This window comes from Klebsiella sp. BIGb0407 (genome assembly GCF_024807845.1).
Lineage (GTDB): Bacteria > Pseudomonadota > Gammaproteobacteria > Enterobacterales > Enterobacteriaceae > JGM124.
This window is the reverse complement of record NZ_JANUEQ010000010.1, coordinates 1-57,671: the sequence shown is the minus strand read 5'-3', so window position 1 is coordinate 57,671 and position 57,671 is coordinate 1. Positions and strand designations below refer to the sequence as shown.

The window sequence follows — 57,671 nt, the reverse complement described above, 5'->3', positions numbered from 1 at the left end:
TTCCGTTCCGGGATGATTGCGATTGTCGCGGTCTACGGTATCGCATGGATGGCAGAAACCATGTTTGGTGCGCATCTGGGCGAGATAAAGTCGGTATTAGGCACTCTGGTGACTGAATATCCCTGGGCATACGCGATAGTTTTATTGCTGGTCTCTAAATTTGTTAACTCCCAGGCAGCTGCACTGGCCGCAATCGTCCCTGTTGCACTGGCAATTGGCGTAAACCCGGCTTATATCGTTGCCTCTGCCCCTGCCTGCTATGGCTATTATATCCTTCCCACTTACCCGAGTGACCTTGCCGCTATCCAGTTTGACCGCTCCGGCACCACTAAAATCGGGCGCTTTGTGATTAACCACAGCTTTATTGCCCCGGGACTGATCGGGGTCGGGGTTTCCTGCGTGTTTGGCTGGGTTTTCTCTGCGATGTACGGATTCTTGTAGCTTTGATGTGATGTTTCATCGGCATGGCGTGGTTTAACCCGCGCCATGGCTAAACGAGGGAGTATTATTCAGCAGGCTGCGGATTATAGTGGGCAGCTAATTCTGGTGGCGATAAATCAGGGTGCTCCTGCAAGATGGGTTCAATGCCGCGAAACAGGATCTCGGCCATCATATATGCAGTGGCTTTTCTGGTGCTGTTGAATTCTTCGGGAGAAAGTTTGTCTTTTAGCTCAGCCAGATTGCTGTTCATTAACTCGCTGATTTCAAATTGTTTATTCAAAAAATATTTGGCGATGTCTTTATCTTTAATCATTGAATATTCTCAATATTATAGGTTGTTAAACAGGTCAGATAATTGTCTGAGCAGATCTTATTGAACGGAAAGTTTCATCAGTATGCAGCAGGCCCGTTGGAAGCCGCTACTGATACTTTTATTGTGAATAAGCTCATACTTTAAAACATCTTCTCTTGCTCTCTGCATTCTGTTTCCTCTATTTTTACCCCCATCTTATGATAACGATTCCATAAAAGAGCATGGCAACCATAAAAGACGTTGCACAGAAAGCGGGATTATCCGTTACCACGGTATCGCGTTTTCTTAATAATCATCCCTATATTACTGATGATAAAAAAGAAAAAATCCTGTCGGCGATGAAAGAGCTGGATTACCAGCCAAGCACCGTCGCCCAGCAGATGCGTGGTGTAAAAAGTCAGCGTATTGGGGTCTTGATTTCAAGAATAACCAACCCCTTTTTCGCCTGCCTGGTCGACGCGCTTGAAGTGACCGCCCGGCAGAATGGTTATTCGGTGCTGATTATTCAGAATCATAACAGCCCGGGCGAAGAGAAGAATGGCCTTGATTTGCTGAAGAAAAAGATTATTGATGGCCTGATCCTCTGCGCCGCTGAAAGTGACAGCCCGGAAATCGAAGCCTATCAAAAATACGGCCCGATCCTGCTGTGTAATACCAGCATTGAAGCCTCGAACCTGCCAGTGGTGCGGGTTGACGATCAAAGCGCAACCTATAACGCAATTCGTTATTTGATAGCGAAAGGTCATCGCCACATCGCCTATTCAACCGGCGGCAGCTTTCAGAAAAAAGGGCACGGTAGTCGCAGAAATAATGGTTTTCTGATGGCGTTAAACGAAGCGGGTTTAACGGTTAATGAGCAATGGATTTTTCGTGATAAGCATACTTATCAGGATGGCCAGGATATAGCCCGGCAACTGCTGGATATCGCACCGCAACAGCGCCCGGATGCCATATTTGCCGGGAGCGATGAAGTGGCCTGTGGCGTACTTTTTACCCTGACCGCAAAGGGAATTCGCGTGCCGGAAGATATCGCCATTATTGGCTTTGATAACCTCCCGGTGGCCGAGATGATCAATATTCCGTTGACTACGGTAAGTCAGCCCATTGATGAGTTAGGCAGAGTCTCGGCTGAGTATTTAATTGCCCTGATTAACGGCCAGAATTATCAGTATGATGCTACCGCACTCAAGTCAGAACTGGTGGTTCGTCAGTCGGCATAATTTTTTTACATTCATATGGTATCGATTTCATACGGTTTGAAATCAGAATCATCACCAGGTTGTCAGCAAAATTTTTTTAAATCGATATGGTATCGATTTCATATTCAGGAGGTGTTATGTCCGTTCCGGCACAAGCCAGCCAGCACAGCTGGTGGAAAGAAGCGGTGATTTATCAGGTCTATCCGAAGAGTTTTTATGACAGCAATAACGATGGCGTGGGGGATATTCAGGGTATTATTGCCAAATTACCCTATTTACAACAACTGGGGATTACCCTGATTTGGATTTCCCCGTTTTATAAATCGCCGATGGCGGACAATGGTTATGATATTGCCGATTATTACGCGGTCAATGCGGACTTTGGCAGTATGCAGGATATCGACGAGCTTATCCGCCAGGCTCGCGATCGCGGGATCCAGTTGATGATTGACCTGGTCGTTAACCATACTAGCGATGAACATCAGTGGTTCCAGGACGCACTTGCCGATCCTGATTCAAAATTTCGCGATTACTATATCTTCAGACCGGCTTGTGGTGATGCGCCGCCGAATAACTGGCGATCGATTTTTGGCGGTAGTGCGTGGGAAAAAGTCCCTGATGAAGATAACTATTATCTGCACACTTTCCATCCAAAACAGCCGGATTTGAACTGGGAGAACCCGGTATTACGGGAAGAAATCTATACCATGATCAACTGGTGGCTGATTAAAGGAATCGCCGGATTCAGGGTGGATGCCATCACCTTTATTAAAAAAGACAGTGACTATAGCTCTCTGCCTGCTGATGGCGCGGACGGGCTGGTATCGATTAAAGCGAAGTCGCGCAATCGTCCTGGTATTGATATTTTCTTGAATGAATTGAAAGAAAAAACGTTTCGGCGTTTTGCCTGCATTACCGTTGGAGAGGCAGCCGGTGTCTCGCCGAACGAATACGCCAGCTATATCGGGCCAAAGGGCTATTTCGATATGATCTTCGATTTTCATGCTGCGGATATTGATGTGGAAAATGGCTCTGAGTGGTTCCGCCGCCGCAACTGGACAGTGAAAGAGTTTAAAGAACAGCTGTTTGCCAGCCAACTGGGTTTTATTCAGACTGGCTGGGGGACAACTTTTATTGAAAATCACGATCAACCCCGCGCACTATCAAAACTGATCCCTGACCGCGACTTCCAGAATGCTATCGGGGCTAAAGCGCTGGCGGCGATGTACTTCTTTATGTATGGCACCCCGTTTATTTATCAGGGCCAGGAACTTGGTATGGCCAACTTCAAACGTTCAAGTATTGAGCAGTTCGATGATATTTCCAGTATTGATAATTATCATCGTGCTATTGCGGAAGGGTTTTCACCTGATGAATCGCTGGAGTTTGTTAATCAGCGCTCAAGGGATAATTCACGAACCCCTTTCCCTTGGTCCAATACCGTTAATGGTGGATTTAATCAGGGCAGTAAACCCTGGCTTGCTTTTTCCACTGAAGAATTCACTCTCAACGCGGAGGATCAGCTACAGCAAAAGGATTCCGTGTTTCATTTCTATAAACGCATGATTGAGCTACGCAATCATGAATTCCCGGAGACCTTAATTTATGGGAATTTTATCCCGCTAGAAAATGTCGCCGATGATATTGTCGCTTATGAAAGGAGCTCCGCCCACCAGCGTTTTATTTCTATCACCAATATGAGCAGCCACCCTCAGAATTATCCTCTTCCCGAAGGTGAAGTCTTACTGAATAACTATGACAGCCTCGATACCTGTCTGAAACCTTACCAAACCATTCTTATTAAAGAGTGAATCATCATGACAAAATATAAAGATATTGCCGTTGAGATAGTCGATACCATTGGTATTGATAATATTATTTCGGCAACACATTGTGCAACTCGGTTACGATTACAGGTCAAAGATCGTCAGCGTATTGATGATGAAAAAATGCGTAATATTAAAGAAGTAAAAGGCGTATTTTTTAATGCGGGCCAGTATCAGGTGATCCTCGGGACGGGGATCGTCAATAAAGTTTACAGCGAGTTTATGGCGGCCTTTAACGTCAGTGAAGTCAGCAAAGATGAAATGAACCAGCAGAGCGGCAATAAACTACAGCGCGGAATTCGTACATTATCCGATATTTTTGTGCCAATTGTTCCGATTCTTGGGGCTACCGGGCTGTTTCTTGGCCTCAAAGGGGTGCTCTTTAATGATACTGTGATGGCTTATTTTGGCAGTAGCGTTACCGATATACCGCAATACCTGAAGACGCTGGCTACCGTGCTATGTGACACCGCCTTTGCATTTTTAGCGGCATTTATCTGCTGGTCAGCATTTAAGAAGTTTGGCGGAACGCCAATAGTTGGGTTTCTGATTGGCCTGATGCTGGTTTCTCCGGCGCTGCCCAATGCCTATGATGTCGCCTACGGCAATGCCAGTCCTATCTACATTGCCGGGTTTATTCCGTTAGTGGGTTATCAGGGCTCGATTCTGACAGCGCTGATCACCGGGATAATCGGCGCGAAAATGGAGATAGTTTTTCGCCGAATTATGCCTGCAGCGATGGATCTGATCTTCACGCCTTTTGTCGTTATTTTGCTGTCAGTCGCGATAGCTTTGCTGGTGTTAGGCCCATTAGTCCATGGTTTTGAATATTATGCGATTAAGGCTATCCAGCACTTTCTTGAGTTGCCGGCCGGTATTGGTGGCTTGCTGATTGGCTTTATCTATCCGATTGCCGTTATGACGGGTATGCATCATATGTTTATTATGATTGAAACCTCGCTGATGGCCGGAACCGGTTTTAACCCCTTAATTACCGTCTGTGCCATGTATGGTTTCTCGAACGCGGCGGTTTGTCTGGCGATTTCCCTTAAATCCAAAAATCCGGCATTTAAAACCTCAGGCGTATCCGCCACCGCCACGCAATTACTGGGGGTTTCAGAGCCCGCTCTGTTTGGTATTGTGCTGCGTTCCGGTACCTGGGCAATAGGTATTATGTTGGCAGGTGCTGCATTAGGCGGCATGGTGCTATCACTTTTATCTATTAAAGCTAACTCGTACGGGCTGGCAGTACTATTATCACCATTAATGTATATCTATGAGCGTTATCAGGTACTCACTTATATTGGTGTCGGGCTATCAGTATTTATTTTCTCTTTTGTTTTAACTTATTTATTTGTCAGGGTGAATAAATAATCACGTCTTAATGAATAATATAAAATTAAACACGATATTTAATAAATAAATTCTTTTCGATAAATGATGATATGCGCAACGATGCGTAGGGCTGCTTGCTGTCTTCGTAGCGGTGGTCTATTTATGGGGTCCTTATGAAAATTAATCATTTTGCTATGAGTGCATTACTCTTGCCCTTAACGGCACAGAGTGCCGATATTACGCTCAGTGAAATTAATGCCCGACTGGAAAAACTGGAACAAGAATTACACCAGTCTCGTTCTCAATTAGCCAAAGCGGAACAAAAAATAGATATTGCAGAAAAACGTGCGCTTGCTGCTGAAAATAATGCCGCAAAAATTCAGGCAGCAACACAGTCAGACATTGCTCTGAGTAAAATGCCGGCATTTAGCAAACAGACACCTGCCGGGGAAAGAACAGAACTCAAATTTGGCGGTTATGCTCGAACCGGTATTCTCACAGGTAAACAGGGAACCACCAGTACAGTCGGCCCGTCTATGACCCCTGCGGGTAGTACGGGTGGTAGCGTCGGGCGACTGGGTAATGAAGCCGATACCTACGTCACGGCTGATATCAGTTATTTACACCAGTATGAAAATGATTCCAAACTGCGTTATTACATGAAAATTGCCGAGTGGGACAAAACCTATAATACCGACAGTTCATTTAACGGCCAGATGAATCTGCGTCAGGCATTTGTTGAAATGAGCGATATGCCAGAATTCACCGGGCCTTTTCAGAAAGCCACTTTATGGGCAGGAAAGCGGGAAGACAGGGATAACTTTGATATCCACTGGCTTGATTCCGACATGATGAATCTGGTGGGGACTGGCGCTGGGGTATATGACGTTAATTTCTGGGGGGATCTGAAAACTAACCTGGGGGTATATGGGCGTAACTTCAATGATATTAAGTCGATGGAGAATGTTGAATACAACAATATGACCGGGGCGGATAACACCTTTATTCAGAACTATACCTTCTCTGTGAATAACCGCCTGGGGCCGTGGCAGTGGATGGTTAATGGCCTGTTCTCTAAAGATAACGATCTGCGGATTAACGACGGGCTCGCAACGGACAAAGCGGCATCCAGCGGCGTGAATACGATGCTGGGTTATCATGGAGAGAGTTTTTACGGTCTCGGAACCGGTTCATCTAAAACCGTGCTGCTTTATGGTAAAGGTCTGGGAGCGGAAGTGCGCGGTCCGGGTTCTGATGGTTATCTGATAGATGATGCCTGGACGGTAAAATTTGCCTCTTATGGGATAGTCCCTCTGAGCGACAAGTTTAGCTGGGCACCGCTGCTGGTGGCACAAACCAGTAATAATCGCTATCTCAATAATGACAGGTATAACTGGATAACCTTTAACTCACGCTTCATTCAGGAAATTAACCAAAACTTTGCCCTGCAATATGAAACCAGTTATCAGTATATGGATATTAATCCCCAGGGCTTTAATGGTAACAAAGCGGTTAACGGCAGCTATGCCAAGCTAACGTTTGCTCCCACCTTTAAGATGCAAAATGTGACAGATTTCTTTGAACGTCCGGAAATTCGATTTTTTGTCACTTATATGAACTGGAATAAGGCGCTGGATAACTTCTCTGCCACCGATACCATGGGCAGTGCGGGCTATAACAGCGGAGGAATCTTTGTGTTTGGTGCTCAACTGGAAACCTGGTTCTGATCCCATTCTGTCATAAATAATCCGGGTGAATGATTTCACCCGGAAAGACTTCAGAGCAAATTTATATTTACCCACTGAGAATACCCCTCCTTAATAAATGGTAATGATTATCATTTACATAAATAAAAACCTCCGTATGATGAATTCCTGAGTTTTGTTCTGACCCACAATTTACCCGCAGCCAGACAAACTTGTACGGCAACCCTGTATTTAAATTGCAGGAATATTAAAGGTATTTGAAAAGGAGAGCTTTGATGACGTCGAAAAACGCCGCTGACCCGGCTAAGAAATCCCCGGGTGTCGGATTGCTTCGTCCGGTACGCGGCTGGATTACGCTTGCAGCGTTATTCCAGGCCGGTTCCGCCATTCTGGTACTGGCTCCGTTACTTGGCGTGACAGAACTGGCACGAGTACTAATGAGTACTCACCCAGAACGAGCAGCCGAGGCCTGGTATATTGTCAAAGTTTCGGCGTTTTGTTTGGGAGGGGGGTTAGCACTACGTGGGTTTGCTGAGCTGATCTCCCATGTTGCTGAAAATGCGTTCTCTTTATGGCTGCGTCGACAGTTAGCTTACAGAATGGCACATGCACCACTGAGTTGGTTTAGTGCGAATAGCAGCGGAAAAATTAAGCAAAGCATGCAGGACGATGTCACTGCCATTCATCACTTGGTTGCGCATTCGTGGTTAAACCTGACCGGTGCGGTGACGACGATTCTTTTTGTCTATGGCTATCTGTTCTTCATTAGCTGGCAAATGACCCTTGTTGCATTAATTCCTTTTCCTTTTTTCTTCCTGCTTTATCGAAATGTAATGCGCGCCAGTCAGGCGAAAATGGCTGACTATGGTCGGGAGTTAGAGCAGGTAAACCAGTCAGTCGTGGAGTTTGTTCAGGGAATTCCAGTGGTGAAAACGTTCGGTCAGCACGGCGTTGCTCATCAGGCCTATCGCCAGGCAGTTGATAGCTTTCGTGACTTCTTCCTTGACTGGGTTCGGCCGCTGATTAAACCAGAAAGCCTCTCAGGTGTGGTAATCGCCCCCGTGACTTTGTTATTGCTGGTCCTGGTCAGTGGCGTCGGTTTTATGTATTTGGGCTGGCTGGATATCTGGCAATTGCTGCCATTTGCGGTTCTGGGGTTAGGCGTTTCAGTCCCTATTGGTACCTTAAGTCATAGTGCGCAATCTTTGCAGATGTCAAAAGGGGCTTTTAACCGGCTGGCAGAATTACTGGCTATACCTCAGCAAACCGAGCCTGAAAAAGGGCTTATCAACGTGAATAATCAAGTCTGTTTTGATTGCGTCAGTTTTAGTTATGGAACGGATCGCCGCATTCTCAATGAGGTGTCTCTGACACTGGAACCGCGGACGGTAACGGCCGTAGTTGGTGCATCAGGTGCAGGAAAATCGACGCTGGCAAAACTGCTCCTGCGGTTTGCCCGGCCAGATAGTGGCAGGATTACCCTGGGGGGGATTGATATCTCCGATATGACTACTGAACACCTTTATCAGCAGATTGGCTGTGTATTCCAGGATGTGCGGCTATTGCGGTTAAGTATTCATGACAATATTGCACTCGGAAACTCACTGGCAACCGAGGAGCAAGTCATGGCTGCGGCGCAGGCTGCCAATATTCATCAGCGTATTATGCAGCTGCCACGGGGCTATCAGTCAGTTTTTGGTGAAGATGCACTGCTTTCTGGCGGCGAAGCTCAACGACTCAGTATTGCCAGAGCATTACTTAAAGACTCGCAACTGCTGGTACTTGATGAAGCAACGGCGCAGGCAGATGCCGAATCAGAAGCTGCTATTCAGGATACTCTGGCGAAATTAATTGCCCGTCGTGGCAATCGTTCATTGCTGGTGATAGCCCATCGTCTGTCCACCATTGTCCATGCCGATAATATCGTCGTGATGGCGAATGGATATATTGTGGAGCAGGGAACCCATAACGCGCTACTGGCCAGTAAGGGAGAATATGCGCGTTTATGGCAGGCTCAATTTTCAGAGGCTCAGGAGGAAATATGCTACTGACTCGTCTTTCATTATTACTGGGTACGGAGAACCGCAAAATACTGAAACGCTACCTGGTATTAATGTGTTTATTCTGTCTGGTGCAGGGGGTTACCTTTGCGATGGTGGTTCCTGTTATTCGGGCATTATTACTGGGGAAAGTGGCCCTGGCCGCTCTTTGGTTAATTCCTTTAATCCTGGGAACATTGCTCACCTGGTATCTTAATTATGTGGTCTCTATGGGGGGCTTTAAGGTTGCGATTACTTTACTCAATACTTTACGCCACCGAATTGGCGACCACGTTGTCACCCTGCCACTGGGCTGGTTTACCCCGGCAAATACCAGCAGGCTAGGGGGGCTACTGAGCCAGGGAGTAATGGAAATTCTCGGGCTTCCGGCACATCAGTTAACGCCATTAATGCGCGCGATACTGACACCTCTGGTTGTTGTGAGTGCAACCTTGTTCTTTGACTGGCGCATTGCATTAATTACGCTGATTATTTTCCCTCTGGTCGCATTGGTTTACTGGTGGGCAGGTAAGCTGGGACGAACGGCCGATGAGGCGGTGCATCAGGCGACGGCGGAAGCCAGCGATCGTATGGTTGAATTTGCCCAAAACCAAATGGTATTGCGTACTCATGGATGTGGAGAGCAAGGGCATGTCAATTTTGATGCTGCACTGGTGGCACAGAACCGGGCCAGTAAACGCCAGCTCTGGCTGGTATTGCCGCCGCTGCTGGCGAATTCATGGGTGACACAATTGAGTTTCCTGATGCTGATGGCGAGTGTGACTTACCTGGGGCTCAATGATAACGACCCCCAGCAGCTCGTGACTTTACTGGCATTACTGGTTTTGATGAATCGCGTGATGGATCCACTAACGGAAGTCGCAGCCTATGCTTCAGGGATTCGTATGGCTTCAGCGCAAATGGATGCGGTTGAACGCGTGCTGGATGAACAACCTCTGCCGCAGCCAGAAAATCCGCAACCATACAGCGGTGAGGCAAGCATTGAACTGCATAACGTGACCTTTGGTTATCAGCCTGAACAACCGATCATTAAGAATATTTCTTTCACCTTACCGGCAAACACCACCACCGCACTGGTGGGGCTTTCTGGTTCGGGTAAAACCACGCTAATGCGATTGATTGCCCGCTTCTTCGATCCTGATAGTGGCAGTATCTCTCTGGGAGGCACCGACCTGTGCCAGTTAAGCAGCCGTGACCATATGGCGCTTATTGCCCCGGTCTTTCAGGATAACTACCTGTTCAGTGGCACCTTGCGAGAAAATGTATTGATTGGTCGTCCCGATGCGAATGCTGAGGATATCCTGCGGGTGGTTGAACTGGCTCGTCTGGACGAATTACTACAACGTTTACCTGACGGCTGGCAGAGTCAGGTGGGAGAGGGTGGAGGCTTACTTTCCGGCGGTGAACGTCAGCGAGTTGCCATTGCCCGTGCCTTGTTAAAAAATGCGCCCATTTTACTGCTGGATGAGGCAACAGGATCACTTGATGCAGATAACCAGGCTGCGATCACCGCCGGACTCAAGTCATTGACTCATCGCTGTACATTACTGGTTATCGCACATCAACTTTCTACTATCCGGAATGCAGACCAAATCTTAGTGCTTGACCAGCAACAAATCATTGAGCGCGGAAGTCATCAGCAATTACTGGCAGCAGGTGGCCGATACGCAGATTTCTGGCATGCGCGTAATCATGCGGAAGGCTGGCGAGCTTATCAACCCGAAGATATTTAAATTATATCTAACCTGACTTAGCCCCTGAAGAGTGTCTTTCACATTGATGGGGCATGAACAATAAGGAGAACATTGCTATCTATACCTGGCATATTACCTTGCCATAAAAGAAGCTTCCGATAGTTGTCGATTTAGTCGGTTAATGGTGGTTTTTTAATCCACATTATTAATAATGCCAGTATTATTCTATATTTATATAAATACTCACCACTACAGTTCGGGGAAATATTAATTTATGTGTTCATTAAATTTATCACCATGAAACCTAATCATAAATCTCATGCTATAAAATTAGCTAGTTGTTCTCTCCTATTATAATGGAAGTTAACGTTTTACTGTATATTATTATTTATCAATACATGTTGTTTTTTTTACACATTGTCATCTATTTATATAAAAAGAAATAACAGGTTGTATTTTAAATGCCCGGTGTTGCTTTCTAATTAAATCTATAGCCGTAAATATGCAAGAAACATACTACTTATTAAGCTATTTGTTTTTTGCTTAATAACGAATAATGAGGGAGTGGAACAGACATGGATTTATTATTATGGATGATATTTATACTTACAACGATAAAGGGTTATTGCAGAGTGAATATCAATATTTGATTTATTGTGATGTGCTTGCCTCTAATGATTTTGTCCAGACGGATCCCATTATTTTTTTAAATGCTATTGATCTATTTGATGCAACGAAAAGTATTACCATGGATTCCTTTTTCTCTTATCGTATCCGTTGGGCTCTAACTGATAAGCCTGGTGAGCGCAACGGGACACCCGGATGAGGACGAGTAAATAACCGGATGAAAAAATAGCCAGTGTTTTTAGTATTACAGAAACGCGCGTGAACCAGTTACATCCTCAGGCTGTCAAAAGACTCCGTTTGTGATTGGTTTTATTGTAAGTACATGTAACTCAGTTACATAGTGGAGTGTTGAAATAGTTAGTATATTATTGTTTTTTATTTAACCGGTTGAAATTATAATTTAATTTTTTAATTATATTTTTCATAATATTATCATTTAATATGTTTTTTATGATTTTATTATCATAGGTTGGTGTTGATTATTATCTCTAAATACACTTAATTTATTTCATAGAATGAAAAATATTAACTCATTTTAAATTTGCCGTTTTCAAATATTTATGGAGGAGGAGCTTGCACCCGAATAATAAAATAATAATAATTAAAAGGCATTTTAAGTACTGTGGTGTTTAATTGAGAAGACCCTTCAAATGGTCTGTTCTATCTTGAATAAAGCACTCTGGTTAACCATAATTACTGAGATAAAGATGAGTCAAATGGAAACTATCGATTATAACGAACAGCTTCAGAGTATACATAATGTCAATCTTTCATATCTGTTGCTAGCGCAACGATTAATACGAGAGAATAAATTTCTGGCAACCTTCAGGTTAGGTTTAAATGATGAAACCATAGATATATTAAAAGATTTATCTTTACAACAACTGATCAAACTTTCTTCTACCGGACAGCTGATTAGTCGTCTCAGGCTGGACAATGAAGATGTGATTGAATGTTTGACTAAAGACTCACGTATTGATGCTCTTCAGCGTATACATACTGGTATTATTTTATCGACTGAATTACTTGATTCTCTGAAAGATAAAAATCCTTCAATTGCTTAACAGGAGAGAATGATGACAAATAAAAGCATTCTCAAAGAAATCACTGAAGTGCATATCGCAATGGAATTGATATCTTTTGGGGCACGCATGCAGGTATTGGAAAGTGAAACCAGTTTGAGCCGCCGCCGATTATTAAGATTATATAAAGAGCTTAAAGGTTGCTCACCACCAAAGGGGTTATTACCTTTTTCGCCTGACTGGTTTATGACATGGGAACAGAACGTTCATGCCTCGATGTTTTATAACATATTTCTATTTTTTCATAAAACCCAGACCAGGAGAACGATTGAACATACATTGATGGCATATAAACTTTATCTTGAACAATGCATCAGTTACTCAGCAGAAAAACCGGTGCTCGGATTGACACGGGCATGGACATTGATTCGTTTTATTGAATGCGGCATGATTGAACATACTAAATGTTGTACTTGTGGTGGCGTATTTGTTGTCACGCCAACCCATATTAATTATAAACAGTTTACTTGTCGATTATGTTGTATTCCTTCACGGGCGATTAAAAAGAATCACTACAGTAATCATTTCTCAATTTGTCATAGAGCAAGTAATTAATCAGTGATAGAGCTTATTTTGTCTTAATTAGTTATTAATGGCAACATTAATGCCTTCTTAATGGAGGCGCTAATGTATTAATAATTATCATTATAAACTATGGTGATGTTATTTATGAGTAATACTGATGATGGGGTTTATAATCGATATTATTTTTTATGGAATACTGATTTTGGTGAGTAACCAAAAAACTGATTAAATGCTACGCTGAAATTATTGGGATGACGGTATCCAACATTCCAGGCTGTTTGTGCCACTTGATAGCCAGATTCCAGTAATAAATGCGCTTTTCGCATGCGCATTTCTAATAACATTTTATGTGGTGTGGAGTTAAAAAGATAACGGAATCCCTCCTTGAGTTTGCTTTTGCTGATGCCAATAGCGGTGCAAAGGGACTCTTCCGTTATCGGTTCTGCAATATTTTTTTGCATCATATCTTGTACTTGTTCTAACTGTCTGACTTCATCAGGAGACAGTTTTTGCTTGCTGCTCGTGTCTGGCGGTAATAAAGATTCGAGTTGTTCTGATAGCAAACCGAGACTATGCATATGTAAGGCTAATCGGTTTGTTCCAGCTTCATGATGGTTCATATGGCGGGCGAGTACTGATGCATGAGAAAGACTGGTCGGTGAGGTTTTCTGGTGTAGTAGCTGGGTTAACTGGCCATTACCTAATAACAAATGCGCTCGCTCATGACCAACATATTGCTGAAGCAGATTCTCACCAATGATTAAACGTAATTGGGAGGTGGTGCTTGCCGCATGATAATAACGCTGGCCTGCACTATGACGGAACGCGTTGATAGTCGTGTATCCCGCGCTAAAGTTAACCGTAGGTGAGGCCTGAGCAGACTGATAACAGGAGTTACCATGAAGTCCTAACGTTATCACCAGAACATGGTCGTTATGAGGATTATCACCTTGATTAATCGTCAGGTCACAGACCGGGCTGTAATGTAAGTGTACCAGGGTCAGATCAGGGGCAAGAACAATCTGATCAGAATAACAGACACCCAAGTTTTCAATCGGCTGGCTACGAACGGCACCGGTCTGCTCGCTATGATTGAGATGGAAATGTTCTTTACTGAGCTGTTGTTCCTGCTTCAATGAAACCTTCAAGATGCACCGTTTCCCTCGTCCTGACCTTCTGCTGTATCAGTGATTTTTTCAAAAAAAAATGATAATGATTATCAATTGTATTTATAGCATACCTGTTTTTACGCTACAACAAGTGCTCCCCCCAGCAGAGCCATTATCTTTGTCAGTCAATAATTCATACGAAACAAAACTGATTCCATAGGAATTCAAAAGATATTGATAATCATTATCAAATAAAATGCTCTGACTCAACCACAGAGATCCTCTTTATTTGGCCTGATAGCGGTAATTTATTTTTACTGCCTGAGAATAAACGTATGAATAAATTAAAAATAACAAAAATACCTTTTTATAAGACCACCTGCCTCGGGTTTTGCGGACTGGTATCCGCATTCAGCTATGGTGATGATTCAACGATTATGGTCACCGCAAATAAAACCGCACAGGCAGCCGAAGAGGTGCCGACCAGCCTGTCGACTTTTTTTGCCGAGGATTTACAGCGTCAGCACATTGAAGATCTGATTACGCTTGCACACAAAACGCCCAGCTTTAGCTTTCAGGCTACCGGGCAATCCGGTTTTAACCCACCCGTTATTCGCGGCCTGACATCCTACGCGACCGCTTTTTCTTCTTCTATGCTGATGACGGTTGATGGCGTACCTATGCTGACCAGCCAGGGATTTGATAATAATCTGGTCGGCGTCGAGCGAGTGGAAATATTACGCGGCCCGCAATCGGCGTTATACGGTAAAAATGCCGAAGGGGGAGTATTAAATATTTATACCCGACAGCCGGATAATACCCCCTGGTTACGTGTTGATGGTGAAATGGGCAGCCGTAATAAGCGAGTTGTACGCGTTGATGCCTCACACCCGCTGATTGACGATACGCTATATCTGGGAGTTTCCGGTCAGTTCCGTGAACAGGATGGCTTTATCCATGACCGCTATAATGGCGGCTGGGCCGATGACCGTAAAAGTTATGATGGTCGGGCTGTTCTCCGCTGGACGCCTGATGAACGCAGCGATATCTCATTGCGTTACAGCCATATTACCTACCGGGATGGTGCTTCGGCGTGGGGTAGTGTTAAGGGGTCGCACCATGAGGTTAACTCCGGGACACCCAGCTGGAACCACTCAGAAGGGGAAACATTCTCGCTTGATGTAGCGCATGAATTTGACTCCGGTATGTCACTGCGCTCAATCACCGCAAAAACCGACTATCACGACAGATTGAAGCAAGACTCAGATTTTATGCCGACGGAGCTGTTCTTTTTGCAGCGTAAGTATCATCTGAGCAATCTCTCTCAGGAGTTCAGATTATCCGGGGGCTATCATGAGGCTGAGTGGCTGGTAGGTGTGTATGCGGATAAAACCGATAACGATGTTTCTTTTACCAATAAAACCCTGGTAAACCTTCAGACGATAAATACGTCTCTGGAAGCACACTCAGTTTCACTGTTTGGTCAATGGTTACAACCCATCACTTCTCAGTGGTCCTTGACTCTGGGAGGACGTATTCAGCAGGACAATATAAAGGTCAAACCTGAATATGCTGAAAATCAGAGCCAGAGAGATAACCAGTTCTCTCCAAAAGCCTCTTTGCAATACCAGTGGAGACCTGAACATAACCTCTATCTGACCTACTCAGAAGGTTTTCGGGCGGGAGGGTATAACCTCTTTTCACCAACCGTCAATTATCCCCAATTTTCACCGGAAAAAGTCCGCTCTTATGAGACTGGCATAAAAGGGCTAATTAAACCGCTTAACCTGAGATATTCACTCGCTGCTTATTATATGCAAATTGATGATATGCAGGTTCAGCAAATCGTGGGGCCGGGAGTGACTACCATTACTAATGCGGCTACGGCTCATTCCAGTGGAATAGAAGCTACGTTTGATTACCTGCTGAACTCAGAATGGAGTTTTGATGCCGTTCTTGGGCTTAATAAAACTCGCTTTAATCACTACCGGGATGGCAGCAATAACTATGACGGTAATCGAAATCCCTATGCTCCGGACGTAACCTGGCACCTTGGCGTGCGTTATGACGCTGATAGCTGGTATGCAAATGCTTCTCTGGACGGTGTCGGTCGCACTTATCTGGATCCGGGTAATAACTATCAGCGCGGAGGGTATCAGCTTCTCAATATGCTGGTCGGTTACCCGGTTAATCCGCACCTGACATTAAGCGTTTACGGGCAGAATCTGACCAACGAACACTATGATGCCATCGGCGAAATGAACGGAAATGCCATTATTTATAGTCAGCCCCAGGAATTTGGAGTCCGTGCCAGTTATGAATTTTAATCAACCTGCAACCTTACAACCCTACTGGGATCTTGCGCTGGCTAATGTCAAAGCCGATGCATTACGGATAGCGCTCGAGTGGGATTTATTTCGTAAACTTAATACGCCGCAAACGGCGAGCGATATTGCCGCCAGTCTTGGCGTTGATAGCCGTAATCTGGGGTATGTTTTAGAGCTACTCTGGAGTATGGACCTACTGGCACATGAACCCGGAGATCCTCTTCGTTATTACAATCAGGATATCACCCGACAATATTTTGCATCCGATGCTGAGCACTATCTGGGAGATGCTTTTTTGTTTCGCCTAAGCGGGTTGCGTCATTTTGCCGGTCAGCTGGCACAGCAGGTACAGTCGGGCATGGTTTACAGTCAGGCTCCTGACGCCATCACCACCCAGGAGAACTGGGCAAAAGCTGCAAATGTTCAGATAGCGCAAGAGCAACGCGCTATCACCGCCGGAGTGGTACGAGAGCTGATGACCAAAGTACCCGAGTTTCAGCGCGGTGGCCGGCTACTGGATCTGGGTGGTGGCCCTGGATTAATCGCCATCAGTCTGCTGCAAGCGAGCCCTTTATGGCGCGGTGAGGTTTTCGATTTTCCTGAAACAGTTAAAGTCGCTCAAAGTAATATCGATAAGGCGGGGTTAAGTGAACGGCTAAACGTCACTGGTGGTAATCTGGCCACAGACCCGATCGGTGATAATTTTGATTTAATCTGGTGCTCGTCGGTATTGCATTTTATGCCGGATATTGAGGCCACATTAGCGAAAATATGGGCAGCCCTGAAACCTGGTGGGGTGTTTATCAGCGCCCATGCGGAAGTGCCATTGACAGTAACCGATGCAAGTAAAGTTCTGCCGTACTATTTAGCGATGCGGATGAAAGGCTGCCACGTTACCCCTCAGGGGGAGCTTGCGATGATGATGGAACGCGCAGGTTTTACTCAGCTTGAACAGTTCCCGCAGGTGACATTCCCCGTTGCGCCTGTCACCGTGATTATTGCCAGAAAAGAGGCGCTATGAGTCAGATAACTGCTCAACGCTATGGACTCTATCAGGCGATATTCGGCTGGATGAACTTTGTGCTGGTGATCCCGGGGATTTATCTGTTACTTGGTCTGCCACTGACTATGCGTGAATACGGATGGTCCGGGACGGAGATTGGGCTATTTCAGTTAGCCGGACTCCCGGCCGTGTTTAAGTTCCTGCTGGCATTACCGGTTCAGCGCTTTAGTCCGGGAAAACGCCACTACAGCAACTGGGTCTTGTGCCTGATCCTGCCTTTGGCGGTATTACTTTGGCTGATAAGCGATCAGGATATACTGGCCCATCGCATTCCACTGTTCTTACTGGCGCTGTCTATCAGCCTGCTGGCAACCTGGGCTGATATCCCTCTGAATGCGCTGGTGGTTAAATTACTGCCACGCAGCGAACAGATGCGCGCCGGTAGCATCCGCTCCATGGCGCTTTTTTTAGGCGCTATTGTCGGCAGTGGCGTAATGCTGGTACTACAAGGATTATGGGGCTGGGAAGCGCCATTTTTTCTGATGCTGACAGGTCTGTTAATCGGTCTGCTATTGATGGGACTACTGACTGAAGATAAGTCTTTAGTCACCACAACAGAGCAAGAAGTACCGCACCAGTCTCTGACGGATTTTGCCGGTTTTTTTCGCCAGCCCGAAGCCAGACTCTGGACGCTATTGCTGATGACCTGCTTCCCGTTTGTCGGTGCGGCCTGGTTATATATGAAACCTCTGTTACTGGACTTTGGCGTTAAGGCTCAGGATATTGCCTGGATAGTGGGAGTCGGCGGCGGGATTGTGGGTGCCATTGCCAGTTTGCTCAGTGGTCGGTTAGTTCGCTATTTAGGAATAGCCAGAGCCGTTCCTTGTTATCTGTTGGCCGCCTTGCTGGCGCTGGGGCTTTTAACCCTGGCGGTAGTACTGAAATGGGATCAGCAATGGCTGATCGGCACAATCTTTCTGGTGGCGGTCGCGATGGGTGGGATCTCTTCGCTGATGTTCGGGCTGATGATGTTTTTTACCCGTAACGAGCGACGTGCGGCGGATTATGGTCTTCAGGCAAGCCTGTTTGTTCTGACCAGGTTAACCTTCCCGATTGGTGCGGGAGTCTTGCTGGACAGGGGAGGGTATTCTCTGATGCTCACCGCGCTATGCTGTGGGGTACTGGCGGTACTGATAACGGTAATGCTTGCCAGAAACTCACTTTCCCGGATGACGCAGTATACCGCTCAGCTATCCGGACGAGAGTCTTAAGCTCTTCTCCATCACACTGCCACTAACCGTATCAGTTCTGACCTGATACGGTTAGTCACCGCTTTCGCTCAGAAACGATCTTTAGTTCATCAAGGCTATCACTTACATTGATAATACTGGTTTTATCTTAGTGGGGACGGGTATGACGAATAAGAGAGTAGAAATACTGCAATATGAATTGAAAAAAGGGAGTGGAGAAGCATTCCATCAGATTATGTGTGATATCAGCATCCCACTACATATCCGCCATGGTATCGATGTTGTAGCCTACGGAAACTCGCTGCATGATACAGATAGCTACTATCTCATTCGTGCTTTTGCTTCGGAGCAACAAATGCAGGATATTCTGGCTACCTTCTACAGCAGTGATGGCTGGCGCTCAGGCCCAAGAGAAGAAATCATCAGCAGCATTGATGTCAGTCTGAAATCGGTATTATCACTGCCGGAAAGCGCAGTAGACGAACTAAGAATAACCTCATCAGAACGGAAATAATGGCTTCTCTGGAGAGTAAAGCCGGTTACTGCTGAGGGTAACAAACCAAAAACCCGCAAGCTTGCGCTATGCGGGTTTGGAGGGGTAAGACCGTGACGGATATTATTCCTCTTCACGCTCTTTATTTGCCCGCTGGCGATCGTAATATTCATCTTCCGCGTTGATTATCTCATCCATCAGTGAACCCATGTCCACTTCATGTTCTTCCTCAACGAACAGACCGGTAAGCGCGACCTCAGGGGTTAACTTACCGTCTTCATACAGCTGCCAAATCTCTTTGGCGTAACGGGTTTTCAGTAATTGCGGGGCAAACTGACCGTAGTAGGCGGTGATATTACCTACGTCACGCTCAAACATCGACTCGGCATGGTTGTTAGCGGCGGCATCAACGGCCTGGGGTAGGTCGATAATCACCGGGCCATTGGCATCCATCAGGACGTTAAATTCTGATAAATCACCATGTACCAGACCGGCACACAGCATGCGCACAATATTGCGGATCATAGTATTAAAATCGGTGATGGCATTTTCTTCTGTCAAAGTGACATCGCTCAGGCGTGGCGCCACCATACCGTCGGCATCGGTGACCAGTTCCATCAGTAGCACACCATCAAGGCAGATATAGGGCTCAGGAACGCGTACGCCGGCTTTATCGAGACGAAAGAGCGCTTCTACCTCAGCCATCTGCCAGCTCTCTTCCTGCTCCTTGCGACCGAATTTAGAACCTTTCTGCATCGCACGTGCACTACGCGAGTTACGGACTTTACGTCCTTCCTGATACTGTACGGCTTGCTTAAAGCTACGCTGGGTTGCCTCTTTGTAGACTTTGGCGCAGCGCACAGTGTCACCGCATAATACAGTGTAAACGTCAGCTTCCTTGCCGCTTTTCAGGCGCTGGAGGACTTCATCTATCAAGCCATCATCGACTAATGGCTGGATCCTGGCTGGGATTTTCATGCGGCGTTATACCTTTTGTCTGCCGCTTTTGGTATCAACAGCATAGACGGCGAAAGTAGAAATAATTAACGGAGACCTCATCGTGAATTCCATTAGTTTGAGCATTTTTCTGAATTAATCCATGAAATAACACATTACTGAGTGTTTTTCATATAAAACAGTGGATTATTGATTTTTATCGGATCATATCCCTGTGATTTTACGGCTCATAGGCTTAATGAGCAAAGTTTCCTGAATGATAAATGACTTTTTGATGGTAATCCGATTCTGCTACGACTTCACAAACATCCCCGGGCTTACAGTCCAGAATCTTCAGCACCCTTCCTGAAAGGCTGTTTTCTTCATACGCAATTTGATACTGAGTCTTATCATAAAAGCATCGTAGAACGGGTTTAACCTGCTTAATCAGTTCCTGATGAGGAGAGCTGATATAAAAGCTGACAAGATCTAGCTGATCGGTCCGTTCTTTATACAAGTCAATGATAAAATAGCTCTTTGTATAGTGTGAAGAACTGAATAGCAGAATATCACCTTTACAGACAGGAATATCATCGAAATAGTAATCACAGAGTGTCGCGAGATTAAGCTCAATATGCATTAATTCAAGGATTTTTGCTAACTCTGCATTTGGGAATGCGGGACCATCCTCATCCGGGTAATCCACTAAGTCACTTGCAGAAGTACAGATACAAAAAGCGGTAGTCGGTATTGCTGCTGCCATCATCAATCCTCTGCCGGAACATCCATGGATAAGTGAACTTTTTCTTCTGACGAAGCAAGATCGTACCAGCGACAAAGCATAATCTATAGGATAAAAAACCGATATCATCATTATTTTTACGCTGATTCGTCAGTCCTCGTAAAATTGGTTATCATCCGCTTCTATTCTTTGCCGGGTCGCCTGATGTCTGAGATTATTGATAACTTTATTGCTCCGCCGTGTCATGAGGAAATCGACATCCTCTGGCAGGATGAGCATCTGCTGCTGATTAATAAACCCGCCGGGCTACTCAGTCTGTCAGGGAAAAACCCCCTGAATTTTGATTCTGTTCATTACCGGCTGGTGCAAAACTTCCCCGGCTGTACGCTGGTGCATCGCTTAGACTTCGGGACTTCGGGACTGATGGTGATTGCCCGCAATAAGGCTATCAATGCCGCGTTGTGCCAGCAGTTCAGCCAGCGAACCGTCAGTAAAGTCTATAGCGCATTGCTCTGTGGGCATCTGGAAAGCAATGAAGGGGTAATCGATGCGCCAATCGCGAAAGATCCGGCGTTATTTCCATTAATGACAATCAGCGCGATTAACGGTAAACCAGCTCGTTCTCGCTATCGTGTTGTGGAGCGTTTTTACCAGCAGGGTGAAGGGGGTATCTCACTGCCACTCACCCGGGTTGAGCTCACACCGGAAACCGGACGCACTCACCAGCTCCGCATTCACTGCCAGCTGCTGGGGCATCCAATCCTCGGCTGCGATCTCTATGGCGGGCTCTTACTGCCAGGAACGGAACAGACGCCTCGTTTGATGCTACACGCCAGCGAATTACAGTTTGTTCATCCGGTAAGTCTGGAGCCCGTCCATGGCCGAAATACCAGCCCGTTCTGAAAAATACCCGGTAATGCAGTGACTACCACATCAGGTCATCAGGGATTTTAAAGTCAGCGTACGGATCGTCTTCATCCTGCTCTTCCTGACTCAAGGTGCTGTTCAGGACAATGCTGTCGGCATCACGCTGGGCGATTTTATCCGCGACAACCGCAGGAATAATCGCGTACTGATGCTCGCTGCTGCCCTCTACCACTAAACGGGCAATCGCCAGGCGGCCGCTGATCAGCTGGGATTGAGTGAGCTTATCGACCACGACTTTTTTGATTAAGTTGTTGTCGGTAAAGTTAAAATCGATATTGCCTTTGGCAATAATAATTCTGTTCATCTCAATCAGCTGTTTAACCTGGGCCTTATACTCTTTGGCTAAAGTCGCTTGCTTTTGCTGCTCGCTCAGCTGCTTATCACGCTCGATCTGTGCTTTTTTATTCTCTTCTACCGCTTCTCTGGCCTCACGAGCCTGAACCCGTGACTTTTTAGCGGTTCTCTGGACCTTAGCGACTTTCTTACTGGTCACTAAACCTGCTTTTAACATCTGCTCTTGTAAGGTGAGTTTTGTCATCTTCGCTTTAAACCAATCCGATAATTTATGGGGATTATACCCGTAATTGTTGAATTGACTAAACACCTGATGTCGTCAGGGTACATAACCACTATTTAAGTATGCCTATTCATAGAGTTACCTGATGTTGTCACTTTTTTGTCATCTAAATGAAGCCGTAGTGAAACAAAAAGCCAATAAGTTATAGCCACTTTTATGATGAATATATGAAATAAACCTGAAAAATAAACGGACATTATTATTTAGTTTTCAAGTAATCAGCACTCAATACATATTCTAAAGGGCCCTCCATGAAATATTTAAATTATGTTTTATTGTCTCTGTTAAGTGTGACGGCTCAGTCATGGGCTGCGGGTAATGTTGCTAACACACCCTCCGTGATACAGCTAAAAGCGGCCGATCTGAGGCCGACACAACCGAGCATTGGCGATCAGCAAGTTAATTACAAAATTGCCAGCTATGCCTTAAACCCTAAAAAGTTATATGCTGATTACTGCGAAGATAACGGCGCTGAAGGTGTTGAATCCTTTACTGAAAAATCATCCCTGCTTGATCTTAACTCTTTCAAATGCCTCGAGCCCTATGGTTCCAAAGTTAAAGATCTGAAAACTGCCGTGATTGGCCCGGATAAGCAATATTATTTAACCGATGGTCACCATCTGGTCAGCATGCTAAATAAAGTCTCTGGTGGAGATACTCCCGTTTTTATCCGCATTACCGATGATAAATCTGACATGGGTTCGATGAAAGCGTTCTGGGATTTCCTTGCAGAAAATAACCTGACATGGTTGAAAGATGCTCAGTTTAAGCCAGTAAACTATCAGTCTCTGCCACAGACCGTATCAGAGGAAAGCTTACAGAACGATCGCTACCGTTCAATCATGTATTTTCTCCGGGATGTCTCTTATAAAAAACCTAAATCAACCAATATTCCCTTCTTTGAATTTTATATTGCCGAGTGGCTAAATAAAAAAGTCCCTGTTGATTCACTGAAACTGGATACCAGAGAAGATTATTACGACTCTCTGCAGAAAGTGGCTAATGCCATGCTCTCAGCCCCCGCTGATGAAGTTATCGTTGAGTTAGATGGCAAAAAATATACCACCAGTGATTTTGGGGTATTTACTGCCATCAATAAAAAAGAGCTGAATAAACTGATTGATCAAAATGGAAAACTGACGGTCTTATTCACGGCAGCACAGAAAGGATAATATCGTTAAAGCGTTAACAGCAAAAAATCACCAAAAGATGGGGCTTCTGCTTTTGGTGATTTTGCGCTTAAGCTAGCCACTTCTGACTTTTCCTCCGTATACATTTTTTTAGATAAAAAAATAAGCGATATTTTATCAAAAAATTATTGTATAACCCGATCAGGAGTACTCGAACCAGTGGCTATTTTGTTTCGCGATGGGGGTGATGGAATAGATAATTTCCTGTAAATGCTCACGCGTCGCTTTTTCCGCGGCATGGGGATCGCGTGCCTTCAGGGCATTAAAAATTAAGTAATGCTGCTGGATCAGGCTGGAAGGCGGAGAAACCTGGCTCAGGCTGAGAAAACGTACCCGATCCATCGTTGCTTTAATTGACTCAATGGTTTCCCATGCGAGTGAACAATTAGCAACCTGTGTCAAAAGTTGATGGAAATTATCATCAAGGCTAAGAAATTCGTTCACCCGATTATTCTGCGCGGCGAGTTCCTGACAGTGTAAGTTGTGCTCTAGCGTCAGCAGTTGTTCCTCCGTGACCATTTCTGCCGCCCGACGTGCAATGGCACATTCCAGCGCCTGACGGATAAAGCGGGCATCCGACACGCGCTGTTCGGATATCTTCATGACGAACGTGCCGCGCTGCGGCAGGATCTGCACCAGACCGGCCTCTGCCAGCTTGATAAAAGCCTCCCTGACCGGCTGACGAGAAATAGTAAAACGCAGGGAGATTTCTTTTTCGGACAGCAGCTTACCAGGAGGGATTGTGCATTCCACAATTTCTTTACGCAATATGCGATAAATTTGCTGATTGATGGGTTCGTTATTATTGATCTGAAAATAAATATCCATGTCGTTATATTTATCCAATAAATTTGTGATTTATAATTTACGACTATACCCACCATGCCAGCCTGTCATCGACTAAGCTGAACTTAACTGAACTTTTAGCATAAACAGTTTAAGGCATGGCGGGTATATATCTTCTATTTAAAACACATCATTAAAATAATATTGCTCTATGGCATGAGTAAATCAGGTAAAAACATGACTGTTTGCGGGAAAATAAATAAAATTGCTGTGAAGATAAGGAATGCGATTAAATAAGGTACTGATGCTTTTATAAAATGTACCGTATCGCATTTTAAAATACCACAAACCGTATACATACAAATACCCACTGGCGGTGTGTTCGCCCCCAATAACGTTAACGTAATGAACAAAATTCCGAAGTGAATAGGGTCATAGCCGATTTCAGTAACAATAGGTAGTAAGATTGGCGTCAGCAGCAATACCAGCGGACTGGCATCTAACACCATGCCAATAATCAGTACCAGCGCAAAAATCAGCAGCATGATACCTGTCGGATTATCTGTAAAATCGGTAATGAATTCAGTCATCGCTTGCGGTAACTGATCCAACACGCTGATATGTCCAAGAATGAAGGCGGCCATAACCAAAAGCATGACAATGCCTAAGTCACTTAGCGTCTCTGTTAATGTATCAAGGAGTCCTTGCCAGGTGAGTTCTTTATAAACTAAGCCTCCAACAATAATGGCGTAGAGAACGATAAATGCCCCAGCTTCTGAAGTCGTAAACAAACCTAAACGAATGACCACAATGAGGATAACCGGGAACATCAGAGCCCAAAAACCGCGACGGAAACTCGCCGCAACTTCTTTAAATGTGGGTTTTGTGAGTGTTTCTGGCTGAATTTTCATGCGACGAGCCATGATGTAATTCGTTACCATAAGCGTTATTGTCAGCAAAATGCCCGGGATAATGCCTGCAAGAAATAATTTTCCGATAGAAACGTTACCGACAAAGCCATACAGGATTAATAAGATACTCGGAGGTAATGTTGCAGTGATCAGGGAAGCAAAAGCAATGACTACCGCGGTATAAGCCTTGGGGTAACCTCGTTCAATCATAGAGAACCCAAGCATACGTGACTGCATGGATGCATCAGCGACGGCTGAGCCGGCAACCCCGCCCATCAGCATCGCGAGTAATACGTTAATTTGCGCCAGCCCACCAATCATCCATCCGGTTAGCAGACGAGCAAAATCTAATAAACGCTCAGTAATACCTGTCCGTGTAAGTAAATTTCCCACCAGAATAAACAGCGGAACAGCAATCATCGGAAATGACTGGGTAGGGGCTGCAAATTTTTGAAAAGCAATTCCGAGGGGGAGAAAGTCGGATGTGAAAAAATAGGCCAGGCTTGATATGGCAATAACGAATCCTACCGGCATGCCCATCAGCATAAATAAAATAAACAATACACCGGTCAACCATATCATGGCAGATTTCCTCTGATAGATAATGCTCGATTAGAATTGATTTTATCAATCAATTGTTCAATACAGGTGAAAATCATTAACAGGCATCCTGTCGGAACCGCCGCGCTTAAAACAACATGGTTTATCTCGGAGATAGGTAATACATGCGAACGAGTATCCCACATAAAAATATATCCAGAACAGGTTCCAAACCCCAGGAAGGCAATAATTAAAATTCTGTTAATATAATCAATAATATCCTGTACTTTCACGGGGAACCGCTTCAATAAGATATCAATTCCCATATTACGCTGTTTGACTTGAGCATAGTGGATAGAGAACATACTCACCCAGGCGAATAAAACCATTGATATTTCTATAGACCAAATCAGGGGGTATCCAATTGCTCGCCCAATAGCTGCGATCAATATAAGGGCCACCATGATAATAAAAATTATTTTCGCAATGGCTATTTCTATTTTTATCAGTGTTTTCATCTGTAATATCTCACTTAACGGCCCACCCGAAGGGTGGGCGTCATATAGAAATGATCAAGCTCGTCTATTTGATATCCAGCGCTGTTTTTACACTGCTTTGAGCCTGCTCCAGCCCAAGCTTTGCGGGCACATTAGCGCATGCTGCTATAAACGGAGTAAGGTCGATATCAGCGATTTTCGCACCACTCTTAGACATTTTTTCTAAAACAGCATTACTCTGTTCTATAATTTTTTGCGAAGTGAACGCGCCCGCATTATAAGACTCTTCCTGAAGAATCTTCTGGTATTCGGCTGGTAACTGATCGAACCATTTGCTTCCCACGATAATCGACGTCATCAGATGGTAGTGGTTGGTTTTAGTTATATCTTTAGCGACTTCATTAAGTTTGGAACCGTATAATGCTGTCGGGTGTGCCTCAGCAGCATCGACTACACCCGTTTGAATCGCAGAATAGACTTCTGACCACGCCATTGGTGTGGGTGATCCACCCATGCAGTTGATCGTTTCGATAGCGATGGGTGAGTCAGGCACTCTGACCCTGACGCCTTTTAAATCAGCTGGTTGGGTGAAAGGTTTTTTCGTTATCATCATGCGGGAGCCTTGATACCAGTTGAACGACAGGCTGACCAACCCTGATTTGTCTTTTAACTGTGATTCCCATTCTTCAAATACCGGTGTTGCGACAAGTTTTGCCGCCTGGTCATAGTCTGACAGTAAGAAGGGAGCATTCAGTATTGCCAGCTCCGGTACAAATTGTGCCAGCCTGCCGCCATCAGTAAGAACACCTACATTACTTCCTACCTGAGCCTGCTGAATTAACTCACCATCAGCGCCTAGCTGCCCACTGGGAAACAATCTGACACGTACATTTTTATCCGTGCGTTTCTCAACATTTTTCTTAAACTCCTTAAATCCAGCATAAACAGGATCGTCTGGCGATAAAGCGGTGCTCAGATTGAACTCATATGTTTTAGCTGCAAAGGAAGATAAGGTAAATAGGGAAAGTAATGAGCCTATTGCTATTTTTTTATATACGCCGGATTTCAGCGCATTAAAATAATTCCTTTCGAAACTTAAGGTACATTTTGACATATTATTTTATTCTCCAAAGGAAAGATTATGAGTTTAAAATTCGTATTTGATGATCAAACTATAATAATTAGACCTTGTGTATAAATAATCAAATTTAACTTTTCACGTCAAACTGTTATTTAGAGATGTTTATCACAAAGCTGTTTATTCATTTCAATGCTTATGTGATGTTAATCATTTCATCTTGCCACCCGTCCAGATGGAAATGGTTTAATTGACAAAACAAAACTCAATTTGGTTTTTTTAGTATTTACGAAAGCTGGGTTATTCTATATCACATCTCGATTATCCATTTTTCAGTATTGTTTTTATCTAATGTATTGCTCAATATTCCCCATAATCAGCCATCGACTTCTTGCGCCAGTTTAACTATTTCGGCCCAAACGCCGTCGTCAACAGGAATACCGTTGATGAGATTCTCTCGTCTATTTTTAGCGGAATGTTCGCCGGGGTAATAAACGTCCTTCTGGCCTTCTGCCGCCGTCGATGTCTTGACATAATCTGCCACGCTGTCAGCCATTTGCTCGCTAAACTCGCGGCCACCAAGCTGTGCGGGATCGAACACCATAAAAATCTGACTCGCTCCGGTACAACTCCCTTTACCGACTTTATCGATCTCATTTGTTGGGTGCCCCGCGGACAGTAATGCGGCCATGGCATCTAATAAAACGGCCATTCCCGATCCTTTCCAGTATCCGGTAGGAAGGATCCGCATAGACTGTTCAATTGGCCCCGGCTCATCGGTTAAATTTCCCTGCTGGTCGAAACCGCCGGGGAAGGGGAGACGTTCATTCTTAAGTCGTGTGACCTGCAATTTTCCGTATGAGTATTGCGACATGGCCATATCCAGCACGATCGATCCTTTCTCACGGGGTACAGCCATCACGAAGGGATTATTACCTAAGCGGGTATTTTTACCTCCCCATGCAGGCATACACGACTCCGTATTCGTCCAGCAAATGGCGGCAAGACCCTGTTCTGCCGCTCTCCAGCCGTATGTGCCTCCACGCATCCAGTGCGTTGTATTGCGTAAAGCAACAATCCCTATGCCATTCTGACGTGCCAGTTCTGCGGCTTTTTCAACGGCAAATAACGCATTAGTAATACCAATCCCCTGATTACCGTCATAGATCTCAATTACGCCTAATGACTTAACCTGAGTGGGCTCAGCCTGAATATTGATCCAACCTTTTTGGACGTAATCAATAAACCGGGATACGCGGTTTAACCCATGTGAGAAGACCCCATCACAGCTGGACTCCGTGTGAATTTGTGCGCAAATATCTGCCTGCTGTTCACTTAAACCTGCATTTAAGAATGCCTTTTTTACTGTCTCTTTCATGGTATCAAAGTTGATTCTTTGCATATTTTTCATCTCGTTATGAGGACCAATATTCCACGATAAATATCATCACGCCTGAATATCTAGAATGACTTTGCAGCAACCTCGAGGGTCTTGTTCAAATTTGCTCATCGCATCTTCTGCCTGAGAAAGCGGCAAATAATGGGTAACTAATTTTTCAGGGGCGAGTAATCCGCGCTGTAACCAGTCAATTACCACGGGAAAGCGTTTGCTATTAAGGCGCGAGGTAAAGAGCGACAACTCTTTGCTGGTGAGGCTCTTCTGGGTAAAATGACAAGGCTCGTCTGAAAAACCGAGAAGCCCGATACGTGCAGCAGGGGAAGCCAGGGCAATAGCTTCTGACAGAATAGAAGGATGGCAGGCTGCATCAATAATCAACGTAGGAGAGATGCCCGGTAACTGTGCTGATAGCGGAACCTCGCTATTATCTAACGTCAGATCTGCGCCATTCTGACGAGCCATCAATAGTCGTTCCGGTATACGATCGGCAACTATAACTTGAGCCACCCCATATACACCTTTCAGTACTTGAATCGCGGTTAATCCCATTGGGCCTGCGCCATAAATCAGAGCAATATCACGAGACGTTGGCGAGAGAAAGGCGGTGATATTCGCTGCAATCGTAAAGGGTTCAACAAGGCTTGCCAGTTCATCGGGGATGGCATCAGGAATAGAATAAGCATTCGCCGTCGGTACGCAGGCATATTCGCTAAATCCGCCATCCCGATGTACGCCGATAACCTGTAATTCCGTGCATACGTTAGGACGATCAACGGAACAGGGGTAGCAATGGCCGCAGCTCACCACTGGATCAACCGAGACACGCTCTCCCAGCCGGGATGCATCTATACCCTCTCCAACAGCATCAATTACGCCGAAGAACTCATGTCCGATAACGCGCGGATATCTGGCAAAGGGATTATGTCCGCGCCAAATATGGACATCAGAGCCGCAGATACTGGCATAGCGGACTTTCACCCGAACCTCACCTGCCGTCGGTTGCGGAACAGGACGCTCTTCAACCACTAATTCATTGGGTTGCTGTATTACAATGCTTTTCATTTTTTAACCTCTGATAACCGAGTCTATTTTTACCAGTTCCACAGGGTGCCATCTTCCAGACGCGCAACCGGTAAATAGGCGGGATCATAGGGATACTTCGCTGCCAGCTTTTCATCGAACTCAATGCCTAATCCTGGCTTATCGCCCGGGTGCATATAGCCATCATCGAAAGTCCAGCTATGGGGGAAGACTTCCAGCATTTGTTCCGAATAACCCATATATTCCTGAACGCCGAAGTTGGGTACCCAGAGGTCAAAATGTAGTGCCGCTGCCATACAGACAGGAGAGAGGTCTGAGGGCCCGTGTGAACCTGTACGCACCTGATAAAGGGAGGCAAAATCAGCGATGCGGCGCATACCCGTAATTCCGCCCGCATGGGTGATGGTGGTACGGATATAGTCGATGAGCTGCTCTTCGATCAGCTGTTTACAATCCCAGATGCTGTTAAACACTTCTCCCACGGCAATCGGCGTGATGGTGTGCTGACGAATTAAACGGAAGCAGGCCTGATTTTCAGCAGGGGTCGGATCCTCCATCCAGAACAGGCGATAATCCTCAATACTTTTACCAAAGCGCGCGGCTTCAATGGGGGTAAGACGATGGTGCATGTCGTGCAGCATATGCTCGTTGAAACCAAATTTCTCACGCACTGCCTCAAACAACTTCGGCGTAAAATCGAGGTATTTCTCTGTCGACCATAGTTGTTCTTCCGGGTAGTGGCCCTTTGTCGCAGGCTCATAGGCAAGCCCTTTTCCTTTCGCCATACCGTAAGTAGTTTTCATACCCGGCACGCCGCACTGCACACGAATCGCCTTGAATCCTTCATCGCGGTGCCTGGCATAATCATCCAGCACTTCATCAATCGAGTGGCCCGTCGTATGGCAATAGACCATGACGCCTGTGCGCGATGCTCCGCCCAGTAACTGGTAAAGCGGCATATTGGCGGCTTTGGCTTTGATATCCCATAAAGCGGTATCTACTGCCGAAATCGCGGACATGGTTACCGGGCCCCGGCGCCAGTAAGCTCCTTTATATAAAAACTGCCAGATATCTTCGATATGGTGCGCATCACGCCCAATAAGCTGCTGACATATATGATCTTTGAGATAAGAGGCAACGGGTAGCTCACGTCCGTTGAGTGTTGCATCACCCAGCCCGGTTAATCCACTATCTGTCGTAATTTTCAGGGTGACAAAGTTACGCCCCGGGCAGGTGACAAATACCTCAGCACTGACAATCTTCACGTTATTTATCCTTTTTATACGTACAGATATTCTTTTGTGCCTACTACCATACAACCATGTTGGTGGCGATAAGTTGAACAGCTTCACATTTAATTAACATTGGTGGGATTTCTTTGAAGACTGTGATCTGGGTTATGACTTGTGTCATGCGGGAGGTGTTTTTCTTATTGCAGCAGGCGTTGTTAGATTGCCGTTTGGTGATGTAGGGATTCATTCATTTTGTTCTTTAACATTGCAAGAAAAAAATTTAATAATGATCTGGAATATGAAATTTATAAATGTTTTGAAAAAAATATTCGTGATTATTTAAGTGAAATGAGAGTGCCTGGGTATTTAATGGATGAAATGATCAAAATATCGTCAAGTGATTTATAAATACTCGATACTGAAGATATATCTAAACTCGGATTATTAGGTGATGATCCAGTATGGGACCAATATATAAGATCAAACTATAAGTAAAGTAATTGCGATAGAATTAAAAAATGTTAATTGTATCCTTAAATATATTTCTACACGCACAACCATTCGTTGGTATCAATTCTGTTTTCAGACTACGGAAGAAGCGTTCTATCGGCATTCGTTGGTAAACTCCAGCCGATAACTCTGCGGGTAAAATATCCATTACTACCACTAGATAACGCCAGCGATTTCCTGGCCAGAGATATGTAATATCTCCGCTCCATATTCGGTAAATACGTATGTTCATGACAGGTATTGTTATATTAATGTTTTGCGAACTGACAGTAGTATTACCCCAAGCATAACTATGTAATTAAACCAATCGTGTACAAAAAACAGACATAAATACTGAGATATTGGATGATACGTTGACAAATCTAAAGGTGCTCATTATCTTAACAATTCATTCACTTCTATTTCTAAAGTCATATTGTTTTGTTATATAATGTAAGGATTACAGTGAAAAAGTTATTATTGTGCGGACTAGTGTTAGCTTCTACCTCTTGTGCTGATTTCCAGAAGAATATGAGCGATCAGATGAAGACGATAAACGCAGCACTTACTCCCGGCGTGACAAAAACGGAGCAGACCACTTCTTCCAAAAAGGTGGGTACCATCACTAACGATCAGTGTAAGAATAGCGTAGGGAAAAACAAAGCCTATTTCGAGCAACTTATTGGCTTCAAACTGAATGAATCCAACTCATCCGGCTACACTTCTTTCTCAGAGTCATATAATTTGAAAATATCAGACCGCAAAGACCGCTTTGGCGGTAATTTGCCAATCTGTATCATTTCGATTGATCCGCAAACCCATAAAGTTACGACATTCTCAATGCCTACCTAACAGCATGTTGAGAACACTTTATGACGGAGCTACTATCAGACGTATTAGTGTGATTACTAAGGGATACTGACGGTATAATTACTAGGCGATTTTGACGCGGCCAGATTATCAGCTCCTCATATATCTATCAATTAAACGGCCATAAGGTCGTTTATTGTCTCGCTTTTTTTCTCGCGATATGTAGAGCTATTGTGTTCATATTTTCGCGGAGCCAGATACTACTAACACCTCCAGGACTTATGTCCATACCCTACTCAGCCTTCACTTTCAGGGAGACTTTTTGTTGACCTGAATGGGTGTAAGTAGACCGCTTTTAGTTCCCCGCACTTTTTGAGATTTCCGGTTTTTCAGCCATCAACCGTACTCTTCCTGCGTCAAGTTATTCAGGGATTCATGATGCCGGTAACTGTCATATTCATTCAGCCAGCGTTCCGTTATTGCTTGTGCTTCATTCAGTGTTCTGAACAGAACAATTCCAGTATCACGTCATACTCTTCGGCCCATTGCGCCAGAGTTAGTGAGACTAATTCCGGGCCATTTGCCCATCCGCATCTTCAGCGGATGTCTAGGGTTCGTCACGATCCTGTCTAGCACCCGCACCATTCTTTGCACCGGGATATTCAGGGTCAGGCCAGAGTTTCACGATTAGAATCATCAACAACATTGAAAGTCCGAAAACGTCGGCCATATATCAGCTCATCATGCATAAAATCAATCGACTAGCTTTGGTTAAGTGTCTCCGGTATAGCCAGCGGAGCCAGATTGCATGCCGGCAACTGTTGCTTTCTTTTCGGTCGAAAATTCAGTTGTAACAGGCAGCAAATCCGGTGAACACACTTATGATTTCATGCATGACCTTGTCGGCGATTTACGGTTCTACCCGCTTTGACCGATTTTAGTACAGTAATGATCTGATGTTCAGTTAATCGGATTCTTACACATATCTATCTCCTCAGGTTACATAATCAGTATGTCGGAAGATCTCTAAAAATGAATGGCTCTTTTTGCAGGGATACTTATATTTGCGTGTCGATTCCGTTGGTTAATAAGGTAATCTGATCTTAACCCTCAGGTATCAGCAAACGAAAGGGTGGGGTAGGCACCGAGTTCCATCATTGTCCGCTGCTTTGTTACCGGACGTTGATAGCGAAAGCGCCAGAGTTTCTTGCCGCTGGTTTTCACGATCAGGAAAAGCCCATTGCCATCATGCAGCGTGATGTCCTTCTCTAGCGCTTTAGTGCGCGGAACTTCAGTGTTGGTGAGTCCGTGCCATTTGTTCGCTTCTTCGTGAATTGGTATATGTTTTTAGGCCTATATCTTACCGTATACCAATTGTCACCGGATTCAGGAGGATCTTCTCGGTTGGTTACGGACAAATCGCAGGCACAAAAAAACCCGCAAGGCTTGCACCATGCGGGTTCTTAGGACTTCATCGGATGACTCTGGTAATCACCGATGGAGAATTTGGTGGAGCTGGGGGGATTTGAACCCCCGTCCGAAATTACTACACTGTCGGCACTACATGCTTAGTCAAGTCTTTACATTCGCCGGGCAGCTGCGGGCTGACACGCCACTACCAAACTAGCCTGATTAGTTTTAGCACTTCAGCCCCAGGCAGGACTTCCATGCGATCTCTTTTGGGTTTGACTCCTCTTTATCCCCGTCTTAAGAGCGGAAGCTAGGGAGAGGAGGCTTCAAAGCAGGGTATTAAGCTGCTAAAGCGTAGTTTTCGTCGTTTGCGACTATTTTTTGCGGCTTTTTACGAGGCAAACCGCCCCTCGGCATGCACCTTGAGTTTCGCAAATCCCGTCGAATCCAGAATCAGCCCCAATGTGTAAGGCGAGTATAACAGATTTATTACCCGGCTGACTAGCGCCGTGCAGAGAATTACTCAGATGCAGGTTATTGAATCACTTCCGGTTATCAGTAACGAGAAGGGTGTTTAAATACTGTGCATTACGGTTGTTTTTAATGCTGTTCACGGGGAATACCTAACTGCCAACAACGTTATTAGCGCTCAAATCATCAATACGCTGTTTCAGAGATGTTATTGCTTAAGGGATGATTGTTTTCTGTTAGCAGGTTAGCTATTGATTATGCTAATTAATTTAATCACTGTTAACACGCTGACAGCACATATCTGTAAATAACATAAGGAATATATATGCAAGGAATAAGTGGTCATGACCGTATTTTGATACCGTCAGGTTCTTCTGTTGCTGGAACCAGGACTACATCCTCAGAGCCAGTGGTAAGTTGTTTTGTCGCAAGCTTTGCTAGCGCTTGCAATACAGTTGTTAATCGCTCGACCCTTCATGGCACTCTTTCATCACCCTGGCATAATGAACGTCGTGATGTCTGTTCTCCTGCCAAATACTCTTCTGCAGCTTTATTTAAAGCGGGGGCAAATATAACTAAGGAATTATCAATAGCTGAATATAACAAAAATACCAGCGAGTCCCGCGACAATTCATTTTCACACAGAGGTATGTTAAATAACACGAGCGAAAAATACAGGCGATAAACCCAGTTACCTGTCCAGATAATTTCTGAATCTGTCTGTCTCACCCCGTTTCGTATCAGGGTGGCTAACCCTTTGGGTCTGGTGAGGTTCAAAGAAAGCAGGCCCGCCATGGATGGCGGGCTTCGGGATTAGCGTCCGGCGTGTTTCATAATGCGGGCTTTATCCACCGCCCATTCCTTGTCTTTCAGGTCAGTACGCTTGTCGTGCAGCTTTTTACCTTTCGCCAGGCCAATTTTGATTTTGCACCAGGCGTTTTTCCAGTACAGAGAGAGGGCGACGACGGTGAAGCCATCGCGGCTGACGCTACCGAATATGTTATCCAGCTCTCTTTTATTCAGCAGCAGCTTACGCGTCCGCGTTGGATCGCAGACTACGTGGGTTGAAGCCACGGTCAGTGGGGTAAAGGTAGCGCCGAACAGGTAGGCTTCGCCATTTTTAAAAATGACATAGCTATCGGAGATGTTCGCTTTTCCGGCGCGCAATGATTTAACTTCCCAGCCTTGCAGCGCAAGACCCGCTTCAAATTCATCTTCAATAAAGTATTCGTGGCGGGCGCGTTTATTTTGCGCAATGGTGGCTGAGCCTGGTTTGTGTGCTTTTTTCTTCGTCATAGTGCCGCTCAGTATAAGTCATCCAGGAGTTCAAAGACATCCCCGGGCCATGCACGAGGAGTAAGGGCTTATCTTAGCATGGTGGCAGAGAGTTTTTCTTTGCCTGCTGATAAATGTTATTATTTTCCGGTTTTATGACTCCCGGGAATTGTTATGCCTCAAATTAGCCGCACAGCGTTGGTGCCATACAGTGCCGAGCAGATGTACCTGTTAGTAAATGATGTGAAATCTTATCCGCAGTTTTTACCTGGTTGCTCAGGAAGCCGGATACTGGATGAGTCCGCCAGTCAAATGATGGCAGCAGTCGATGTCTCCAAGGCGGGAATAAGCAAAACCTTTACCACGCGTAATATTCTGGTCAGTAACCAGAGCATTATTATGCAGCTGGTGGACGGCCCGTTTAAAAAATTGATGGGAGGCTGGAAGTTTACCCCGATCGGTGATGACGCTTGCCGCATTGAATTTCAGCTTGATTTCGAGTTTACCAATAAACTGATTGAGCTGGCATTTGGCCGGATGTTTAAAGAGCTGGCGGGTAATATGGTGCAGGCCTTCACCGTGCGTGCAAAAGAGGTTTACCGTGTCGCATAAGATTCGGGTCGAGGTGGCTTACGCGCTGCCCGAAAAACAGTTCTTGCGCCAGGTCTCTTTGCCGGAAGGCAGCACCGTTGAACAGGCGATTATCGCTTCCGGTCTGCTGACACTGCGTACCGATATTGATCTGAAAAAGAATAAAGTCGGTATTTATAGTCGCTCGGTCAAACTTAACGATGAAGTGCATGAGGGTGACCGCGTCGAAATCTATCGTCCTCTGCTGGCCGATCCTAAAGAGCTGCGGCGACAACGTGCTGAGCGTTCAGCCAGTAAATAATAAAAAGGGGTGAGAAACATAGTTTCTCACCCCTTTTTTCACATCCGCGAAGGGTAATTATTCGTTAGTCAGTTTTGGTCTGTTAACCAGGTCAGTCAGAACGCCATTGCTGTCAAAAGTCATGATCAGCGTCTGCTGAGTCGGGTTTTCATGGCCCGGTTGCTGGCGGAAGACGTAAAACCAGGTGTTGGTACCAAACGGATCGTTCATCAACGGCGTACCCAGTGTGTAGGCCACTTGCTGCTGTGTCATACCCTTATGAATTTTGGCGACATCAGTGGGTGTCAGATAGTTACCCTGGTTGATATCCGGGCGATAGACCACTCGTTCCAGAGTGGAACAACCTGCGGTCAACATCAGAAGAACCGCTGCTGCTACAGTCAGCATTTTACAACGCATAGTAATTTGATCCCTTTTCTGGCCCGAGTCGTACGTGGCACATTCATTTTATGCCGATGATAATAGACCTTTAATCAGTTTTAAACCTATAAGGCGCTCAACTCTGACCGCAGGAGTATAAAAAAGTTAGTTAAAAAGCATCTGATATCACAGAAAAAATATTAAATGCTATTATTTTCAACTCTTTAACGCCTGCTTCACTGTACTTCAGGGATAAATCAGGCTGCCAGCAGTTCTTTTGCATTGGCAAGAGTATTACGTGTGACCTCGCTTCCCCCTAACAGGCGAGCCAGCTCTTGCAGTCTGGCACGTTTGTCCAGAGGTTGCATATGTGTTTCTGTCATTTCGCCGTCAGTTTCTTTGCTGACGAAGAAGTGATGATGCCCGCAACCGGCGACCTGAGGTAAGTGGGTTACACACATTACCTGAGTCGACTCACCCAGTTGTCGCAGTAACTTGCCGACAACGGCAGCGGTCGGGCCACTGATACCGACATCCACTTCGTCAAAAATCAGGGCCGGTGTTTCCATCTTACGGGCAGTGATAACCTGAATGGCCAGGGCGATACGTGACAGTTCACCGCCAGAGGCCACTTTTGCCAGCGCCTGTACTGGCTGACCTGGGTTGGTACTGACGCGGAAGTCAATTCTGTCGGCTCCTGTTTCGGTAAGCACGCTTTCGTTGAACTCGACTTCAATCACCAGAATGCCGTGTGGCATTGAGAGGGTGTGCATACTGCTGGTGATAAGCGCTGATAGCTCTTCAGCATATTTAACCCGGCTAAGATGCAGGGTACGCGCCACGGTTAAGGCTTGCTGATGGTGATGAGCAACGGCCTGTTGTAAAGCATCCTGCGAGTCTGACTGAGCTTCCAGCTGCTGCTGTTCGTCCAGTAATTTTTGGTAGAAACCAGGCAGCTCTTCTGGAGTTACGTGGTGCTTTCGTGCCAGTGAAATCTGCCGTGAGATACGCTGTTCCAGCTCATAGAGGCGATTTGGATCTAAGTCCAGTCGTTCACAGTAGTGCTGGAGTTCATCGAAGGCTTCGGAAATTTGAATGCTTGCTTCTTCCAGCAGTGTCAGCACATTAGTGATTTTGCTGTCCATACCCACCAGGTCAGTCATTAACTGGCGTACGGTATAGAGCTGGCTTTGCAGATTCACGTCTTCGGCTTCGCCAAGAATATTCAGAGCGTGCTGGCTGGTGGAGAGCAGCTGGCCGCTGTTTGCCAGGCGCTTATACTCTTCATCGATAACTTCAAACTCGCCTGCTACCGGGGCGAACTCGTTCAGCTCTTTAAGCTGGTAGTTTAATAGCTCTACTCTGGAGGCGCGCTCCTGAGCCTGCTGCTGATGCTGGGCCAGCAGGCGGCAGCTCTGATGCCATTCGCGATAATATTCGCGCATTTGCTGCATCATGCCCTGTTCACAGGCATAACCGTCTAACAAGCTTTTCTGATGGTCTGGTTTAAGCAGAAGCTGGTGGGCATGCTGACCGTGAATCTGGATTAACAGCTGACCGAGTTCCCGTAACTGGGAAACGGGGACGGCAGTACCGTTAATAAAGCCACGAGAGCGGCCGTCATGGCCCACTACGCGACGTAACAGACATTCGCTGCCTTCTTCCAGTTGGTTCTCTTCAAGCCAGCGTAGCGCCGCTGGCGTGTCTTTTAGTGAGAAACGGGCACATAAGTCGGCACGTTGTGCTCCCCGGCGTACCATATCCGCTTCAGTACGACTACCGAGACACAACCCTAAGGCATCAATTGCAATAGATTTGCCAGCCCCGGTTTCCCCGGTGATAGCCGTCATTCCCTGCTGAAAATCAATTTCAAGTTCGCGAACGATTGCAAAGTTACTGATGGTGAGTTGTGTCAGCATAGCCACCTCTGTATGAAAAACCATAACTGTGTTTGCATACAGTATAAACTGGTTTTATATACAGTAAAGTGGCAATGATGATTTTTAGAATAATTTTTTTGACCAGCCTAGTTTTGAACTTAATGTATTGAAATAGCTGTAATCTTTAGGGTGAATTAAGTTCAGGTGGTAATCACAGCGTCTGATCAGCACACTTTCGCCATCCTGTATTGGTAAGGATATCTGGCTGTCACAGCTAATTTCCAGATCGCTGCGCATATGCGAGAAGCGTAAGCGAATGGTGCTGTTACTGTTGATAACCAGGGGCCGTGCCGACAAGGTATGCGGAAACATAGGTACCAGGGTAATCGCATCCAGTGAAGGTGTCAGAATCGGACCACCGGCAGAGAGCGAGTAGGCGGTGGAACCCGTTGGTGTAGAGATAATCAGCCCGTCTGAACGCTGCGAGAAGGCAAATACCTCATCGATATACACCTCAAACTCAATCATATGGGCAATTTTACCGGGGTGCAGTATCACCTCATTGATGGCGGTACTCAGGCGCGTCGGGGTATCTTGATGATAGACCTGTGCTTCCAGTAAAAAACGTTGCTCAGTGATGTAATGTCCTTCCAGCACAGCGGACAGCTGCTGATGAGCATTATCAGGGTCGAGATCGGTCAAAAAGCCTAAATTACCGCGATTAATGCCAATTACTTTAATATCGTAGCGTGCCAGCACGCGAGCGGCACCCAGCATATTACCGTCACCACCGACCACTACGGCTAAGTCAGCCTGCTGGCCAATCTCCGCCAGAGTACCGGTTTTCACTTGAGTAAGATTCAGGTCATGAGCTATCTGTTGTTCTACAATAACTTCATAGCCCTCACTATGTAGCCAGCGATACAGCATTTCATGCGTTGTCAGGGCTGTAGGATGCCGTGGATGCCCGACAATACCGATACAATTGAAATGTTTGTTCATTATCCAGCTTATCCTTAATCACAGATGTTACTGCGACAATATGTCAGGTTCCCTTGAAACCCTGAAACAGATCCCCATAATAAGCGAACCAGCGAGATTAATGCTAAACACGCGGAGAATTTCATGAGTAGTAAAGAACAGAAAATACCAGATGAGCAAGTTTCAGACGAAATGGTAACAGAGCATCACGATGATATTGAAGCCGTAGACGGTGTCAATACAGCGGATCAACACGACGACCAGATTGCGACGCTGCAAGCTCAGTTGGCGGAAGTTGAGCAGCGTGAGCGTGATAGTGTGTTGCGCACCAAAGCTGAAATGGAAAATCTGCGTCGCCGTACTGAGTTAGATATCGAAAAAGCACACAAATTTGCACTCGATAAATTTGTGAATGAGCTACTGCCGGTTCTCGACAGTCTCGATCGTGCTCTTGAAGTCGCGGATAAAAGCAATGCTGATATCGCACCGATGGTTGAGGGTATCGATTTGACACAAAAATCGATGGTTGATGTGATGCGCAAATTTGGTGTTGAAGTGGTTGGCGAAACTAACGTTCCGTTTAACCCGGATGTGCACCAGGCGATTGCGATGGTTGAGTCTGACGATGTTGCTCCGAATCATGTCCTGATGGTGATGCAAAAAGGCTACACCCTGAACGGTCGCACCCTGCGCGCTGCGATGGTATCAGTGGCAAAAGCAAAAGCGTAATTCAGTAAACGGGGCGTCATAGTACGGCCTGAACGGCCTTGATAGCCGTGATATGAAGCCAGCCTGCAAACGGCTGGCTTTTTTGTAGCTATACCCTAAATAATTCGAGTTGCCTGTAGGCGCTGAGTAAATCCTGACGATGAGCATAGATAAACTATGTGATTCGGTAGGATTTGCGAAAGCAACGCCCAGGCAACTTTAAGTATGACGGGTATATTATTCGTGAGATGGGCGTGATGACGGCAAGGGGACAACGCGTACTTGCTTAACCATATTGTCCTGAACATCGAGAATTTCAATCTGATAATGCGAGAGGCGAATATGGGTACCAGGCGCTGGAATTTCCTCAATCGCTTCCAGTAACATACCGTTCATTGTCCGGGCTTCGTCTTCCGGTAAAGTCCAGTTAAAGGCCTTATTCAGTTCCCGAATATTGGCAGTACCATCGATAATCACCGATCCATCTGTTTGCGGATGAACCTCTTCGGCAAGCGTTGGGGACATAGAGGTGGTAAAATCACCCACTATTTCTTCCAGAATATCTTCAACCGTCACTAAGCCTTGAATATCACCGTATTCATTGACCACCAGACCGACTTTTTTCTTATTTCGCTGAAATTTCACCAGTTGCACACTCAGCGGCGTGCCTTCCGGGATAAAATAAATTTCATCGGCAGCGCGCAGCATCGTCTCTTTGGTGAATTCGTTTTTCTCAGTCATCAGCCGGTAGGCTTCTCGCAGACGCAGCATACCAATCGCATCGTCCAGCGAATCACGATAGAGCACAATACGTCCGTGGGGAGAGTGGGTAAGCTGACGGGCAATAGCTTTCCACTCGTCATTGATATCGATCCCGACTATTTCATTGCGTGGGGTCATAATGTCATCGACGGTGACTTTTTCCAGATCAAGTACCGACAGTAGCATCTCCTGGTTCCGGCGCGACATCTGGGATCGAGACTCATTAACCAGCGTGCGGAGTTCCTCTTTGCTCAGGGCTGAACTCATCACATTATCAACTTTTATGCCGAGCATACGCATCAGTAAACGCGTAATGGTATTCAGCAACCAGACTACAGGCATCATTAAAATCTGCAGTGGTTTTAACAGGATGCTAAATGGATAGGCCACTTTTTCCGGATAAAGCGCGGCGATCGTTTTGGGCAGAACTTCGGAAAATACCAGGATAACAAAGGTCAGGACACCGGTCGCTATTGCCACGCCAACATTACCATAGAGACGCATACCGACGATGGTGGCAATAGCCGAGGCCATGATATTGACCAGGTTGTTACCAATCAAAACCAGGCTTATCAGACGGTCAGGTTTTCTCAGTAATTGCTCTACACGCAGCGCTGCACGGTTTCCTTGTTTCGCTTTGTGACGAAGACGATAGCGGTTAAGCGTCATCATCCCGGTCTCTGCGCCTGAAAAAAAGGCTGATACCAGCACCATGATGATAAGCGTTACAATCAGCGTGGTGGTTGAGATATGTTCCAAAGCGATATCCTTCAAACTATGAGCGTTAGCGTATGAACTCTTGCAGCACCCGACTACCAAAATAGGCGAGTGTCAGAATAATGGCACCGGCTACGTTAAATACCACTACGCGACGACCACGCCAGCCCTGGTGATAGTGTCCCCAGAGTAAAATAACGTAGACAAACCAGGCGACGATCGACAGAACCGCTTTATCAACATTTTCGATGCTGAACAGGTTTTTCATAAAGAATAAGCCTGTGCAGAGCGTCAGGGTGAGCAGGACGACACCAATCTGGGTGATATGAAACATTTTACGCTCAATCACCATCAGGGGAGGCATCTCACCGCTAAAAGCCAGACGCTTATTTTTTAGCTGATAGTCAATCCATGCCAGTTGTGAGGCGTAAAGTGCGGCAATAATCAGCGTTGCATAGGCAAATAAGGATAGGCCAATATGCACCATTACGCCTGGCGTTGCCTCAAGATGAGTGATGTACTCATTGGGCATAAATGTGGCAAAGGCGAGATTAATCAAGGCGAAGGCATAGACAATCGGCAATAATAGCCAGCCTCTGTCACGGGAGGCGACAATCGTCATGACGGTACAAATCATGAGACTTACCAGCGAGCCGATGTTCAGCAGGCTCAGATTTTGTCCTCCGTCCAGGGTAAAAATACGCGCTTCCAGGGCAAGACCGTGGCTTATCAGCGCAATAACCGCTGACAATATGGCAAAACGCCGCCAGCCGCTGTTCTTCCTGAGCTGGCCGGGAATGATCAGCGCAAGGCTGAAAGAGTAAGCAACAAGGGCAAGAATGGCGAAAACAGGCATAGGGTGTTGTTCATATTAGCCAGATAAGAAAAAAATCAGTATAACGTTACCTGTCGCCCGCTCCAACCGTTGGATAGCACCTGAGGCACTTCATGTTATAATCCACCCAAATTCTGGCTGGTGTCCTTAAGACACGACCTTAGTGATTATATTAGGCAAAATACCATGTTTGATAACTTAACAGACCGTCTGTCGCGCAGTTTACGCAATATAAGCGGCCGTGGGCGACTTACCGAAGAAAACGTAAAAGAAACACTGCGCGAAGTCCGCATGGCGCTGCTGGAGGCCGATGTTGCCTTACCGGTAGTGCGTGACTTTATCAATCGCGTTAAAGAAAAAGCCGTCGGGCATGAAGTTAATAAAAGCCTGACCCCTGGCCAGGAATTCGTCAAAATTGTCCGGGCTGAACTGGTTTCAGCGATGGGTGAAGAGAACGCTAGTCTGAATCTGGCGGCTCAGCCGCCTGCAGTGGTACTAATGGCAGGCCTGCAAGGTGCCGGTAAAACCACCAGTGTCGCGAAACTGGGTAAATTCCTGCGCGAAAAGCAGAAGAAAAAAGTGCTGGTAGTTTCTGCTGACGTTTATCGTCCTGCGGCTATCAAGCAGCTTGAAACGCTGGCTCAGCAAGTTGAAGTGGATTTCTTCCCGTCTGATGCACAGCAAAAACCAGTTGATATCGTTAATGCTGCGCTGAAAGAAGCAAAGCTTAAGTTTTATGACGTTCTGCTGGTGGATACCGCCGGTCGCTTGCACGTAGATGAAGCGATGATGGACGAGATTAAACAGGTTCATGCCGCAATAGATCCGGTAGAAACCCTGTTTGTCGTTGACGCCATGACCGGTCAGGATGCGGCAAATACCGCAAAAGCCTTTAACGAAGCGTTGCCTCTGACAGGTGTGATACTGACCAAAGTCGACGGTGATGCGCGTGGTGGTGCGGCGCTTTCGATTCGTCATATCACCGGTAAGCCAGTGAAATTCCTTGGTGTCGGTGAAAAAACTGACGCTCTGGAACCTTTCCATCCGGACCGTATCGCTTCCCGTATTCTGGGAATGGGCGATGTACTTTCACTTATCGAAGATATTGAAAGTAAAGTTGACCGGGCACAGGCAGAAAAACTCGCCAGCAAGATGAAGAAAGGCGACGGTTTCGACCTGAACGACTTCCTCGATCAGCTCAAGCAAATGAAAAATATGGGCGGTATGGCGAGCATGATGAGCAAGCTGCCGGGCGTGGGGCAGTTGCCAGATAACGTCAAATCCCAGATGGATGATAAAGTTCTGGTGCGTATGGAAGCGATTATTAACTCAATGACGCTGAAAGAACGCGCGCAACCGGATATGATTAAAGGTTCCCGTAAGCGCCGTATCGCGCAGGGTTCCGGCATGCAGGTGCAGGATGTTAACCGTCTGTTGAAGCAGTTTGACGATATGCAACGCATGATGAAAAAGATGAAGAAAGGCGGAATGGCCAAAATGATGCGCAGCATGAAAGGAATGATGCCACCAGGATTCCCAGGCCGTTAAGCTGTATTGGATTGCTATTTGCGCCGAAATGAGTATAATTTTCGGGCTTTTAATATAACACCGGGTTCGTCCCTCGACGGGCCCGGTGTTTTATTCACTATAGAGGATGTTATGGTTACTATTCGTTTAGCACGTCATGGCGCGAAAAAGCGTCCATTCTACCAGGTTGTTGTTACTGACAGCCGTAATGCACGTAACGGTCGCTTCATTGAGCGCGTTGGTTTCTTTAACCCAATCGCAAACGAAAAAGAAGAAGGCGTTCGTCTGAATCTGGATCGTATCGAGCACTGGGTTGGCCAGGGCGCAACCGTTTCTGATCGCGTTTCTGCGCTGATCAAAGACGCTAAGAAAGCAGCTTAATCTGTCACGGTGGTCATGATGAGCAAGCAACTCGCTCCAAAGGCACCTGTTAACCCAATCGTATTGGGGAAAATGGGCTCCTCCTATGGCATTCGAGGTTGGCTCAGAGTGTTTTCTTCCACCGAAGACGCCGAAAGTATCTTTGATTACCAGCCTTGGTTTATCAAGCAGGGTGGTCAGTGGCAACCTGTTCAGCTGGAAAGCTGGAAGACCCACAATCAGGATCTGATCATCAAGCTGAACGGCATTGATGACAGAGACGCAGCGAATCTGATGACGAATTGTGAAATCGTCGTGGATTCCTCGCAATTGCCTAATCTGGAAGAGGGTGACTATTACTGGAAAGACCTTATGGGTTGCCAGGTAGTGACTACTGAAGGGTATCAGCTCGGTAAAATCATCGACATGATGGAAACCGGCTCGAATGACGTTATGGTCATTAAGGCAAACCTGAAGGATGCATTCGGTATCAAGGAGCGGCTGGTTCCGTTCCTCGATGGGCAGGTTATCAAGAAAGTCGATCTCGCTACTCAAACCATTGAAGTAGATTGGGATCCTGGTTTTTAGACCTCCGAAATATAACGGTAATCGTTCGCATAATGGGGATTGGCTTGTGTTTATTGGTGTAGTTAGCCTGTTTCCTGAAATGTTTTGTGCAATTACTGATTACGGGGTAACTGGCCGGGCAGTTAAAAATGGCTTGCTCAGCATTCAGTTCTGGAGTCCTCGTGACTTCACATACGACCGGCATCACACCGTGGACGATCGTCCATATGGTGGAGGACCGGGAATGCTGATGATGGTAAATCCTTTACGGGAAGCTATTCATGCAGCCAAATCAGCGGCAGGAGAAGGGGTCAAGGTAATCTACCTTTCACCTCAGGGACGCAAGCTTGATCAAGCAGGCGTGAGTGAACTGGCTACCAATGAGAAGTTAATTCTGGTTTGTGGTCGTTACGAAGGGGTTGATGAGCGCGTTATTCAGTCCGAAATTGACGAAGAATGGTCAATTGGAGATTACGTTCTCAGCGGTGGGGAGTTACCAGCAATGACGCTGATTGACTCAGTTTCCCGGTTTATACCAGGAGTACTGGGGCATGCAGCATCGGCCAGCGAGGATTCGTTTGCTGACGGATTGCTGGATTGCCCTCACTATACCCGACCTGAAGTGTTAGATGGCATGGAAGTTCCGGCAGTATTGCTGTCAGGAAACCATGCAGAGATTCGCCGCTGGCGCCTGAAGCAGTCGCTGGGTCGCACCTGGCTCAGAAGACCTGAACTTCTAGAAAACCTGGCTCTGACTGAAGAGCAAGTAAGGTTGCTGGCAGAGTTCCAACGGGAACACGCTAAAGCAACATAAACATGATGGGCATGGTTGATACCACCCAATACATCAGTTTACCCAGGATAAGAGATTAAATTATGAGCAACATTATTAAGCAAATTGAACAAGAGCAGATGAAACAGAACGTACCTTCATTCCGTCCGGGTGATTCCGTGGAAGTTAAGGTATGGGTCGTTGAAGGTTCTAAAAAACGTCTGCAGGCATTCGAGGGCGTGGTTATCGCTATTCGTAACCGCGGTCTGCACTCTGCATTCACTGTTCGTAAAATTTCCAACGGCGAAGGTGTTGAGCGTGTATTCCAGACTCACTCCCCAGTAATCGACAGCATTACTGTTAAACGTCGTGGTGCCGTTCGCCAAGCTAAACTGTACTACCTGCGTGAGCGTACTGGTAAATCAGCGCGTATCAAAGAGCGTCTGGGCGCATAAGACCAGCCTCACGCTGCATCCAAAGCGTGAAATGAGAAAAGGGGTTAGCCGCGTGCTAGCCCCTTTTTTTATCTTTCAATCCGCTTGTTCGTGTGCTTTTCATATTCAGTTAGTTTGACGTTCATATCAGCATTCCTCATATAATAACCCTTCCTGTATTGTTGTTTTTCCCTGAGTTCAACCAGGCATAAGTCTATCCATACAATTTATTTTACATGTTAGTGTAATTAATTATTTACATTAATGATGGTTTAATCCCATTAAATGGGCTTTCATTTATTATTGTAACGAAAAATTTACGTATTTTGTATTGCATTCTTTACTGGTAGTGGTAAGGTAAGCTCATTCTCACTGAGAACCCAATCGCAAACGAGCTTAATAAAGGACGACGACCATGCAACAAGATGCGCTGAATAATGTTCATATTTCTGACGAACAAATACTGATTACTCCTGAACAGCTGAAAGCTGAGTTTCCTCTATCAGTGGAGCAGGAAGCGCAAATTGAACAGTCCCGACAGACTATCTCTGACATTATCGCGGGTCGCGATCCGCGTTTGCTGGTAGTTTGTGGACCTTGCTCAATCCACGATCCTGAAGCCGCGATTGATTATGCTCGTCGTTTTAAAACACTTGCTGAAGAAGTGAGTGATAGCCTGTATCTCGTGATGCGCGTTTACTTTGAAAAACCAAGAACCACCGTTGGCTGGAAAGGGCTGATTAACGACCCGCATATGGACGGCTCGTTTGATGTTGAAGCCGGTCTGAAAATCGCTCGTCAGCTGCTGGTTGAGCTGGTTGACTTAGGCTTGCCATTAGCAACCGAAGCACTGGACCCGAACAGCCCGCAATACCTGGGTGACCTGTTCAGCTGGTCAGCAATTGGCGCTCGTACTACTGAGTCGCAGACGCACCGTGAAATGGCCTCAGGTCTGTCGATGCCAGTTGGTTTTAAAAATGGTACCGATGGTAGTCTGGGAACCGCAATTAATGCGATGCGCGCAGCAGCGATGCCACACCGTTTTGTCGGTATTAACCAGGCAGGACAAGTCTGTTTGTTACAGACCAAAGGTAACCCGGATGGCCATGTTATTCTGCGCGGCGGCAAGGCACCCAATTACAGCCCGGAAGATGTGGCTCAGTGTGAAAATGAAATGCAAAAGGCAGGACTCCGCCCGGCCTTAATGATAGATTGCAGCCATGGCAATTCAAACAAAGACTTCCGTCGTCAGCCTGGTGTAGCAGAATCTGCTACCGCTCAGATTAAAGATGGTAACCGTTCGATTATTGGTTTGATGATTGAGAGTAATATCTTTGAAGGCAACCAATCATCAGAACAACCACGTAGCGCAATGAAATACGGTGTTTCTGTGACCGATGCATGTATCGACTGGGAAACAACGGACAGCCTGCTACGTGAAATCCACAATGATATGAGTACGGTACTGGCGTCACGCAAGGATTAAGAGGTTTTACTATGGTGATGGAGTTGACCGCACTGCGCGATCAAATCGATGAGGTGGATAAAGCGTTACTGGATTTACTGGCCAGGCGCCTGCATCTGGTAGCAGAAGTCGGCGAAGTCAAAAGTCGCCATGGTTTACCTATCTATGTACCAGAACGTGAAGCCTCTATGCTGGCTTCACGTCGCAAAGAAGCGGAGTCTCTCGGGGTTCCGCCTGACCTGATTGAAGATGTATTGCGCCGTGTGATGCGTGAGTCCTACTCAAGCGAAAACGATAAAGGCTTTAAAACCCTGCGCCCTGAACTACGCCCGGTAGTTATTGTCGGCGGAGCCGGGCAAATGGGTGGGTTATTTGAAAAAATGCTCACTCTGTCAGGCTACCAGGTGCGTATTCTGGAGAAAGATGACTGGGATCGTGCGCCGGAGATACTCAATGACGCCGGAATGGTGATTGTCAGCGTACCTATTCATATTACTGAACAGACAATTGCTCGCTTGCCACCGCTGCCTGAAGATTGTGTGCTGGTGGATTTGGCCTCAGTCAAAAGTGGTCCACTGGACGCCATGCTGGCGGCACATCCCGGACCTGTCGTGGGTCTGCATCCGATGTTTGGTCCGGACTGCGGTAGCCTGGCCAAGCAGGTCGTGGTTTACTGCGATGGACGAAACCCGGAAGCCTATCAATGGTTCCTGGATCAGGTTCAGGTTTGGGGGGCATTGCTGCACCGTTCAAGTGCCGCAGAGCATGACCAGAATATGGCCTTTATCCAGGCGTTACGTCACTTTGCGACCTTTGCTTATGGGCTCCATCTGTCAAAAGAGAATGTACAGCTGGAACAGTTACTGGCGCTTTCATCGCCTATTTATCGGCTTGAACTGGCGATGGTCGGGCGTCTGTTTGCTCAGGATCCACAACTGTATGCAGACATTATTATGTCTTCAGACAATAACGTTGCGCTGATTAAACGTTACTACCAGCGTTTTGGTGAGGCCATCAAGTTACTGGAAGGGGATAATAAACAACCTTTCATTGATAGCTTTAGCCATGTAGCTGACTGGTTTGGTGATTACGCGAAACGTTTCCAGACAGAAAGCCGCGTATTATTACGTCAGGCTAATGATAGCCGTCAGTAACGGCAACACGTTTGTTAATTTAGCCAGCAGGTTCTCCTGCTGGCTTTTTTTTCGTAAGGATAACGCTTATGGCTGAATTAACCCCTTTGTTTGACTATACCGGCCACTTACCAGAATGCCCGACCTGGAGCGCTGCGCAAGGTGCGCTGTACTGGACGGATATTCTGCAAAATGAAATTCATCGTTATCATCTGACGGAGAAACAGCATTCAGTTATCTCGTTTCCTGAAGAAGTGGGGTGTTTTGCCTTACGTGAGCAGGGGGGATTTATTGTCGCCATGCGCAGCGGTATTTATCTGACGACAGAAAGCGGCCGGCTTACTCAGAAAGTGTGTGATAACCCCAGTAATCCGGCTCTGGCACGTTTTAATGATGGCGGAACCGACCGGGACGGACGCTTCTATGCCGGTACGTTCTGGGGGCCGGGGGATTATAACGGTGCGCTGCTATGCAGGGTGGATAACAACCTGACTCCTCACGTGATTCAACATAATATTCAGGGAGCCAATGGGCTGGCTTTTAGCCAGGACAGAAAGTGGATGTACAGCTCCGACACCCCCAATGGGGTGATTTATCGCACCCCGCTTGATGAGCAGGGCGAACCTGGTCTGCGCAGTGTTTTCAAACGCTTTACGCCTGGAGAAGGAATTCCTGATGGAGCCGCGATGGATGCCGAAGGCTATTACTGGACCGCGCTTTATGATGGTTACCGTATTGCCCGTCTTTCTCCAGAAGGAGAAGTGACCGAAGAGCATCGGTTACCGGTACGTTGTCCTACCATGGTGTGCTTTGGTGGCAGTGATATGAAAACGCTGTTTATTACCACCACCCGTGAACATATGGATGCCATTGAGCTGACATTACGTCCGCTGTCCGGGGCTATTTTTACGTTACGGACTCAGGTGGCGGGGATGGCGAAAAGCGATTTTCGCGAAACGACTTAATTCAGATCTGTCTGGCGTCAATTATGATGCGGGGAGCATGACACTCCCCGCATCATCTTAAGCCGGGTTAACCGGAACGACGTTTTCACTTGGGTAGCTGCCGAGTACCTTGAGAGAACGTGTAATCGGGCCCAGTTCCCTTAATGCATTCTGAATCGCTTCATCTTTCAGGTTTGCCTGAATATCCAGATAAAACATCTCTTCCCATGGGTTGCCATAAATAGGGCGAGATTCCAGTTTGCTCATAATCAGATTGTGATTACGCAGTACTAACAATGCTTCAACCAGCGCACCTGCCTGTTGGCCCGTCGCCATCAGTAAGGTGGTTTTAGCAGGAACCTGGCTGGAAACATCAACAGCCTTACGCGCAAGCACGATAAAACGAGTAATGTTCTGCGTCTGGTTTGCCAGATTACGCTCCAGTACCTGAAGGCCATAGAGTGCACCGCCAGCTTCATTTCCCAGCGCGGCAACATGCGGCGAGTTACTTTGCGCCACTTTTTCCATCGCAGCGGAAGTGCTTTCACAGTATTCGATTTTCCAGTGCGGATAACGGTTAATAAACTGACTGCATTGCTGGAAAGGCTGGGGATGACTGTAGACGGTATGAATATTTTCAAGTTCAGTGGGTTCTGAAACCAGTACGCAATGGTCGATAGGAATCGTCATTTCACCGACAATCGACAAATGCGTATTTTGTAGCAAGTCATAAACATCGTTGATGGAGCCTGAGCTGGTATTTTCGATAGGAACAACGGCTAAATCTGCCTGGCCCGTTTCTACTTGCTCAAAGATATCCTGGAATTTAGCGCAACCACTTTCGATAAATTGTTCAAAATGGCGGGCCGCATACTGACGAGCGGCAAGATGAGAGTATGATCCTTTCGGCCCGAGGAAGGCAATACGTGCAGATTGTGGGTTTGTTTTATTGAGATGTTGCTGCAGTAAGGCTTGCTGGGTGAGGACCGAGTCTTCGATAATCAGCTGATACAAACGGGTGATATAGTGGGCGTCGAGCTGATGTGTTTTGCCAAGCGTAATCAGATGCTCCAACAAATCGCGTTCTCTGTCGATATCCCTTACCGGACGGTGAGAGTCCAGCTTTGCCCGACCCACCTCAACGGCAAGCGAACGACGTTCCGCCAGCAAAGCTAATAACTTTTCGTCCAGTGCGCTGATTTTGGTGCGCAGGTTGAGCAACGGATTTATTTCGGTCATAACGCTACCTTTTTGCTATCCATAAAAAAAGCCTCCCGGGTGGGAGGCTTGTCTGTTCGTCTTCGTATTCTTTATCATACGATGGAACGCCTCCTGGTCAGGGAAACGTAAAAAAGAATGCGAAGAAAAACAGGTCAAGTTTCATGGTGAGTTTTCCATTAAAGTTCAGTAGTTAAACTACCTGCAATGTTTTAATGCTGTCAACTAAAAGAAACCAAAAAACGCGCCAGAGGCGCGTTTATCGTATTGACTGAGGAGAAGGGAAACTTATTCTTCTTCAGCCTCGGCTTCCGCTAAGGAGCCATCTTTCACTGAACTTGATGCGCGACGGGCTTCACCCTTGTGTTGTAATTTATTAAGTTGACGCTCAAGTTTGTTAATGAGCTCATTGATCGCGGTATACATATCTTCATGGTGCGCACTCGCTACCAGTTGACCATTTGGGGTATTAATCGTTGCATCAGCAACAAAGCCCTTGGGTTCTTTAGACAAAACGATATGCGGGTTAATAAGATGCGTTTGCCATTTTTCCAGTTTTGAGAGACGTTCTTTGACGTGTTGCAGAATAGCCGGAGTAATTTCCATTTGTTTACTGGTAATATTCATTGTCATAAAGTGACCTCTTATCTTTCCCGTCTTGGTAACTTCAGCATACCCGCTCTAATGTCAAAAAGCGTGATCAACATCAACTTTTTTTGTCGTTTTTTGTCAAGACAGTTACTTTGTGAGACAGGGCATAATCTTTCTGTTGCGAGCTTGTAGTTCAGACAAATACAGGCCATAGTTGATAAGATTTGTTGACGCTAAAATGATGGTTTCTGCTGCAATAATAAACAAAAAAATACAGTTTAAACATCGTGTTAGTGACTATGCTTTACGACAGATAATGAAAAAGGGTTCCTGATAATACCAGGAACCCTTTTTCATTTTTAACTCGAGCCAAATAGCCCTTAATTTCATTCAGGACTATTTACTGAAGACTATGCTAAAGTAGGCGGTAAGCACTTAGCTGTGCCAGTCAGTTTTGAGTGACTGACACAGTCTTCAGGTCTTTTAGCAATCAACAGACGTCAGGTCTGGCTGCTATTTGCCGCGATAATTTTTGCAACTTTATCGGCTTCGTTTATCAGCTGCATCTGGCGGTAAGCATTTTCCATCAGTGGTAGTGCCTCGCGAGTTGCCTGGGTATCAGGATAATCACGCAGCATACCATCGACCCGGTTAACAACAGCCACCCATGCACCGCGTTTGGTGTAGAATTGTGCAACCGCAAGCTCGAATTTCGCCAGGCGATCTTTCAGGAATAGCATGCGTTTTGCCGCATCTGGTGCATACTGGCTATTAGGGTAGTCGCGTACCAGTTTAGAAAAGTCATTAAAGGCAGCGTGTGCGTGTTGTGGATCCCTGTCGGAACGGTCCACACCAAAGAACCCTTGCAGTGCACTATCGTCCAATGCCATATCAGTCAGACCGCGCATGTAAAGTACGTAGTCGATGTTCTGATGGGTTGGGTTAAGGCGAATAAAGCGATCGATAGCCGCCTGCGCTAAACCGAGATCGGCATTTTTATAGTAAGCGTAGATGAGATCCAGCTGCACTTGCTGAGAATACGGTCCGAACGGATATCGGTTGTCCAGCGCTTCTAGTTGCGTTATCGCTGCTTTAAAGTTACCGTCCTGCAACTTTTGCTGGGCAGTCGCATAGATTTCAGCAGGCGGGCTATCAGGAACCTCATCCTTGGAACTGGAGCAACCAGCCAAAGCCAGGCTCAACGTGGCAGCTGCCACCAGATATTTCATGCGCGTCATGACGTTTGACTTTCCTAAGTAATGTTATTTCCGGGAGGGTTCAATGTTTCGGCTCCCGATAAAGACCAGCTACAATAGCACATTATATTAAACGGCATTAGCCGTAAAACCCAAGGTTAACGAAAGAAGCTGTCTATGGCACAACTAGTACAACTCACAGAAACAGTATCAGAATCGCAACTGGGTCAACGCTTAGATCAAGCTTTGGCCGAAATGTTCCCTGATTATTCACGTTCTCGCATAAAAGAATGGATCCTTGATAAAAGGGTCACCGTAAATGGCGTCATTATCGACAAGCCAAAAGAAAAAGTATTGGGTGGTGAGAGTGTTACCATCGATGCTGAAATCGAAGAAGATGTTCGCTGGGAACCGCAGGATATCCCACTCAATATCGTCTATGAAGATGAAGATATTCTGGTTATCAACAAACCTCGTGGTTTAGTTGTGCATCCAGGTGCCGGTAATCCGGATGGCACGGTACTGAATGCTTTACTGCATCATTACCCGGCCATTGTTGATGTGCCGCGCGCGGGTATTGTCCATCGTCTGGATAAAGACACAACAGGTTTGATGGTGGTTGCTAAAACAGTACCTGCCCAGACGCGTTTAGTTGAGTCATTGCAGCTGCGTGAAATCACGCGTGAATATGAAGCCGTTGCGATTGGCCATATGACCGGTGGCGGCACTGTCGAGCAGCCGATCAGCCGTCATCCGAATAAACGTACCCATATGGCCGTACACCCAATGGGTAAGCCTGCGGTAACACATTATCGGATTATGGAGCATTTCCGTATTCATACGCGCTTGCGTCTGCGTCTTGAAACCGGCCGTACTCACCAGATCCGTGTGCATATGGCTTATATTGATCATCCGCTGGTGGGCGATCAGTTATACGGTGGACGCCCGCGGTTACCAAAAGGGGCTTCTGAAGCGTTTATTCAGGAGTTACGTAAGTTCGACAGGCAAGCTTTGCATGCAACTATGCTACGTCTTTATCATCCGATCAGTGGAATTCTGATGGAGTGGAGTGCACCTATTCCACAGGATATGGTGGACTTGATTGAAGCTATGCGTGCCGATGCCGAAGTCTTTAAAGATCGGCTGGACTGGCTATGAAAAACTTGATTATCCCCCAGTGGCCACTTACGCAAGGCGTGGCTGCTTGTAGTTCGACGCGTAGAGGTGGTGTGAGTTTATCGCCGTATGACTCACTCAATCTGGGCGCTCACTGTGGGGATGATCCTGAGCACGTGGCAGAGAATCGTCGTTTATTTTATGCCGCGGGTGGGCTGCCTGTTCAACCCACCTGGCTTGAGCAAGTTCATGGTACAACGGTTTTAAAGCTTGAAGATGAGCCTTATCTTAGTAAGCGGGCAGATGCGAGTTATAGCAATGCCCCTGGTAAAGTCTGTGCCGTGATGACGGCGGACTGCCTGCCAGTTTTATTTTGTAATAAGGCTGGGACAGAAGTAGCCGCAGCTCATGCAGGCTGGCGCGGCTTATGTGCCGGAGTGCTTGAAGAAACGGTCGCCTGTTTCCAGGATTTTCCTGCCAATATTATTGCCTGGCTCGGCCCTGCTATCGGGCCGGCGGCCTTTGAAGTGGGACCTGAAGTGCGTGAGTCTTTTATCAATGAAGATAAAAAAGCGGCCAGTGCTTTTCGCGCTTCTGGTGAAAAATACTATGCTGATATCTACCAGCTTGCTCGTCAGCGCCTGGAGAATATCGGGGTGACCCAAGTATATGGTGGCGAACGTTGTACCTGGACCGAGTCAGATGATTTCTTCTCATACCGACGTGAAGGAGTTACCGGGCGCATGGCCAGTTTCATCTGGCTTAAATAGTCTCTCTGATTTTTATAAACGTCATGCCACATATATTTTTAGGTTATAAGCCTTGAATAATTGAGGCATGACCTCATCTATTCTCCAGTAGCAAATTTGACCATACTTAATGGGAGGAATTATGCGTCTGGACCGCCTTACTAATAAATTCCAGCTTGCCTTAGCCGATGCCCAGTCTCTTGCACTGGGGAATGACAACCAATTTATCGAACCTCTTCACTTGATGAGCGCTTTGCTCAAGCAAGAAGGGGGATCGGTGCAATCATTACTGACCTCTGCGGGGGTGAATGCAGGGCAGTTTCGTACAGCTATCGACCAGGCTTTAAGTCGTTTACCTCAGGTTGAAGGAACCGGTGGCGATGTGCAGCCTTCACAAGACTTGGTTCGTGTACTGAATCTTTGTGACAAACTGGCACAAAAAAGAAACGATAACTTTATTTCGTCAGAGCTCTTTGTTCTCGCTGTTCTCGAGTCCCGTGGCACTCTGACCGACCTGCTGAAATCCGCCGGTGCGACACTGCCAAATGTGACAGCAGCAATAGAACAGATGCGTGGAGGCGAAAGCGTGAATGACCAAAGTGCCGAAGACAATCGTCAGGCATTGCAGAAATATACCGTTGATTTAACCGAGCGCGCGGAACAAGGAAAACTTGATCCGGTGATCGGCCGTGATGAAGAGATCCGCCGTACGATTCAGGTATTACAACGTCGTACCAAAAATAACCCGGTATTGATCGGTGAACCTGGCGTGGGTAAAACCGCCATTGTTGAAGGACTGGCGCAACGTATCATCAATGGAGAAGTTCCCGAAGGTCTGAAAGGCCGGCGTGTTCTCGCTCTTGATATGGGGGCGCTGGTGGCCGGGGCAAAATATCGTGGTGAATTTGAAGAGCGCCTGAAAGGGGTTCTGAACGACCTGTCAAAACAGGAAGGTAATGTCATCCTGTTTATTGATGAACTGCATACCATGGTGGGTGCGGGTAAAGCAGACGGCGCAATGGATGCCGGTAATATGCTGAAACCAGCATTAGCCCGCGGTGAGCTGCACTGCGTCGGGGCAACAACGCTTGATGAGTATCGTCAGTATATAGAGAAAGATGCTGCGCTTGAGCGTCGTTTTCAGAAAGTGCTGGTCGAGGAGCCTTCGGTTGAAGACACCATTGCTATCTTGCGTGGTCTGAAAGAGCGCTATGAACTGCATCACCATGTGCAGATTACCGATCCGGCGATTGTGGCGGCTGCGACCTTATCACATCGTTATGTTGCGGACAGGCAGTTACCCGATAAAGCTATCGACTTGATTGATGAAGCGGCCTCCAGTATTCGGATGCAGATAGACTCAAAACCTGAAGAGCTCGACCGTCTCGACCGTCGTATTATTCAGCTCAAACTTGAACAACAGGCGCTGAAAAAAGAGTCTGATGAAGCCAGCCTGAAACGCCTCAGCATGTTAAATGAGGAGCTGGAGCAAAAAGAGCGCGACTATTCTGTGCTTGAAGAAGAGTGGAAAGCGGAAAAAGCGTCTCTGTCTGGTACGCAGACTATAAAAACTGAACTGGAACAGGCCAAAATTGCGATTGAGCAAGCGCGTCGTGTCGGTGATTTAGCGCGAATGTCTGAACTGCAATACGGTGAAATACCTGAGCTTGAAAAGCAGCTGGCTGTTGCGACGCAGAACGAAGGTAAAATTATGCGTCTGTTACGAAACAAAGTAACGGATGCAGAAATCGCTGAAGTACTGGCTCGTGCTACCGGGATCCCTGTTGCACGCATGCTGGAAGGTGAGCGCGATAAACTGTTGCGAATGGAACAGCAACTGCATGAGCGTGTGATTGGCCAGAACGAAGCAGTTGAGGCAGTATCCAATGCTATTCGTCGTAGTCGTGCTGGATTAGCGGATCCTAATCGTCCTATCGGTTCATTCCTGTTCCTGGGACCTACCGGGGTCGGTAAGACTGAACTGTGTAAAACGCTGGCAAACTTTATGTTCGACAGTGACGATGCCATGGTTCGTATCGATATGTCGGAGTTTATGGAAAAACACAGTGTCTCAAGATTGGTGGGGGCGCCTCCGGGCTATGTGGGATACGAAGAAGGCGGCTATTTAACCGAAGCAGTTCGTCGTCGCCCTTACTCCGTCATCCTGCTGGATGAAATAGAGAAAGCACATCCGGATGTCTTCAACATCCTGTTGCAGGTTCTCGATGATGGACGTTTAACCGATGGTCAGGGTCGTACGGTAGATTTCCGTAATACCGTGGTGATTATGACTTCAAACCTCGGTTCGGATCTGATTCAGGAACGTTTTGGTGCACTGGACTACGCCAGCATGAAAGATATGGTGTTGAATGTCGTTACTCAGAACTTCCGTCCGGAGTTTATCAACCGTATTGATGAAGTTGTGGTCTTCCATCCATTAGCTAGCAAGCATATTGCTTCTATTGCACAAATTCAGTTGCAACGTTTATACAAACGACTGGAAGAGCACGGATACGATGTAACGATAACGGATGATGCTTTGACGTTATTAAGCGAGAATGGGTTTGACCCGGTTTACGGTGCACGACCATTAAAACGCGCGATTCAGCAGCAAATAGAGAACCCGCTGGCTCAGCAAATCCTTTCCGGAGAGCTGATCCCAGGAAAAACTATCAAGCTGGAAGTCAAAGACGACCGTATTGTTGCGTTGCAATAATCATAGCGGAAAGAAAAATGGGCCCAAACGGGCCCATTTTGTTTGTTATTTGTGCATAAATGACGGGTTATTTGCTTTTTTGCTGTAAAAGTGTGCGGTTGATAAAAAGTTTTAAAATAGGGGTTGTCAGGCCAGAAGAAATCCCTATAATGCGCATCCACTGAGACGGAACAACGGTTACAAACCACCGAATCAGTCGAAGGAAAGCGAAAATAAATGCTTGACTTTGAAAGAGGAAGGCGTAATATACGCAACCTCGCGACAGCACAATAAGGTGCTCTCGCACTGCTCTTTAACAATTTATCAGACAATCTGTGTGGGCACTCGCAAGATTGATATCTAAAGCACCTTAGGGTGCAGAACCTTCGGGTTCACAAAAAATATCAAGTCTTGAAGAGTGAACACTAGTTTTATAAACAGTATGAATTCTTTGAGCATCAAACACTT

General features: G+C 46.2%; 53 protein-coding genes, 1 other RNA gene, 4 pseudogenes and 1 other annotated feature (1 of these 59 running past the window's edge). Of the genes and pseudogenes, 32 read left to right on the top strand and 26 right to left on the bottom strand.

Annotation, left to right across the window (positions count from 1 at the left end):
* On the top strand, window positions 1-441 hold the 3' portion of the coding sequence (locus M2387_RS22625) for an anaerobic C4-dicarboxylate transporter (RefSeq protein ID WP_259052817.1). The gene continues 900 nt to the left of window position 1, outside the view; 441 of the gene's 1,341 nt are visible here — the last part of the coding sequence; its start codon lies off the left edge, out of view; its stop codon occupies window positions 439-441.
* A gap of 64 nt (window positions 442-505) precedes the next feature.
* Here the strand turns inward: M2387_RS22625 and M2387_RS22620 are convergent, their stop codons facing one another.
* Window positions 506-754: a hypothetical protein gene (locus M2387_RS22620; protein ID WP_259052816.1), complete on the bottom strand. Its 249-nt coding sequence runs from the start codon at window positions 752-754 to the stop codon at window positions 506-508.
* A gap of 221 nt (window positions 755-975) precedes the next feature.
* Between M2387_RS22620 and M2387_RS22615 the strand changes: the two genes are divergently transcribed.
* The 9 genes from M2387_RS22615 to flhC all read left to right on the top strand — a co-directional run bounded on the left by M2387_RS22615 (window position 976) and on the right by flhC (window position 12,838).
* Window positions 976-1,974, top strand: a complete 999-nt coding sequence (locus M2387_RS22615) for a LacI family DNA-binding transcriptional regulator (RefSeq protein WP_259052815.1) — start codon at window positions 976-978, stop codon at window positions 1,972-1,974.
* Window positions 1,975-2,090: 116 nt separating this feature from the next.
* On the top strand, window positions 2,091-3,764 hold the full coding sequence (locus M2387_RS22610) for an alpha-glucosidase (RefSeq protein WP_259052814.1): 1,674 nt from the start codon (window positions 2,091-2,093) through the stop codon (window positions 3,762-3,764).
* Window positions 3,765-3,770: 6 nt separating this feature from the next.
* Window positions 3,771-5,153, top strand: coding sequence for a PTS transporter subunit EIIC (locus M2387_RS22605; RefSeq protein ID WP_259052813.1), 1,383 nt, complete (start codon window positions 3,771-3,773; stop codon window positions 5,151-5,153).
* Window positions 5,154-5,287: 134 nt separating this feature from the next.
* Window positions 5,288-6,841: a carbohydrate porin gene (locus M2387_RS22600; RefSeq protein WP_259052812.1), complete on the top strand. Its 1,554-nt coding sequence runs from the start codon at window positions 5,288-5,290 to the stop codon at window positions 6,839-6,841.
* 254 nt (window positions 6,842-7,095) lie between these two features.
* Complete coding sequence (locus tag M2387_RS22595) at window positions 7,096-8,871, top strand: ABC transporter ATP-binding protein (RefSeq protein ID WP_259052811.1); 1,776 nt, start codon at window positions 7,096-7,098, stop codon at window positions 8,869-8,871.
* Window positions 8,862-10,613 carry an ABC transporter ATP-binding protein gene (locus M2387_RS22590; protein WP_259052810.1) on the top strand — a complete coding sequence of 584 codons (1,752 nt, stop codon included), beginning with the start codon at window positions 8,862-8,864 and terminating at the stop codon, window positions 10,611-10,613. Before M2387_RS22595 ends, M2387_RS22590 begins: the two co-directional genes overlap by 10 nt.
* A 550-nt stretch (window positions 10,614-11,163) precedes the next feature.
* Window positions 11,164-11,400 carry a hypothetical protein gene (locus M2387_RS22585; protein ID WP_259052809.1) on the top strand — a complete coding sequence of 79 codons (237 nt, stop codon included), beginning with the start codon at window positions 11,164-11,166 and terminating at the stop codon, window positions 11,398-11,400.
* Between the two features lie 517 nt (window positions 11,401-11,917).
* Entirely contained in the window at window positions 11,918-12,265 is a 348-nt protein-coding gene (gene flhD / locus M2387_RS22580) for a flagellar transcriptional regulator FlhD (protein WP_259052808.1), read from the top strand.
* Window positions 12,266-12,277: 12 nt separating this feature from the next.
* Window positions 12,278-12,838, top strand: a complete 561-nt coding sequence (flhC, locus tag M2387_RS22575) for a flagellar transcriptional regulator FlhC (RefSeq protein ID WP_259052955.1) — start codon at window positions 12,278-12,280, stop codon at window positions 12,836-12,838.
* 149 nt (window positions 12,839-12,987) lie between these two features.
* Here the strand turns inward: flhC and M2387_RS22570 are convergent, their stop codons facing one another.
* Window positions 12,988-13,956, bottom strand: coding sequence for a helix-turn-helix transcriptional regulator (locus M2387_RS22570; protein ID WP_259052807.1), 969 nt, complete (start codon window positions 13,954-13,956; stop codon window positions 12,988-12,990).
* Window positions 13,957-14,252: 296 nt separating this feature from the next.
* Between M2387_RS22570 and M2387_RS22565 the strand changes: the two genes are divergently transcribed.
* The 4 genes from M2387_RS22565 to M2387_RS22550 all read left to right on the top strand — a co-directional run bounded on the left by M2387_RS22565 (window position 14,253) and on the right by M2387_RS22550 (window position 19,011).
* Entirely contained in the window at window positions 14,253-16,244 is a 1,992-nt protein-coding gene (locus tag M2387_RS22565; RefSeq protein WP_259052806.1) for a TonB-dependent receptor, read from the top strand.
* Window positions 16,234-17,265 carry a class I SAM-dependent methyltransferase gene (locus M2387_RS22560; protein WP_259052805.1) on the top strand — a complete coding sequence of 344 codons (1,032 nt, stop codon included), beginning with the start codon at window positions 16,234-16,236 and terminating at the stop codon, window positions 17,263-17,265. The genes M2387_RS22565 and M2387_RS22560 overlap by 11 nt, the downstream gene beginning before the upstream one ends.
* Window positions 17,262-18,518: an MFS transporter gene (locus tag M2387_RS22555; RefSeq protein ID WP_259052804.1), complete on the top strand. Its 1,257-nt coding sequence runs from the start codon at window positions 17,262-17,264 to the stop codon at window positions 18,516-18,518. Before M2387_RS22560 ends, M2387_RS22555 begins: the two co-directional genes overlap by 4 nt.
* Before the next feature lie 142 nt (window positions 18,519-18,660).
* Window positions 18,661-19,011, top strand: coding sequence for an NIPSNAP family protein (locus M2387_RS22550; protein WP_259052803.1), 351 nt, complete (start codon window positions 18,661-18,663; stop codon window positions 19,009-19,011).
* A 102-nt stretch (window positions 19,012-19,113) separates the two neighbouring features.
* On the opposite strand, the gene M2387_RS22545 is transcribed toward M2387_RS22550, so the two are convergent.
* Both M2387_RS22545 and M2387_RS22540 read right to left on the bottom strand, forming a co-directional pair.
* Window positions 19,114-19,968, bottom strand: coding sequence for a PA4780 family RIO1-like protein kinase (locus M2387_RS22545; protein ID WP_259052802.1), 855 nt, complete (start codon window positions 19,966-19,968; stop codon window positions 19,114-19,116).
* Window positions 19,969-20,182: 214 nt separating this feature from the next.
* Complete coding sequence (locus tag M2387_RS22540; RefSeq protein ID WP_259052800.1) at window positions 20,183-20,800, bottom strand: hypothetical protein; 618 nt, start codon at window positions 20,798-20,800, stop codon at window positions 20,183-20,185.
* Between the two features lie 72 nt (window positions 20,801-20,872).
* Here M2387_RS22540 and M2387_RS22535 point away from each other — a divergent pair, with 72 nt between their 5' ends.
* On the top strand, window positions 20,873-21,571 hold the full coding sequence (locus M2387_RS22535) for an RluA family pseudouridine synthase (protein WP_259052799.1): 699 nt from the start codon (window positions 20,873-20,875) through the stop codon (window positions 21,569-21,571).
* Window positions 21,572-21,593: 22 nt separating this feature from the next.
* Here M2387_RS22535 and M2387_RS22530 read toward each other — a convergent pair whose 3' ends face one another.
* On the bottom strand, window positions 21,594-22,133 hold the full coding sequence (locus tag M2387_RS22530; RefSeq protein ID WP_259052798.1) for a DUF2058 domain-containing protein: 540 nt from the start codon (window positions 22,131-22,133) through the stop codon (window positions 21,594-21,596).
* Window positions 22,134-22,423: 290 nt separating this feature from the next.
* On the opposite strand from M2387_RS22530, the gene M2387_RS22525 reads away from it, so the two are divergent.
* On the top strand, window positions 22,424-23,344 hold the full coding sequence (locus M2387_RS22525) for a ParB/Srx family N-terminal domain-containing protein (protein WP_259052797.1): 921 nt from the start codon (window positions 22,424-22,426) through the stop codon (window positions 23,342-23,344).
* Window positions 23,345-23,503: 159 nt separating this feature from the next.
* Here the strand turns inward: M2387_RS22525 and M2387_RS22520 are convergent, their stop codons facing one another.
* The 8 genes and pseudogenes from M2387_RS22520 to M2387_RS25965 form a co-directional block, all read right to left on the bottom strand.
* The gene (locus M2387_RS22520) at window positions 23,504-24,190 is read right to left on the bottom strand and encodes a GntR family transcriptional regulator (RefSeq protein ID WP_259052796.1); all 687 of its coding nucleotides are present in this window, start codon (window positions 24,188-24,190) and stop codon (window positions 23,504-23,506) included.
* Between the two features lie 167 nt (window positions 24,191-24,357).
* On the bottom strand, window positions 24,358-25,641 hold the full coding sequence (locus tag M2387_RS22515) for a TRAP transporter large permease (RefSeq protein ID WP_259052795.1): 1,284 nt from the start codon (window positions 25,639-25,641) through the stop codon (window positions 24,358-24,360).
* On the bottom strand, window positions 25,638-26,117 hold the full coding sequence (locus M2387_RS22510) for a TRAP transporter small permease (RefSeq protein WP_259052794.1): 480 nt from the start codon (window positions 26,115-26,117) through the stop codon (window positions 25,638-25,640). Before M2387_RS22510 ends, M2387_RS22515 begins: the two co-directional genes overlap by 4 nt.
* 64 nt (window positions 26,118-26,181) lie before the next feature.
* On the bottom strand, window positions 26,182-27,210 hold the full coding sequence (locus M2387_RS22505) for a C4-dicarboxylate TRAP transporter substrate-binding protein (RefSeq protein WP_259052793.1): 1,029 nt from the start codon (window positions 27,208-27,210) through the stop codon (window positions 26,182-26,184).
* 340 nt (window positions 27,211-27,550) lie between these two features.
* Window positions 27,551-28,576, bottom strand: a complete 1,026-nt coding sequence (yiaK, locus tag M2387_RS22500) for a 3-dehydro-L-gulonate 2-dehydrogenase (RefSeq protein ID WP_259052792.1) — start codon at window positions 28,574-28,576, stop codon at window positions 27,551-27,553.
* A 45-nt stretch (window positions 28,577-28,621) separates the two neighbouring features.
* Window positions 28,622-29,635 carry a Zn-dependent oxidoreductase gene (locus M2387_RS22495; RefSeq protein ID WP_259052791.1) on the bottom strand — a complete coding sequence of 338 codons (1,014 nt, stop codon included), beginning with the start codon at window positions 29,633-29,635 and terminating at the stop codon, window positions 28,622-28,624.
* Between the two features lie 29 nt (window positions 29,636-29,664).
* A complete protein-coding gene (gene manD, locus M2387_RS22490; RefSeq protein ID WP_259052789.1) occupies window positions 29,665-30,879 on the bottom strand; it encodes a D-mannonate dehydratase ManD in 1,215 nt (404 codons plus the stop codon).
* Window positions 30,880-31,439: 560 nt separating this feature from the next.
* A pseudogene (locus M2387_RS25965) lies at window positions 31,440-31,570 on the bottom strand (DDE-type integrase/transposase/recombinase); the annotation flags it as partial.
* A 230-nt stretch (window positions 31,571-31,800) separates the two neighbouring features.
* Here M2387_RS25965 and M2387_RS22485 point away from each other — a divergent pair.
* Window positions 31,801-32,187, top strand: coding sequence for a hypothetical protein (locus M2387_RS22485; protein ID WP_259052788.1), 387 nt, complete (start codon window positions 31,801-31,803; stop codon window positions 32,185-32,187).
* 313 nt (window positions 32,188-32,500) lie between these two features.
* Here M2387_RS22485 and M2387_RS22480 read toward each other — a convergent pair.
* The 3 genes and pseudogenes from M2387_RS22480 to ssrA all read right to left on the bottom strand — a co-directional run.
* Window positions 32,501-32,906: pseudogene (locus tag M2387_RS22480) on the bottom strand (integrase core domain-containing protein); the annotation flags it as partial.
* Between the two features lie 352 nt (window positions 32,907-33,258).
* A pseudogene (locus M2387_RS22475) lies at window positions 33,259-33,480 on the bottom strand (integrase arm-type DNA-binding domain-containing protein); the annotation flags it as partial.
* A gap of 172 nt (window positions 33,481-33,652) precedes the next feature.
* Window positions 33,653-34,016: a transfer-messenger RNA gene (ssrA, locus tag M2387_RS22470) on the bottom strand.
* Between the two features lie 335 nt (window positions 34,017-34,351).
* Here ssrA and M2387_RS22465 point away from each other — a divergent pair.
* Entirely contained in the window at window positions 34,352-34,711 is a 360-nt protein-coding gene (locus M2387_RS22465; protein ID WP_259052787.1) for a hypothetical protein, read from the top strand.
* A gap of 128 nt (window positions 34,712-34,839) precedes the next feature.
* Here M2387_RS22465 and smpB read toward each other — a convergent pair whose 3' ends face one another.
* Complete coding sequence (smpB, locus tag M2387_RS22460; RefSeq protein WP_259052786.1) at window positions 34,840-35,322, bottom strand: SsrA-binding protein SmpB; 483 nt, start codon at window positions 35,320-35,322, stop codon at window positions 34,840-34,842.
* Window positions 35,323-35,475: 153 nt separating this feature from the next.
* On the opposite strand from smpB, the gene M2387_RS22455 reads away from it, so the two are divergent.
* Both M2387_RS22455 and M2387_RS22450 read left to right on the top strand, forming a co-directional pair.
* Window positions 35,476-35,913 (top strand): type II toxin-antitoxin system RatA family toxin, encoded by a 438-nt coding sequence (locus M2387_RS22455; protein ID WP_259052785.1) that lies wholly within the window; start codon window positions 35,476-35,478, stop codon window positions 35,911-35,913.
* Entirely contained in the window at window positions 35,903-36,193 is a 291-nt protein-coding gene (locus M2387_RS22450; protein ID WP_259052784.1) for an RnfH family protein, read from the top strand. The genes M2387_RS22455 and M2387_RS22450 overlap by 11 nt, the downstream gene beginning before the upstream one ends.
* Window positions 36,194-36,250: 57 nt before the next feature.
* Here M2387_RS22450 and bamE read toward each other — a convergent pair whose 3' ends face one another.
* The 3 genes from bamE to nadK form a co-directional block, all read right to left on the bottom strand.
* Window positions 36,251-36,592: an outer membrane protein assembly factor BamE gene (bamE, locus tag M2387_RS22445; protein WP_259052783.1), complete on the bottom strand. Its 342-nt coding sequence runs from the start codon at window positions 36,590-36,592 to the stop codon at window positions 36,251-36,253.
* 218 nt (window positions 36,593-36,810) lie between these two features.
* Window positions 36,811-38,472 (bottom strand): DNA repair protein RecN, encoded by a 1,662-nt coding sequence (gene recN, locus M2387_RS22440; protein WP_259052781.1) that lies wholly within the window; start codon window positions 38,470-38,472, stop codon window positions 36,811-36,813.
* A gap of 84 nt (window positions 38,473-38,556) precedes the next feature.
* On the bottom strand, window positions 38,557-39,435 hold the full coding sequence (nadK, locus tag M2387_RS22435; protein WP_259052780.1) for an NAD(+) kinase: 879 nt from the start codon (window positions 39,433-39,435) through the stop codon (window positions 38,557-38,559).
* Window positions 39,436-39,558: 123 nt separating this feature from the next.
* Between nadK and grpE the strand changes: the two genes are divergently transcribed.
* Window positions 39,559-40,143: a nucleotide exchange factor GrpE gene (grpE, locus tag M2387_RS22430; protein ID WP_259052777.1), complete on the top strand. Its 585-nt coding sequence runs from the start codon at window positions 39,559-39,561 to the stop codon at window positions 40,141-40,143.
* 216 nt (window positions 40,144-40,359) lie between these two features.
* Here grpE and M2387_RS22425 read toward each other — a convergent pair whose 3' ends face one another.
* On the bottom strand, window positions 40,360-41,643 hold the full coding sequence (locus M2387_RS22425) for an HlyC/CorC family transporter (RefSeq protein ID WP_259052776.1): 1,284 nt from the start codon (window positions 41,641-41,643) through the stop codon (window positions 40,360-40,362).
* A 25-nt stretch (window positions 41,644-41,668) separates the two neighbouring features.
* Window positions 41,669-42,457, bottom strand: coding sequence for a cytochrome C assembly family protein (locus tag M2387_RS22420; RefSeq protein ID WP_259052775.1), 789 nt, complete (start codon window positions 42,455-42,457; stop codon window positions 41,669-41,671).
* 165 nt (window positions 42,458-42,622) lie between these two features.
* Here M2387_RS22420 and ffh point away from each other — a divergent pair, with 165 nt between their 5' ends.
* The 8 genes and pseudogenes from ffh (at window position 42,623) to M2387_RS22380 (ending at window position 49,659) form a co-directional block, all read left to right on the top strand.
* Window positions 42,623-43,984, top strand: coding sequence for a signal recognition particle protein (gene ffh, locus M2387_RS22415; protein ID WP_259052774.1), 1,362 nt, complete (start codon window positions 42,623-42,625; stop codon window positions 43,982-43,984).
* A 111-nt stretch (window positions 43,985-44,095) separates the two neighbouring features.
* Entirely contained in the window at window positions 44,096-44,344 is a 249-nt protein-coding gene (gene rpsP / locus M2387_RS22410) for a 30S ribosomal protein S16 (RefSeq protein ID WP_259052773.1), read from the top strand.
* Window positions 44,345-44,362: 18 nt separating this feature from the next.
* The gene (rimM, locus tag M2387_RS22405) at window positions 44,363-44,911 is read left to right on the top strand and encodes a ribosome maturation factor RimM (RefSeq protein WP_259052954.1); all 549 of its coding nucleotides are present in this window, start codon (window positions 44,363-44,365) and stop codon (window positions 44,909-44,911) included.
* Window positions 44,912-44,957: 46 nt separating this feature from the next.
* Window positions 44,958-45,723: pseudogene (gene trmD / locus M2387_RS22400) on the top strand (tRNA (guanosine(37)-N1)-methyltransferase TrmD).
* Between the two features lie 43 nt (window positions 45,724-45,766).
* Window positions 45,767-46,117, top strand: a complete 351-nt coding sequence (rplS, locus tag M2387_RS22395) for a 50S ribosomal protein L19 (RefSeq protein WP_259052772.1) — start codon at window positions 45,767-45,769, stop codon at window positions 46,115-46,117.
* 394 nt (window positions 46,118-46,511) lie between these two features.
* The gene (gene aroF, locus M2387_RS22390) at window positions 46,512-47,582 is read left to right on the top strand and encodes a 3-deoxy-7-phosphoheptulonate synthase AroF (protein ID WP_259052771.1); all 1,071 of its coding nucleotides are present in this window, start codon (window positions 46,512-46,514) and stop codon (window positions 47,580-47,582) included.
* Between the two features lie 11 nt (window positions 47,583-47,593).
* Entirely contained in the window at window positions 47,594-48,715 is a 1,122-nt protein-coding gene (gene tyrA / locus M2387_RS22385; RefSeq protein ID WP_259052770.1) for a bifunctional chorismate mutase/prephenate dehydrogenase, read from the top strand.
* Window positions 48,716-48,783: 68 nt separating this feature from the next.
* Window positions 48,784-49,659 (top strand): SMP-30/gluconolactonase/LRE family protein, encoded by an 876-nt coding sequence (locus M2387_RS22380; RefSeq protein ID WP_259052769.1) that lies wholly within the window; start codon window positions 48,784-48,786, stop codon window positions 49,657-49,659.
* 57 nt (window positions 49,660-49,716) lie between these two features.
* Here M2387_RS22380 and pheA read toward each other — a convergent pair whose 3' ends face one another.
* From pheA to bamD, 4 genes are all read right to left on the bottom strand, one after another.
* The gene (gene pheA / locus M2387_RS22375; protein ID WP_259052767.1) at window positions 49,717-50,877 is read right to left on the bottom strand and encodes a bifunctional chorismate mutase/prephenate dehydratase; all 1,161 of its coding nucleotides are present in this window, start codon (window positions 50,875-50,877) and stop codon (window positions 49,717-49,719) included.
* Window positions 50,878-50,898: 21 nt separating this feature from the next.
* Window positions 50,899-51,023 (bottom strand) — a sequence feature (Phe leader region).
* On the bottom strand, window positions 50,975-51,022 hold the full coding sequence (gene pheL / locus M2387_RS22370; protein WP_187507180.1) for a pheA operon leader peptide PheL: 48 nt from the start codon (window positions 51,020-51,022) through the stop codon (window positions 50,975-50,977). (Overlaps the previous feature by 48 nt.)
* Before the next feature lie 121 nt (window positions 51,024-51,144).
* A complete protein-coding gene (gene raiA / locus M2387_RS22365) occupies window positions 51,145-51,489 on the bottom strand; it encodes a ribosome-associated translation inhibitor RaiA (protein WP_259052766.1) in 345 nt (114 codons plus the stop codon).
* 458 nt (window positions 51,490-51,947) lie between these two features.
* Entirely contained in the window at window positions 51,948-52,685 is a 738-nt protein-coding gene (gene bamD, locus M2387_RS22360; RefSeq protein WP_259052765.1) for an outer membrane protein assembly factor BamD, read from the bottom strand.
* A 135-nt stretch (window positions 52,686-52,820) separates the two neighbouring features.
* Here bamD and rluD point away from each other — a divergent pair, with 135 nt between their 5' ends.
* The 3 genes from rluD to clpB all read left to right on the top strand — a co-directional run bounded on the left by rluD (window position 52,821) and on the right by clpB (window position 57,224).
* Entirely contained in the window at window positions 52,821-53,801 is a 981-nt protein-coding gene (rluD, locus tag M2387_RS22355; protein ID WP_259052764.1) for a 23S rRNA pseudouridine(1911/1915/1917) synthase RluD, read from the top strand.
* Complete coding sequence (yfiH, locus tag M2387_RS22350; RefSeq protein WP_259052763.1) at window positions 53,798-54,529, top strand: purine nucleoside phosphorylase YfiH; 732 nt, start codon at window positions 53,798-53,800, stop codon at window positions 54,527-54,529. The genes rluD and yfiH overlap by 4 nt, the downstream gene beginning before the upstream one ends.
* A gap of 121 nt (window positions 54,530-54,650) precedes the next feature.
* A complete protein-coding gene (gene clpB, locus M2387_RS22345) occupies window positions 54,651-57,224 on the top strand; it encodes an ATP-dependent chaperone ClpB (protein ID WP_259052762.1) in 2,574 nt (857 codons plus the stop codon).
* Window positions 57,225-57,671 lie beyond the last annotated feature (447 nt).

Coding starts and splice junctions, on each gene's coding strand:
- flhC (WP_259052955.1), top strand. CDS start 12,278: ATGACAAATAAAAGCATTCTCAAAGAAATCACTGAAGTGCATATCGCA.
- raiA (WP_259052766.1), bottom strand. CDS start 51,489: ATGACAATGAATATTACCAGTAAACAAATGGAAATTACTCCGGCTATT.
- M2387_RS22520 (WP_259052796.1), bottom strand. CDS start 24,190: ATGGATATTTATTTTCAGATCAATAATAACGAACCCATCAATCAGCAA.
- M2387_RS22585 (WP_259052809.1), top strand. CDS start 11,164: ATGGATGATATTTATACTTACAACGATAAAGGGTTATTGCAGAGTGAA.
- bamD (WP_259052765.1), bottom strand. CDS start 52,685: ATGACGCGCATGAAATATCTGGTGGCAGCTGCCACGTTGAGCCTGGCT.
- rplS (WP_259052772.1), top strand. CDS start 45,767: ATGAGCAACATTATTAAGCAAATTGAACAAGAGCAGATGAAACAGAAC.
- pheA (WP_259052767.1), bottom strand. CDS start 50,877: ATGACCGAAATAAATCCGTTGCTCAACCTGCGCACCAAAATCAGCGCA.
- M2387_RS22565 (WP_259052806.1), top strand. CDS start 14,253: ATGAATAAATTAAAAATAACAAAAATACCTTTTTATAAGACCACCTGC.
- rpsP (WP_259052773.1), top strand. CDS start 44,096: ATGGTTACTATTCGTTTAGCACGTCATGGCGCGAAAAAGCGTCCATTC.
- clpB (WP_259052762.1), top strand. CDS start 54,651: ATGCGTCTGGACCGCCTTACTAATAAATTCCAGCTTGCCTTAGCCGAT.
- smpB (WP_259052786.1), bottom strand. CDS start 35,322: ATGACGAAGAAAAAAGCACACAAACCAGGCTCAGCCACCATTGCGCAA.
- M2387_RS22515 (WP_259052795.1), bottom strand. CDS start 25,641: ATGATATGGTTGACCGGTGTATTGTTTATTTTATTTATGCTGATGGGC.
- yfiH (WP_259052763.1), top strand. CDS start 53,798: ATGAAAAACTTGATTATCCCCCAGTGGCCACTTACGCAAGGCGTGGCT.
- M2387_RS22540 (WP_259052800.1), bottom strand. CDS start 20,800: ATGATGATATCGGTTTTTTATCCTATAGATTATGCTTTGTCGCTGGTA.
- M2387_RS22535 (WP_259052799.1), top strand. CDS start 20,873: ATGTCTGAGATTATTGATAACTTTATTGCTCCGCCGTGTCATGAGGAA.
- aroF (WP_259052771.1), top strand. CDS start 46,512: ATGCAACAAGATGCGCTGAATAATGTTCATATTTCTGACGAACAAATA.
- M2387_RS22610 (WP_259052814.1), top strand. CDS start 2,091: ATGTCCGTTCCGGCACAAGCCAGCCAGCACAGCTGGTGGAAAGAAGCG.
- M2387_RS22595 (WP_259052811.1), top strand. CDS start 7,096: ATGACGTCGAAAAACGCCGCTGACCCGGCTAAGAAATCCCCGGGTGTC.
- yiaK (WP_259052792.1), bottom strand. CDS start 28,576: ATGCAAAGAATCAACTTTGATACCATGAAAGAGACAGTAAAAAAGGCA.
- M2387_RS22600 (WP_259052812.1), top strand. CDS start 5,288: ATGAAAATTAATCATTTTGCTATGAGTGCATTACTCTTGCCCTTAACG.
- M2387_RS22380 (WP_259052769.1), top strand. CDS start 48,784: ATGGCTGAATTAACCCCTTTGTTTGACTATACCGGCCACTTACCAGAA.
- M2387_RS22605 (WP_259052813.1), top strand. CDS start 3,771: ATGACAAAATATAAAGATATTGCCGTTGAGATAGTCGATACCATTGGT.
- M2387_RS22555 (WP_259052804.1), top strand. CDS start 17,262: ATGAGTCAGATAACTGCTCAACGCTATGGACTCTATCAGGCGATATTC.
- M2387_RS22620 (WP_259052816.1), bottom strand. CDS start 754: ATGATTAAAGATAAAGACATCGCCAAATATTTTTTGAATAAACAATTT.
- M2387_RS22495 (WP_259052791.1), bottom strand. CDS start 29,635: ATGAAAAGCATTGTAATACAGCAACCCAATGAATTAGTGGTTGAAGAG.
- M2387_RS22455 (WP_259052785.1), top strand. CDS start 35,476: ATGCCTCAAATTAGCCGCACAGCGTTGGTGCCATACAGTGCCGAGCAG.
- tyrA (WP_259052770.1), top strand. CDS start 47,594: ATGGTGATGGAGTTGACCGCACTGCGCGATCAAATCGATGAGGTGGAT.
- M2387_RS22550 (WP_259052803.1), top strand. CDS start 18,661: ATGACGAATAAGAGAGTAGAAATACTGCAATATGAATTGAAAAAAGGG.
- M2387_RS22560 (WP_259052805.1), top strand. CDS start 16,234: ATGAATTTTAATCAACCTGCAACCTTACAACCCTACTGGGATCTTGCG.
- M2387_RS22525 (WP_259052797.1), top strand. CDS start 22,424: ATGAAATATTTAAATTATGTTTTATTGTCTCTGTTAAGTGTGACGGCT.
- grpE (WP_259052777.1), top strand. CDS start 39,559: ATGAGTAGTAAAGAACAGAAAATACCAGATGAGCAAGTTTCAGACGAA.
- rimM (WP_259052954.1), top strand. CDS start 44,363: ATGAGCAAGCAACTCGCTCCAAAGGCACCTGTTAACCCAATCGTATTG.
- M2387_RS22545 (WP_259052802.1), bottom strand. CDS start 19,968: ATGAAAATCCCAGCCAGGATCCAGCCATTAGTCGATGATGGCTTGATA.
- nadK (WP_259052780.1), bottom strand. CDS start 39,435: ATGAACAAACATTTCAATTGTATCGGTATTGTCGGGCATCCACGGCAT.
- ffh (WP_259052774.1), top strand. CDS start 42,623: ATGTTTGATAACTTAACAGACCGTCTGTCGCGCAGTTTACGCAATATA.
- flhD (WP_259052808.1), top strand. CDS start 11,918: ATGGAAACTATCGATTATAACGAACAGCTTCAGAGTATACATAATGTC.
- recN (WP_259052781.1), bottom strand. CDS start 38,472: ATGCTGACACAACTCACCATCAGTAACTTTGCAATCGTTCGCGAACTT.
- M2387_RS22590 (WP_259052810.1), top strand. CDS start 8,862: ATGCTACTGACTCGTCTTTCATTATTACTGGGTACGGAGAACCGCAAA.
- M2387_RS22510 (WP_259052794.1), bottom strand. CDS start 26,117: ATGAAAACACTGATAAAAATAGAAATAGCCATTGCGAAAATAATTTTT.
- M2387_RS22420 (WP_259052775.1), bottom strand. CDS start 42,457: ATGCCTGTTTTCGCCATTCTTGCCCTTGTTGCTTACTCTTTCAGCCTT.
- M2387_RS22465 (WP_259052787.1), top strand. CDS start 34,352: ATGCAAGGAATAAGTGGTCATGACCGTATTTTGATACCGTCAGGTTCT.
- M2387_RS22615 (WP_259052815.1), top strand. CDS start 976: ATGGCAACCATAAAAGACGTTGCACAGAAAGCGGGATTATCCGTTACC.
- M2387_RS22530 (WP_259052798.1), bottom strand. CDS start 22,133: ATGACAAAACTCACCTTACAAGAGCAGATGTTAAAAGCAGGTTTAGTG.
- M2387_RS22505 (WP_259052793.1), bottom strand. CDS start 27,210: ATGTCAAAATGTACCTTAAGTTTCGAAAGGAATTATTTTAATGCGCTG.
- rluD (WP_259052764.1), top strand. CDS start 52,821: ATGGCACAACTAGTACAACTCACAGAAACAGTATCAGAATCGCAACTG.
- bamE (WP_259052783.1), bottom strand. CDS start 36,592: ATGCGTTGTAAAATGCTGACTGTAGCAGCAGCGGTTCTTCTGATGTTG.